At 63.7% G+C, this 52,137-nt stretch carries 43 protein-coding genes and 2 pseudogenes; 25 read left to right on the forward strand and 20 right to left on the reverse strand.

Going from position 1 to position 52,137, the window contains the following annotated elements; genetic code table 11:
• Positions 1–118: 118 nt before the first annotated feature.
• Positions 119–1,732, reverse strand: coding sequence for an alpha-glucosidase (locus ACVOMF_RS06960; RefSeq protein ID WP_481508613.1), 1,614 nt, complete (start codon positions 1,730–1,732; stop codon positions 119–121).
• Positions 1,733–1,936: 204 nt separating this feature from the next.
• Here ACVOMF_RS06960 and ACVOMF_RS06965 point away from each other — a divergent pair, with 204 nt between their 5' ends.
• Together ACVOMF_RS06965 and ACVOMF_RS06970 are read left to right on the forward strand one after the other, a co-directional pair.
• Complete coding sequence (locus ACVOMF_RS06965) at positions 1,937–2,935, forward strand: polyprenyl synthetase family protein (protein WP_481508614.1); 999 nt, start codon at positions 1,937–1,939, stop codon at positions 2,933–2,935.
• Positions 2,936–2,940: 5 nt separating this feature from the next.
• Positions 2,941–3,195: a helix-hairpin-helix domain-containing protein gene (locus ACVOMF_RS06970; RefSeq protein WP_481508615.1), complete on the forward strand. Its 255-nt coding sequence runs from the start codon at positions 2,941–2,943 to the stop codon at positions 3,193–3,195.
• A 380-nt stretch (positions 3,196–3,575) separates the two neighbouring features.
• On the opposite strand, the gene ACVOMF_RS06975 is transcribed toward ACVOMF_RS06970, so the two are convergent.
• Positions 3,576–4,364: a dienelactone hydrolase family protein gene (locus tag ACVOMF_RS06975; protein ID WP_481508616.1), complete on the reverse strand. Its 789-nt coding sequence runs from the start codon at positions 4,362–4,364 to the stop codon at positions 3,576–3,578.
• A gap of 121 nt (positions 4,365–4,485) precedes the next feature.
• Here ACVOMF_RS06975 and ACVOMF_RS06980 point away from each other — a divergent pair, with 121 nt between their 5' ends.
• Positions 4,486–5,079 carry an SMI1/KNR4 family protein gene (locus ACVOMF_RS06980; protein WP_481508617.1) on the forward strand — a complete coding sequence of 198 codons (594 nt, stop codon included), beginning with the start codon at positions 4,486–4,488 and terminating at the stop codon, positions 5,077–5,079.
• A gap of 96 nt (positions 5,080–5,175) precedes the next feature.
• Here the strand turns inward: ACVOMF_RS06980 and murD are convergent, their stop codons facing one another.
• The 3 genes from murD to ACVOMF_RS06995 form a co-directional block, all read right to left on the reverse strand.
• A complete protein-coding gene (murD, locus tag ACVOMF_RS06985; RefSeq protein ID WP_481508618.1) occupies positions 5,176–6,615 on the reverse strand; it encodes a UDP-N-acetylmuramoyl-L-alanine--D-glutamate ligase in 1,440 nt (479 codons plus the stop codon).
• Entirely contained in the window at positions 6,596–7,981 is a 1,386-nt protein-coding gene (gene murL / locus ACVOMF_RS06990; protein WP_481508619.1) for a UDP-N-acetyl-alpha-D-muramoyl-L-alanyl-L-glutamate epimerase, read from the reverse strand. The genes murD and murL overlap by 20 nt, the downstream gene beginning before the upstream one ends.
• A gap of 76 nt (positions 7,982–8,057) precedes the next feature.
• Positions 8,058–10,667 (reverse strand): bifunctional aspartate kinase/diaminopimelate decarboxylase, encoded by a 2,610-nt coding sequence (locus ACVOMF_RS06995; RefSeq protein ID WP_481508620.1) that lies wholly within the window; start codon positions 10,665–10,667, stop codon positions 8,058–8,060.
• Positions 10,668–10,930: 263 nt separating this feature from the next.
• Between ACVOMF_RS06995 and ACVOMF_RS07000 the strand changes: the two are divergent.
• The 5 genes and pseudogenes from ACVOMF_RS07000 to ACVOMF_RS07020 all read left to right on the forward strand — a co-directional run bounded on the left by ACVOMF_RS07000 (position 10,931) and on the right by ACVOMF_RS07020 (position 15,206).
• Positions 10,931–11,799 (forward strand): annotated as a pseudogene (locus tag ACVOMF_RS07000) (PhzF family phenazine biosynthesis protein).
• A gap of 32 nt (positions 11,800–11,831) precedes the next feature.
• Entirely contained in the window at positions 11,832–12,692 is an 861-nt protein-coding gene (locus ACVOMF_RS07005; protein WP_481508621.1) for a PhzF family phenazine biosynthesis protein, read from the forward strand.
• A 421-nt stretch (positions 12,693–13,113) separates the two neighbouring features.
• A complete protein-coding gene (locus ACVOMF_RS07010; RefSeq protein ID WP_481508622.1) occupies positions 13,114–13,989 on the forward strand; it encodes a PhzF family phenazine biosynthesis protein in 876 nt (291 codons plus the stop codon).
• Positions 13,990–14,035: 46 nt separating this feature from the next.
• Positions 14,036–14,827 (forward strand): hypothetical protein, encoded by a 792-nt coding sequence (locus tag ACVOMF_RS07015; protein WP_481508623.1) that lies wholly within the window; start codon positions 14,036–14,038, stop codon positions 14,825–14,827.
• 13 nt (positions 14,828–14,840) lie between these two features.
• Positions 14,841–15,206: a 5-carboxymethyl-2-hydroxymuconate Delta-isomerase gene (locus tag ACVOMF_RS07020; protein WP_481508624.1), complete on the forward strand. Its 366-nt coding sequence runs from the start codon at positions 14,841–14,843 to the stop codon at positions 15,204–15,206.
• Between the two features lie 70 nt (positions 15,207–15,276).
• Here the strand turns inward: ACVOMF_RS07020 and ACVOMF_RS07025 are convergent, their stop codons facing one another.
• Positions 15,277–15,804, reverse strand: a complete 528-nt coding sequence (locus ACVOMF_RS07025) for a hypothetical protein (RefSeq protein WP_481508625.1) — start codon at positions 15,802–15,804, stop codon at positions 15,277–15,279.
• A gap of 152 nt (positions 15,805–15,956) precedes the next feature.
• On the opposite strand from ACVOMF_RS07025, the gene ACVOMF_RS07030 reads away from it, so the two are divergent.
• The gene (locus tag ACVOMF_RS07030) at positions 15,957–16,340 is read left to right on the forward strand and encodes a bleomycin resistance protein (RefSeq protein WP_481508626.1); all 384 of its coding nucleotides are present in this window, start codon (positions 15,957–15,959) and stop codon (positions 16,338–16,340) included.
• Positions 16,341–16,424: 84 nt separating this feature from the next.
• On the opposite strand, the gene ACVOMF_RS07035 is transcribed toward ACVOMF_RS07030, so the two are convergent.
• Positions 16,425–16,856, reverse strand: a complete 432-nt coding sequence (locus tag ACVOMF_RS07035) for a hypothetical protein (RefSeq protein WP_481508627.1) — start codon at positions 16,854–16,856, stop codon at positions 16,425–16,427.
• Between the two features lie 82 nt (positions 16,857–16,938).
• Here ACVOMF_RS07035 and ACVOMF_RS07040 point away from each other — a divergent pair, with 82 nt between their 5' ends.
• Positions 16,939–17,301: a GFA family protein gene (locus ACVOMF_RS07040; RefSeq protein ID WP_481508628.1), complete on the forward strand. Its 363-nt coding sequence runs from the start codon at positions 16,939–16,941 to the stop codon at positions 17,299–17,301.
• A gap of 372 nt (positions 17,302–17,673) precedes the next feature.
• Here ACVOMF_RS07040 and ACVOMF_RS07045 read toward each other — a convergent pair whose 3' ends face one another.
• From ACVOMF_RS07045 to ACVOMF_RS07055, 3 genes are all read right to left on the reverse strand, one after another.
• Complete coding sequence (locus tag ACVOMF_RS07045) at positions 17,674–20,019, reverse strand: TonB-dependent receptor (RefSeq protein WP_481508629.1); 2,346 nt, start codon at positions 20,017–20,019, stop codon at positions 17,674–17,676.
• 206 nt (positions 20,020–20,225) lie between these two features.
• Positions 20,226–21,227, reverse strand: coding sequence for an extracellular catalytic domain type 1 short-chain-length polyhydroxyalkanoate depolymerase (locus ACVOMF_RS07050; RefSeq protein ID WP_481508630.1), 1,002 nt, complete (start codon positions 21,225–21,227; stop codon positions 20,226–20,228).
• Positions 21,228–21,311: 84 nt separating this feature from the next.
• Positions 21,312–22,715 carry a GntP family permease gene (locus ACVOMF_RS07055; protein WP_481508631.1) on the reverse strand — a complete coding sequence of 468 codons (1,404 nt, stop codon included), beginning with the start codon at positions 22,713–22,715 and terminating at the stop codon, positions 21,312–21,314.
• A gap of 155 nt (positions 22,716–22,870) precedes the next feature.
• Here ACVOMF_RS07055 and ACVOMF_RS07060 point away from each other — a divergent pair, with 155 nt between their 5' ends.
• The 4 genes and pseudogenes from ACVOMF_RS07060 to ACVOMF_RS07075 all read left to right on the forward strand — a co-directional run bounded on the left by ACVOMF_RS07060 (position 22,871) and on the right by ACVOMF_RS07075 (position 29,853).
• A complete protein-coding gene (locus ACVOMF_RS07060; RefSeq protein ID WP_481508632.1) occupies positions 22,871–25,069 on the forward strand; it encodes a TonB-dependent receptor in 2,199 nt (732 codons plus the stop codon).
• A gap of 11 nt (positions 25,070–25,080) precedes the next feature.
• Positions 25,081–25,959, forward strand: a pseudogene (locus ACVOMF_RS07065) (alpha/beta fold hydrolase).
• Complete coding sequence (locus ACVOMF_RS07070) at positions 25,956–26,441, forward strand: MaoC family dehydratase (protein ID WP_481508633.1); 486 nt, start codon at positions 25,956–25,958, stop codon at positions 26,439–26,441. Before ACVOMF_RS07065 ends, ACVOMF_RS07070 begins: the two are co-directional and overlap by 4 nt.
• Positions 26,442–26,511: 70 nt before the next feature.
• A complete protein-coding gene (locus ACVOMF_RS07075) occupies positions 26,512–29,853 on the forward strand; it encodes a hybrid sensor histidine kinase/response regulator (RefSeq protein ID WP_481508634.1) in 3,342 nt (1,113 codons plus the stop codon).
• Between the two features lie 46 nt (positions 29,854–29,899).
• On the opposite strand, the gene ACVOMF_RS07080 is transcribed toward ACVOMF_RS07075, so the two are convergent.
• The gene (locus ACVOMF_RS07080; RefSeq protein ID WP_481508635.1) at positions 29,900–30,574 is read right to left on the reverse strand and encodes a response regulator transcription factor; all 675 of its coding nucleotides are present in this window, start codon (positions 30,572–30,574) and stop codon (positions 29,900–29,902) included.
• Positions 30,575–30,663: 89 nt separating this feature from the next.
• Between ACVOMF_RS07080 and ACVOMF_RS07085 the strand changes: the two genes are divergently transcribed.
• Together ACVOMF_RS07085 and ACVOMF_RS07090 are read left to right on the forward strand one after the other, a co-directional pair.
• Positions 30,664–32,505 carry a 3-hydroxybutyrate oligomer hydrolase family protein gene (locus ACVOMF_RS07085; RefSeq protein ID WP_481508636.1) on the forward strand — a complete coding sequence of 614 codons (1,842 nt, stop codon included), beginning with the start codon at positions 30,664–30,666 and terminating at the stop codon, positions 32,503–32,505.
• A 24-nt stretch (positions 32,506–32,529) separates the two neighbouring features.
• Entirely contained in the window at positions 32,530–34,191 is a 1,662-nt protein-coding gene (locus ACVOMF_RS07090) for a fatty acid--CoA ligase (protein WP_481508637.1), read from the forward strand.
• Between the two features lie 461 nt (positions 34,192–34,652).
• Here ACVOMF_RS07090 and ACVOMF_RS07095 read toward each other — a convergent pair whose 3' ends face one another.
• From ACVOMF_RS07095 to ACVOMF_RS07130, 8 genes are all read right to left on the reverse strand, one after another.
• Positions 34,653–35,342, reverse strand: coding sequence for a DUF3413 domain-containing protein (locus ACVOMF_RS07095; protein WP_481508638.1), 690 nt, complete (start codon positions 35,340–35,342; stop codon positions 34,653–34,655).
• A gap of 106 nt (positions 35,343–35,448) precedes the next feature.
• Entirely contained in the window at positions 35,449–35,967 is a 519-nt protein-coding gene (locus tag ACVOMF_RS07100; protein ID WP_481508639.1) for a DUF3011 domain-containing protein, read from the reverse strand.
• Between the two features lie 196 nt (positions 35,968–36,163).
• Positions 36,164–36,964 carry a MipA/OmpV family protein gene (locus tag ACVOMF_RS07105; RefSeq protein ID WP_481508640.1) on the reverse strand — a complete coding sequence of 267 codons (801 nt, stop codon included), beginning with the start codon at positions 36,962–36,964 and terminating at the stop codon, positions 36,164–36,166.
• 136 nt (positions 36,965–37,100) lie between these two features.
• Positions 37,101–38,402, reverse strand: a complete 1,302-nt coding sequence (locus ACVOMF_RS07110; protein WP_481508641.1) for an ATP-binding protein — start codon at positions 38,400–38,402, stop codon at positions 37,101–37,103.
• Positions 38,390–39,121, reverse strand: a complete 732-nt coding sequence (locus tag ACVOMF_RS07115) for a response regulator (RefSeq protein ID WP_481508642.1) — start codon at positions 39,119–39,121, stop codon at positions 38,390–38,392. The genes ACVOMF_RS07110 and ACVOMF_RS07115 overlap by 13 nt, the downstream gene beginning before the upstream one ends.
• 533 nt (positions 39,122–39,654) lie before the next feature.
• Positions 39,655–41,337: an amidohydrolase gene (locus tag ACVOMF_RS07120; RefSeq protein ID WP_481508643.1), complete on the reverse strand. Its 1,683-nt coding sequence runs from the start codon at positions 41,335–41,337 to the stop codon at positions 39,655–39,657.
• Between the two features lie 99 nt (positions 41,338–41,436).
• The gene (locus ACVOMF_RS07125; protein WP_481508644.1) at positions 41,437–42,180 is read right to left on the reverse strand and encodes a glycine zipper 2TM domain-containing protein; all 744 of its coding nucleotides are present in this window, start codon (positions 42,178–42,180) and stop codon (positions 41,437–41,439) included.
• A gap of 118 nt (positions 42,181–42,298) precedes the next feature.
• Positions 42,299–42,733: an OsmC family protein gene (locus ACVOMF_RS07130; protein WP_481508645.1), complete on the reverse strand. Its 435-nt coding sequence runs from the start codon at positions 42,731–42,733 to the stop codon at positions 42,299–42,301.
• A gap of 302 nt (positions 42,734–43,035) precedes the next feature.
• Between ACVOMF_RS07130 and ACVOMF_RS07135 the strand changes: the two genes are divergently transcribed.
• From ACVOMF_RS07135 to ACVOMF_RS07145, 3 genes are all read left to right on the forward strand, one after another.
• Positions 43,036–43,446 (forward strand): HU family DNA-binding protein, encoded by a 411-nt coding sequence (locus ACVOMF_RS07135; RefSeq protein WP_481508646.1) that lies wholly within the window; start codon positions 43,036–43,038, stop codon positions 43,444–43,446.
• Between the two features lie 209 nt (positions 43,447–43,655).
• Positions 43,656–43,964, forward strand: a complete 309-nt coding sequence (locus ACVOMF_RS07140) for a DUF3861 family protein (protein ID WP_481508647.1) — start codon at positions 43,656–43,658, stop codon at positions 43,962–43,964.
• 286 nt (positions 43,965–44,250) lie between these two features.
• Positions 44,251–44,835 (forward strand): YceB family lipoprotein, encoded by a 585-nt coding sequence (locus ACVOMF_RS07145; protein ID WP_481508648.1) that lies wholly within the window; start codon positions 44,251–44,253, stop codon positions 44,833–44,835.
• Between the two features lie 231 nt (positions 44,836–45,066).
• Here the strand turns inward: ACVOMF_RS07145 and ACVOMF_RS07150 are convergent, their stop codons facing one another.
• The gene (locus ACVOMF_RS07150; protein ID WP_481508649.1) at positions 45,067–45,534 is read right to left on the reverse strand and encodes an SET domain-containing protein; all 468 of its coding nucleotides are present in this window, start codon (positions 45,532–45,534) and stop codon (positions 45,067–45,069) included.
• A 498-nt stretch (positions 45,535–46,032) separates the two neighbouring features.
• On the opposite strand from ACVOMF_RS07150, the gene ACVOMF_RS07155 reads away from it, so the two are divergent.
• From ACVOMF_RS07155 to ACVOMF_RS07180, 6 genes are read left to right on the forward strand one after another with little or no spacing between them, the layout of a single operon-like run.
• Complete coding sequence (locus ACVOMF_RS07155) at positions 46,033–46,479, forward strand: SUF system Fe-S cluster assembly regulator (protein WP_481508650.1); 447 nt, start codon at positions 46,033–46,035, stop codon at positions 46,477–46,479.
• 19 nt (positions 46,480–46,498) lie between these two features.
• Positions 46,499–47,974, forward strand: a complete 1,476-nt coding sequence (sufB, locus tag ACVOMF_RS07160; protein WP_282271342.1) for a Fe-S cluster assembly protein SufB — start codon at positions 46,499–46,501, stop codon at positions 47,972–47,974.
• Entirely contained in the window at positions 47,971–48,381 is a 411-nt protein-coding gene (locus tag ACVOMF_RS07165) for a lysozyme inhibitor LprI family protein (RefSeq protein WP_481508651.1), read from the forward strand. The genes sufB and ACVOMF_RS07165 overlap by 4 nt, the downstream gene beginning before the upstream one ends.
• 36 nt (positions 48,382–48,417) lie before the next feature.
• Positions 48,418–49,182: a Fe-S cluster assembly ATPase SufC gene (gene sufC, locus ACVOMF_RS07170; RefSeq protein WP_282271346.1), complete on the forward strand. Its 765-nt coding sequence runs from the start codon at positions 48,418–48,420 to the stop codon at positions 49,180–49,182.
• A complete protein-coding gene (sufD, locus tag ACVOMF_RS07175; RefSeq protein WP_481508652.1) occupies positions 49,182–50,477 on the forward strand; it encodes a Fe-S cluster assembly protein SufD in 1,296 nt (431 codons plus the stop codon). Before sufC ends, sufD begins: the two co-directional genes overlap by 1 nt.
• Complete coding sequence (locus ACVOMF_RS07180) at positions 50,474–51,730, forward strand: cysteine desulfurase (protein ID WP_481508653.1); 1,257 nt, start codon at positions 50,474–50,476, stop codon at positions 51,728–51,730. The genes sufD and ACVOMF_RS07180 overlap by 4 nt, the downstream gene beginning before the upstream one ends.
• Positions 51,731–52,137 lie beyond the last annotated feature (407 nt).

Raw genomic sequence — 52,137 nt, forward strand, 5'->3', positions numbered from 1 at the left:
CCCCAACCCCTCTCCCGCAGGCGGGAGAGGGGCTTTAGCGAAAGCCAAAACCAAAGCCAAAGCCAAAAAAAGGCGGAGATGTTATCTCCGCCCGCACAAAAGAGAGAGCAACAAAAACTCAGCCGCGACGCGCGCAGTACACCGCGTGCCCAGGCAATACCAGTTCGCCAGCCTCGACCGCACCCGCCACCGGACCCGGCAGCGCCAAGGCCTGCCACTCACCCGCCGGCAACGCATGCCGCACGGTCTCGCCCGAAAGATTGAACGCCAGCAACAAGGTCTCATCGCCAGACTGACGCTCGAACAGCAACACCGGCTCAGTACTATCAAGGAAGCGAATCGAACCCTCGACCAAGGCCGGATGCGCCTTGCGCCAGCTCAGGAAGCTGCGGAAGGCATGCAATACCGAATCGCCATCCACTTCCTGCGCCTGCACTGACAAAGCCTGATGCTCGGCCGGAATCGGCAACCACGGCTTGCCAGTGGTAAACCCAGCCAATGCGTCATCAGTCCACGGCATCGGCGTACGGCAACCATCACGGCCCTTGAAGTTTGGCCAGAAGGTGATGCCGTAGGGATCCTGCAACGCCTCGAACGGCACATCCGCTTCGCCCAGGCCCAACTCCTCGCCCTGGTAGATGCAGACCGACCCACGCAGCGAGCAGACCAAGGCCGCCAGCATCTTCGCCAGCGATGGCTTGGCCGGATGCCCGCCCCAGCGCGTCACCGCACGCTGCACGTCATGATTGGAAACCGCCCAGCACGGCCAGGACTCGCCCATCGCCGCTTCCAGCCGCTCGACGGTGCCGCGGATGTAGGCGGCACTGTAATCATCCACCAGCAGCTCGAAGCTATAGCCCATGTGCAGGCGACCCGGCGCGGTGTACTCGGCAGTCGTCGCCAGCGAATCCTCCGAGGATATCTCGCCCAGCGTCACCGCCTGCGGGTACTGATCCAACAAGGCACGCAGGCGCTCGAGGAAACCGATGTTCTCGGGCCGGGTGTTGTTGTAATAGTGGTACTGGAACGCATACGGGTTGTCCGGGCTGAAGCCACGGCCAATACGCTCGCTCTCAGGCTTGGGCGGGTTATCGCGCAGCTGCGCGTCATGGAAGCAGAAGTTGATCGAATCCAGGCGGAAGCCATCCACGCCACGGTCCAGCCAGAACTTTACGTAATCCAGCGTTGCCTGCTGCACCGCCGGATTATGGAAATCCAGGTCCGGCTGCGAGGCCAGGAAGTTGTGCAGGAAATACTGCCGTCGCCGCGGCTCCCACTGCCAAGCCACGCCACCGAAGATCGACAGCCAGTTGTTCGGCGGGCTGCCGTCATCACGCGCATCGGCCCACACATACCAATCGGCCTTGGGATTGTCGCGGCTCTCGCGGCTTTCCTTGAACCAGGCATGGTCCACCGAGGTATGGCTGAACACCTGGTCGATCATCACCTTCAGGCCCAGTGCATGCGCCTTGGCCAGCAAGCGGTCGAAATCGGCCAGGTTGCCAAACAGCGGGTCCACATCGCGGTAATCGGCGATGTCGTAGCCGAAATCGGCCATCGGCGACTTGAAGAACGGCGACACCCAGATCGCGTCCACACCCAATGAGGCCACGTACTCCAGGCGATCGATGATGCCCGGCAGGTCGCCGACACCGTCGCCATTGGTGTCCAGGTAGCTGCGCGGGTAAATCTGGTAGATGACGGCACCGCGCCACCATGGAGTCTTGGACATCGAACGCCCCCCTACGGGCCTCAGAGCCCCTGTTTCAGGGCCGCGAAATGTATGCCGGCCAGCTTAGCGTCGGCGCTTTGCCGGCGGTGCTGCTTGCATACGTATTCACTGCGCAAAGGCCCGGTTCTGTTCGGTTTTCGGCGCCGACGGGCCGCCTGCGCCCACACCGCCTATAATCCCGCTGGTACCCCCTGAAGTCTTCCTATGAGCATCGCCGAACATATCCGCCCCGCGCTGGGCCTGCCTGCCATCCAGACCCTTGCCGCAGCGGACATGGCTGCCGTCGATGCCCTGATCCGTCGCCGCCTGTCCTCGGACGTGGTGCTGATCAACCAGATCGCCGACCACATCGTCTCGGCCGGCGGCAAGCGCCTGCGGCCGATGCTGGTGATGCTGGCCGGCCATGCGGTCGGTGGCGCTGGCCCCGAGCACCACCAGCTGGCGGCGATCATCGAGTTCATCCACACCTCCACCCTTTTGCACGACGACGTGGTCGACGAATCCGACCTGCGCCGCGGCCGCAGCACCGCCAACGCCTTGTGGGGCAATGCCCCCAGCGTGTTGGTTGGTGACTTCCTGTACTCGCGCAGCTTCCAGCTGATGGTCGAGCTGGAGCGCATGGCGGTGATGCAGATCCTGGCCGACACCACCAACCGCATCGCCGAAGGCGAGGTGCTGCAGCTACTGCACGTGCATAACCCGGATACCGACGAAGCTGCCTACCTGCGCGTGATCGAGCGCAAGACCGCGGTGCTGTTCGCCGCCGGCACCCGCCTGGGCGCGCTGGCCACCGGTGCCGACGAGGCTGTGCAGCAGAAGCTCTACGACTACGGCATGCACCTGGGCTATGCCTTCCAGATCGCCGACGATGTACTGGATTACTCCGCCAATGCCGACGAGCTGGGCAAGAACCTGGGCGATGACCTCGCCGAAGGCAAGGCCACCCTGCCACTGATCCATGCCATGGCGCACTCGGACGAACTGGTCCGCAATCGCCTGCGCGAGATCGTGCAGGATGGCGATGCCAGTGCAATGCCCGAGGTACTGGCTGCCATCCATGCAACCGGCGGCCTGGAATACAGCCGCAAGCGCGCCGTGGAATATGCCAATGCCGCCGAACAGGCGCTGGACGGCCTGCCGGAAACCGACGCAGTCGCCGCCCTGCGCGGCCTGGCCCGTTACGCCATCGAACGCAGTCACTGATCGCGATGGCGGGATTGCAGCAGTTCAACGAGGACGAACGCGCCGTGCTGTTGGCGGTGAAGGGCGTGGGTGCCACCGTGGTTTCGCGCCTGGAGCAGTTGGGGTTTCATTCCCTGCAGCAGCTGGCCCAGGCCGAAACCGGCGACGTCGTCAGCCAGGCCTCGGCCATGCTGGGCAGCAGCTGCTGGCGCAACAGCCCGCAGGCGCGGGCGGCGATCAGCGGGGCGATAGCGGCGGCCAAGTCTGTGGGAGCGGCGTAAGCCGCGAAGCCACAGCTGCGCCCGGCGCCACCGAAGGCGAACCTCCTTTGCCGCATCCCGTGTGGGCGGCAATCGCCGCGATCTGACAGATAGTCAGCTGCGGGGGTGACGCCGCCCCCACAAACCTGCAAGCCTGATGCATCGCCGGCAAGGCCCCTGCCGAGCATGGCTCGGCACTCCGCTCCCTCCCTTTCGCGTAGCGATGGGGCGGGTTGGGGAGGGGCAGCTTCACCGCTTCTGATCTTGCTCTGGCTTCGCGGCTTACGCCGCTCCTACAAAACATTGCTGGTGAAGCCTCTGCCGAGCATGGCTCGGCACTACAGGCCCCAGGGCATTGCTGGTGAAGCCCCTGCAGAGCATGGCTCGGCACTACCTTGCGACTAGTCGCCCAGCCGCTCTTCCAGGAAGTTGTCCATCATTTTCCACGCGCGCTTGGCGGCGCGGGGGTCGTAGAGGCAGCCCGGTGGGCTGTTGGCGTCGGACTCGGCGAAGCAATGCACCGCGCCGCTGAAATTGACGAATTGCCAGTCGGCCTTGGCGGCATCCATCTCGCTGCCGAAGTTGGCGATGTCCTCGGCGGTGACGCCGCGATCAGCCGCGCCGTTGAGCACCAGAATCGGCACCCTCCCGCTGCCAGCTATCGCCGGGGTTGGGGTCGACAAGCCACCGTGCAAGCTCACCACACCCGCCAAAGGCAGGCCGGCGCGGGCCATTTCCAGCACGGTTGTGCCGCCGAAGCAGAAACCCACGGCAGCAATGTGCCGACTGTCCAGCGGAACCTTGCCAGCCTGCGCTTTCAAGGCCTCCAACGCCGCAGCTGCGCGGGCGCGTAACAGGCTCCGGTCCTCGCGCAACGGCTTGGAAGCAGCTGCCGCCGCGTCATTGTCCTTGGGCCGCACGTTCTTGCCGTAGACATCGGCAACCAGCACCACATAGTCGTCACCAGCAATCTGCTCGGCCTTGGCAATCGCCGAGGCGTTGACGCCACGCCAGTTCGGCACCATCACCACGCCCGGTCGGCGCGCATCGCCGTCATCGTCGTAGACCAGAACGCCACTGAAGGTGGCTCCATCGTGCTGCCACTCCAGCGGCTGCGACTTCATCGCCGCCCATGCCGGCGTCGCCGCCAATCCCAGCATTGTCATTGCAGCCCATCGCCACTTGTTCATGCCTGCGCTCCTGAGAAGAGGACGGAGGCATCCTGTCGATATCGCCTCCCGTGGCGCATTGTGCATTGGCGGCGTTACGCAGGTGTGCTTGGATAGGCATCCCCCACGCATCCACTAACCCATGACCCTTGTCGATACCTTCCTCTCCGGCCTTGTGCCGCGCCTGCCAGCAGACGATGCCCCGATGTGGCGCTGGGTAGAAGGTGCAAGCCAGTCCGACCTGCAACGCCTGCAACAGCAATGGCCGCAGGTACCAGCAAGCCTGCTGGAGCTGCTGGCGCGGGTGGATGGCAGCCACTACCGGGACTACCCGCAAGGTGAGGTCAACGTGCTGATGCTTGGCTCGGACGTCGGCGACGGCAGCTACCCCTACTACCTGCGGTCGGTGCAGCAGATCTTCGGGGACAGCGCGCAATGGGATGACAGCATCCGCTCCATCTACGAAGACTGGCTGGACGACGAGCCGGAGATTCTCGGCGCCGGCATCGATGCCGACGTGCCGATGAGCAGGCGTCTGTGCTTCTCACACTGCATGAACAACGGCGGCACTTCGATGCTGTACCTGGATTTCGATCCTGCCGACGGCGGCAGCAGTGGCCAGGTCGTGCGCTATCTGCACGACCCGGACAGCTATGCGGTGATCGCGCCCAGCTTCGATGTCTATCTGCAGCAGCTGATCGACGGCGGTTACGCCTTCACCCAGCAAGACGAATGATCTGCTGATGCGAACCGCTGTTGGTTGATTGCATCTCGATGATGCATTTGGTGGCGCCGACTGACCGTCAGCGCCACAGCTGTATCGGCCAATGTCTTAGAGGATGCCGATACCCGGAATCGCGCTGATGCTGTCCGGATCAAACCCGGCCAGTTCAGCGAAGTGCCGTCCGCGCGCCACGTAGTCCTTGTAGGCACCAAAGCTCGGCGCGCCCGGTGACAACAGCACTACCCCGCCCTGCCCGCCCAACGCGGCACGCGCCAGTTCCACCGCATGCGGCAGATCGGTCGCGGCGTGCAGGCCAAAACCGCCAGCCTCGGCGAGCGGTGCGAGCAGCGTATTGATGCGTGGACCGTTGTTGCCCATGGTCACGATCTCGACCGGCGCGTTGTCGCGCATGTGTTCGGCGAAGTCCTGCCAGTCCACACCGCGATCATGCCCGCCAACCAGCAAGGCGATGCGCTGCCCGGCGAAACAATCCAAGGCGGCCAGCGATGCGTGCGGCGTGGTGCTGATCGAATCATTCACCCAGCGCAGGCCATCGCGCTCGCCCAGCAGTTGCAGGCGATTCGGCAAGGGCCGGAAACTCTGCACCGCAGGTGCCAAGGCAACCGCATCCAGACCGAGAGCTTCCAGCGCGGCCAACACCGCGCACAGATTGCCGCGGTTGTGGCGACCCGGCAGCGGCGTGTTCGAGGTATCGAACACCGCCTGCGTACCGCGATGCACCACCTCGCCGACCATGTGCCAGCCTTCGGGCTGGTTGAACCAGATGATCTGGCTATGCGGCAGCTGCAGCGCGCGCAGGTGTTCGTCAGCGGCGTTGAGCACCGCCACGCGCGGGTGGCCGCCGGTCACCAACGACAGTTTGTCGTCGATGTAACGCTGCTCGCTGCCGTGCCAATCCAGGTGCTCCGGAAAGATGTTCAGCACGATGGCGACGTCAGGCCGCGTGCCGCTACGGGCGACTTCGCCGGTCTGGTAGCTGGACAGTTCCACCGCCCAGTAGTCCGGTGCCGGCTGCGGGTCCAATGCTTCCAGCAGCGGCAGACCGATATTGCCGATCAGGCCGGTGCGATGCCCGCCCGCGCGCAGCAGATGCGCCAGCAGCGAGGTGGTCGTGCTTTTGCCCTTGGTGCCGGTCACGCAGACCGTGTTGGGCAGCGCGCCATCGGCATCAGCATGCTCGCTGAACCACAGCGAGGTGCCGCCGATGAACTGCGTACCCTGCGCCAAAGCATGCTGCGCTTCGGGCTTGTACGGACTGATGCCCGGCGACTTGATCACCACGTCGAACGAAGCCAGCAACTCGCCACTGAGCTCGGTTTCAACGCGCAGATGCGCATCGCCAAGCGCAAGAATTTCTTCTGCTTCGGATGCAGAGCAAAGCACCGTCAAACGCGCAGGAAACCGATCTTCCGATTCCCGGGTCCCGATTCCCCATTCCCGATCACGCAGCGCGTGATAGGCCGCGCGGCCCTCACGCCCCCAACCCCACAGCGCGACGCGTTTGCCTTCAAGCTGCGAAATTCGCACGCAGACGCTCCCACAGTGCTGCCGGGATGCGGTGCTCGCCATCAAATACCAGCAGCGGTTCAATCTGCAGTTCGTCTGCCGACAAGGTCGGCTGGATCAGGTTGGCGAAGCGCTTGACCAGCACGTCTTCCTTCCAGTCCGGACGCGATGCCAAGGTCGCCATGGCCGCGCGCGATTCCTTACCCTCGCCCACGCACTCGAACGGTTTGTGATCCTGGAACTCGAGCAGCGCGTCGTAGCCGCCAGCCTGTTCCATATCGTCCAGCAGGTTGCGGCCGAAGATGCGCACCAGCCGGATCTTCGGCATGAACGGCGCCAGCGCCAGGAACACGAAGTGGCACTTCGGGCAGACGCCGCACCAGCGGTTCACCGGACGCTCGCCGAGGATGTGGAAGTTGCGGTTGCAGCTGGAGAAGTGCGCGTCGTAGAAATCGGTCTTGGCGAACTGACGGGCGACCGCCAGCTCCGACAGCGGACGCAGCAGCGAGTAGTAGTTCAGGTCGGCGGCAATGTGCTGCTGCACGTATTCGCCGAACGCCTTCTCGAAGGCCCAGCCCTTGGACCACTGGTGGTTCACTTCACCGGTACCGGCGATCTGGCTGCCGTAGCTGGCCGAGCGCTCGTTGGAGAACACCACTTGATCCACGCCCTGCACCACGGCGGCCAGCACCATGATCGCCGAGTTCACCGCGGTGACCGGGATATGGCCGTTCCACGCGCCCTGGCGGTTGAGCTCGAACAGCTCTGGTGCCAGCGTGCGGCCGATGTTGAGGGTCGGCAGGCCGGTGCGCTCAGCACAGGCACGGATCAGCTGCGAGCCGCCGATCCAGGTGACGGTTTCGGCGACGCCGGCATTGCGCAGGGCTTCGATGCTGACCAGCGAGTCCTTGCCGCCGCCGATGGCTACCAGGGCGTGGTGGGCCAGGCCGAGGGCAGGAGCAGAAGCGCCCTCACCCCCTGCCCCTCTCCCGTAAACGGGCGAGGGGAGCGAAGCGGGGAGTTTGAACCGGTCGCGCAGGTTCAGGCCGTTGCGGTAGGCGAATTCGCCCAGGCCATTGAAGTACACCGTTTCCACCAACGCGGCGGTGGCCGCGTCGATGGCGTAGCTGTCGATGCTTACCTGCGCCGGCACCGCCGCCTTGTAGTAGCTGACACCTGCAATCAGGTGCAGCAGCTGCAGGGCGCGTTGCACCGCAGCCGTGCGTTCGTCGTCCAACTGGAACGGCGCGCCCGGCACGGTGACGGTCTCGGTCAACTCCGGACCGTCGTCGAAGGCGTATACCAGCCGTGCCACACCGGTGTCCGCGGCGAAATCGCAGCGGACGAAGCGGAAACGGGAAACCTGGTCTTTATCAAAAGCTGTCATGGCGTATCCGGAAATCAAACTTGCCGTTGCGCGTCAGCGCGCAACGGACGACAAAGGTTTTCGCAGCAAACAGACGTCATTGCACTTCATCAATGACGTCCTCGCGCGGCAAGGCGCGTTGGTTATAGGTACTGGCCATGCTGAAACCATAGGCGCCAGCATCGGCGATGACCATCACATCGCCCGGTGCGGTCGCCGCCGGCAGCTTCACCCGCTCGGCAAACACATCGCTGGATTCGCAGATCGGGCCGACCACGCTGAAATCAACATCGCGCTCGGCATCCAGCCGCGACAGGTTGGCGATGTCGTGCCAGGCGTCGTACAGCGCCGGGCGCAGCAGGGCGTTCATGCCGGCATCCAGGCCAACGCGGCGCACGCCGTCCTTCTCCACCACCTGCGAGGCATGGGTCAGCAGCACGCCGGACTCGGCCACCATGAAGCGGCCAGGCTCGATTGCCAGCTGGAAGGCCGGGTGCACCGCCTTGATGTCTGCCAGGCCAGCGGCCCAGGCGTCCAGATCGAAGGGCTCGTCATCATCGCTGTACGGCACCGGCAGACCGCCGCCGATATCGAGGATTTCCACGCTGCCGATACGGCGCGCGAAGCCGGCCATTTCATCGACCATCTGCTTCCAGTGGCCACTGTTCTCGATACCGCTGCCCAGGTGCGCGTGCACGCCGGTAATGCGGATATCCAGCGCGCGGGCGGCGGCGATGAACTCATCGACGCGCTGCGCAGACAGACCAAACTTGGAATCCTTGCCGCCGGTATTCACCTTCTTGTGGTGACCATCACCGTGGCCCAGGTCGATGCGCAGCCACAGCGAACGGCCACGGAACACTTCCGGCCAATGCTTCAGCAGCTCGACGTTGTCGACGGTGACGTTGACGCCACGCGCCAGCACGGCCTGGTATTCGCTGATCGGTGCGAAGCTCGGGGTGAACAGCACGCGCTCCGGGGTTATACCCGGCACCGAGGCGAACACCAGTTCCACTTCACCCTGCGACACGCATTCCAGCCCGAAACCTTCGGCGGCGAGGGTGCGCAGGATCTCAGGATGCGAGTTGGCCTTGATCGCGTAGAAACGGCGGTCGATCGCCGGTATCGCCTTCAACTGGCGCGCACGCTCACGCACCTTGTCCAGGTCATAGATATAGGCCGGCGTGCCCTGTGCGGCCAATTCCAGCAGCTTCTTCTGCTTGGCCGGTGCCTGCCACCACGGCGTCTGCCGCGGGCGGATGCTGCCGATGATTTCGCGCCAGCGCGGGCCGAACACCTGCTCTTCGTAGACCGGCATCGCACCGCTGTCGATCAGCTCGGCGTGCAGGATTGGCAACAAGCCATCCGCATCGGCCTCGTCGATCACGAAGGTCAGGTTCAAGTCGTTGGAGGACTGCGAAATCATGTGCACGCGCTCCTTGCCGAACGTGGCCCACACGTCGGAGAGCTTGTACAGCAGCGAGCGCATGCCCCGACCAACCAGGGTGATGGCCGCGCACGGCACGATCACCTTGACCTTGCAGATCTGCGACAGGTCGGCCGACAGCGCGGCCAGCACATCGGTGTTGACCAGGTTCTCGGACGGGTCCAGCGACACGGTGACGTTGGTCTCGGCCGAACCGATCAGGTCCACCGACAGGCCGTGCTTCTTGAACAGGTTGAACACGTCGGACAGGAAGCCGACCTGCTGCCACATGCCGATGCCTTCCATCGAGATCAGCACGATGCCGTTGCGACGGCTGATTGCCTTGACCCCCGGCACCGGCTCGGCGGCGCCGTCGATGCTGGTACCTGGCATATGCGGACGCTCGGTATCGAGGATGGCCATCGGCACGCCGGCATCGCGGCAGGGCTTGATCGAGCGCGGGTGCAGCACCTTGGCACCGGTGGTGGCGATTTCCTGTGCCTCGTAATAGTCCAGGCGGGTCAGCAAACGCGCGTCCGGTACGTCCTTCGGATTGGCGCTGAACATGCCCGGCACGTCAGTCCAGATTTCGACGCGGCTGGCACCGAGCAGCGCCCCGAAATAGGCGGCCGAGGTGTCCGAGCCGCCGCGGCCGAGGATGGCGGTGCCACCGTCGCCGTGGCGGGCGATGAAGCCCTGGCTGATCAGCATGCGGGTCGGCTGCGCCGAGAAGCGCTGCTTGAAGTCGCCGCCGCCCTGCCACTGGCAGTTCACCGACAGGCGCTGCGACCATTCGGTCTGGTTGGGCGCGGGCGGCAGTGCGTCCAGCCAATCGCGGGCATCCATCCAGCCGAAGTCCAGGCCGTTGCTGCGCAGGTAGGCGGCACCGACGCTGGAGGACAGCAGCTCGCCCTGGCCCAGTACTTCGGCCTGCCAGTCCAGCGGACGGCTGGCCGCGCGCGGGTCGTCCAGCAGCGCCTGCAGCGCGGCCAGGCGTTCAGCCAGCACTTCGCTGCCCAGCTCCAGCTCGGCGAGGAATTCATTGTGGCGGGTGACCAGCGCGGCCACGCGCTCGCGGCTGTCCGCGGCGCCGTCGGCAATCGCGGTCAACTCATTGGTGACGCCCGACAAGGCCGACACCACCACCAGTACCCGGCCACCGGTCTCGTCCGCACGTTTTTTCGCCAACTGACCGATCGTGTTCCAGCGATGACGACGCGACACCGAGGTGCCACCGAACTTGAGGACGATCCAGCGATCAGCGATTGGGGAAGCAGACATTGGCTTTGTGGATTCACTAGTGGGAGAAAGACCCGGCAATGCGGGCGGAACTACCGATTCTATGCCAAGGCCGCTGTGCCGGGACGGCTGAGTTACCGGCGATACCATCGCCGCCCCGCCTCCCTTCCCGGGGCGGAGAAAGTAGCATTTGCAACGATTCGGGTCATCTTTGGGTAAATGGGGGCGAGCGGATCGGGGATTGGTAATGACGACATTCCGCGCGCTCATGCCTAAGCTGGGCGGCCCTGCCCCCCCCGAACCCCATGCGCAAACGCCGTTACCTGCAACTGGACGTCTTCGCCAACCGCCCCGGCAGCGGCAACCCGCTGGGTGTCATCCTCGACAGCGATGGCCTGGATACCGCCGCCATGCAGGCCCTCGCCGCCTGGCTGAACCTCTCCGAGACGGTCTTCTTCCTGCCGCCGGACGAGGGCGCCAGCTACCACATCCGCATCTTCACCCCGAGCAGCGAACTGCCCTTTGCCGGCCATCCCAGCGTTGGCGCGGCCTGGGCGGCGATCACCTCGGGCCTAGCGACGCCAGGTGACGGCCAACTGCTGCAGCAATGCGCTGCCGGCCTGCTACCCGTGCAGGCAAGCGGCCCGCGTGACGCCCCAACCATCCTGTTGGCCAGCCCACCTGGCCGGCAGCGGCAGACCGCGCCGGGTGTCGTGCCGGAACAGCTACAGGCCTTGCTCGCGCCGGGATATGCCCCCGAACTCTGGGACAACGGACCGGGCTGGTGGTTGCTGCCGGCGCGTGACGCCGACAGCGTCCGTGCACTCGTTCCGGACATGCCCGCAATCGCCGACTGGAGCAATGCCACCGGCGCGACCGGCGTTGCGGTATTCGCCGCCGAACCCGGTGCGGACCACGCACTGGTGACACGGGCGTTCTGCCCGGCCGATGCCCCCGACGTACCCGAAGACCCCGTCACCGGCAGTGCCAATGCCTTGATCGCCGTGTGGCTGCAGCAACACGGGCAGCTACCCAACGCTGATGGCAACTACGTGGTCAGCCAGGGCCGTGAAGTGGGTCGCGATGGTCGCGTGCAGGTCGCAATCGACACACAAGGCACCGTCTGGATCGGCGGTCGGTCCAGACGGTTATCGCAGGACAGGTGCACTGGTAAGCTGCCCAGCCGTCGTCTGGAACCGATTCGCAATGTCTGTTCGCCGTTATCTGCAGTTGGACGTGTTCGCCGCCCGCCCGGGCACCGGCAACCCACTGGGCGCCATCGTCGACAGCGAAGGCCTGGATGATGCGGCCCTACAGGCCATCGCCGCCTGGCTGAACCTGTCCGAGACCATCTTTTTCCTGCCGCCGGACGAAGGCGCCAGTTACCACATCCGTATCTTCACCCCGAAGGGTGAGCTGCCCTTTGCCGGCCATCCCAGTGTCGGTGCCGCCTGGGCCGCGGTGGAACTCGGCCTGGCCACACCCGACGACAACGGCCAGCTGATCCAGCAATGCAAAGCTGGTCTGCTTCCGGTACGGGTACAGGGCGGCCGCTGGTTCCGCCAGATCCATGTGCGCAGCCCGCAGGCGGAACGCCGCGATCCCATCCTGGATGCCCTGCCCGAAGGACTGGCGGCGCTGGCCAAGCCCGGCCACAGCCCGGAACTCTGGAACAACGGCCCGGACTGGTGGTTACTGGAAGCCGGCAGTGAGGCCGCGCTGCGCCGCTACAAGCCGGAGCTGGCCGCAATTGCTGCCATGCCGGGCCGCGGCAAGCTGGCGGTGTATGCGCCTGCTGACCGACCGGATGTGGGCTACCAGTATGTGGTGCGCGCCTTTGCGCCCGGTGTCGGTGTCAACGAAGACCCGGTAACCGGCAGCGCCAATGCGCTGGTGGCAGCGCAGTTGTTGGCGCAGGGCCGGATCAAACCCTTCCAGCAATACTTGGCCAGCCAGGGCCGCGAACTCGGCCGCAATGGCGAGGTGCGGGTGGAAGTGGATGCGGAGTCCAACATCTGGATTGGCGGCGAAGTGCAGCAGGTTATTGCTGGGCAGATTGAGTGGTGAGCGGTATCCGGCAGGGCGCAGCGATCTACTTTTTCTTCTCCCGCAGGCGGGGTTAAGAACAGGCGTTCACGAGCCAAAGGCTCGTGACTGTTCGTACGCCCTGCGTGCTACGCAGGGCCGGGGCGCGGAGCGAGGTGCCCCGGAGGGGCGGATGAGGGGAAGCGTGCGAAGCACGCATGCCTTTGATTTTGCCTTTGCAGACAGCAACAACCCAAAAGCACCAAGCAAGCGGACTGCGTCCGCCTCCCCTCACCCCAACCCCTCTCCCGCAAGCGGGAGAGGGGCTAAGGCAAAAGCCAACTGCAACTACCCAAACCAAGGCAATAGCCACGGCCAAAGCAACAGCAACAGCAACAGCAACAGCAACTGCAACTGCAACTGCAACTGCAACAGAACAGCCTCACAGCACTCGGACTCTCCCATGACCACCCGCCGCTTCCTGCAACTCGACGTCTTCGCCCCGCGCCCCGGCACCGGCAATCCACTGGCCGTGGTGCTCGATGCCGATGGCCTGGACGATGCCGCCATGCAGGCCATCGCCCGCTGGACCCGCCTGCCCGAAACCACCTTCATCTTCGCTCCGACCAAGCCCGGCAGCAGCTACGGCATCCGCATGTTCGCCCCGCAGAAGGAGGTGCCGTTCGCCGGCCATCCCAGCGTCGGCAGCGCACATGCCGTGCTTGAAAGCGGGATGGCGGCAGCCATCGACGGACAACTGGTACAGGACGGCATCGCTGGCCAGTTGCCTTTGCAGATCAGCGAACACGACGGCATCCGCACCATCGCCATCCGCACCCCACGCGCCTCGGTGGCCGAGGTCGTCACTGCTGACGATCCACGTTTGCAGCCGGCCATCACCGGCTGGTCGCTAGGCACGCTGCCACCGGCCTTGATGGATGGCGGTCGCCGTTGGTGGGTTGTTGAAGTCGCCGATGAAGCAGCGCTGCGCGCCCTCAATCCGGATTGGGACGCAATCGCCACACTCGCGGAATCCACCGGCGCGATGGGCGTATTCGCCTATGCACGCACCGCTGGCGACAACTACCAACTGGTGGTGCGGGCATTCGTCGGCAATGGCCGTCGTTTTGAGGATGCTGCTTCCGGTGCCGCCAATGCGGTGCTGGCCGCTTGGCTGGACGAGCGCGATGCCCTGCCCGGCATGGACAAGCGCTACACCGCCAGCCAGGGCCGCGAAGTCGGCCACGATGCGCTGCTGGAACTGCGCATCGACGAGCACGGCGATGTCTGGTCCGGTGGACAGGTGCAGACGGTGATCCGCGGAACTATCGATTGGTGATGCTGTCAGAGCCTCACCAATAGCCGATCAAGACACGGAGTTCGGAATGCGCAGATGGATCTCGCTGCTGATGCTGTTGTTCACCTTCGCCGCTTGCGCTGCCGAACCATCAGCGCAGCCGCAGAAAGCATTGTTCGTTGGCAACAGCCTCATCTACGTTGGCAACCTGCCAGCGACCTACGCTGCGCTCAGCACCGCCAATGGCCATCCGCTGCAGAGCCAGATGATTGTCAAAGGCGGCGCCCTGCTCGACCAACGGGTTGCGGATGGCTCGGTTCAACGTGCACTGGCCGAGCATCGTCCGCAACTATTGGTTCTGCAGGAACAAGGCGGCGCCCTGCTGTGCTGGCCCGACGAAGCCGCCTGTACGAAATCGCAGGCGGCGATCAGGACACTGGCAAAGGCAGGCAGCAACGCCGGCGCGCGCGTCCTGCTGCTGGGCAGCTACCAGGCACAACCGGCGGCATCTGCCCGCCTGATCGCCAAGGAAACAGCAGCTGCCGAACAGGCCGGCATTCCCCATGTGGCAATCTCCGAAGCCCTGCGTAGCGCCTCGGCCGCAGCCCCCGAATTGCAATGGTATGACGCTGACGGCATGCATCCGGGCCCGGCGCTGACCCTGCTTGATGCCATCCAACTCTATCGCGCCGTCCATGGCCGTCTGCCCGAGCACGGCTTCTCGGTGGCTGCACCGATCTATCTACCCAAAAGTGGGCTGGACGCGGACCTGCGCGATGCCGATGCCGCTGCACCACTCGCCGACACTCCCACCCATATCCACTACCCGGATGCGATGATCCAGCGCATCAACGCGCTGCTGCCATCCGCGCAGCCCTGACAACGAGCTCGCCATGCCCCACCTGACCATCGAATACAGCTGCAACCTCGCCACCGCCATTACTCCAGCCGTGCTGCGCACTCTCAACCTTGCCCTGCTTGGCACAGGCCAGTTCGAGGAGGCCGACATCAAATCGCGTGCAGTGGCGTTTGATTGCTTCGCGATCGGCACTGCTGACAGTCCGCGTGGCTTTGTGGCTGCACGTCTGGCGATGCTCAGTGGTCGCAGTCTTGAGATCAAACGCAATGTAGCTGAAGCGCTGCTGGCCGCACTTGAATCTGCCATCTCCGTTGATGGAATGGAGCTGCAGACAAGCGTTGAGATCGCGGACATTGATCGTGACAGCTACGCAAAATCCGTGATTCAGGCCGAGGCCTGAGCGAACATCCGCAGCGACCAAACTTCCGCTGAAGCCGCGTTCCATTCCGCAGGACCGAGCGCATTTACGCTCAGCTCTCGGTCGTCTTGAACTTGAGCTTCGCAGCGTCAAACAAGGTCAGATAGGCATCGTTTGAACGCAGTTTGACGTCTACCCAGAAGAGCATTTCCTTGGTCCCAGGTGCGAACTCGGAGAACGAGGTGTTGACGCTGAGCTCCACCTTCCCCCTATCGGCCCGCGAGTTCAGCACTTCGCGTTGCAGGCTACGCAGCTGGCTGGCACCTTCTGCGGTCAGAGCCAGCTCATAGGTTGTAACGGCGATATTCCTGCTGAGCACGCCGGGGCTGCGTTCCCCCTGAGTGCTGCCCATCAAGCGCAGTGGCATCGTCGCGACGCGCGCAGCCTGCCCTTCTGGCTGCAACTGCAAGGTCAGGCGGGTAGCCTCCGCGTTCAAAGTATTGCCGCGAGGAATCGCCACCTTGACCCGGATACCCGCAGGGTCCAATTGGACCAAGGCACGTTCATCCAATGAAGAAAGCCGTAGCGCGGTGGACAACGGAATCGAGGCACAGGCAGACAGCAGGAGCAAGCACAGCAACAATATGAACGTCCTTGCGAAGAGCACAGGAAAAGGCATCGCAGCATCTCCTTGATATTTGCACTTCCCTATTGGCGCGCCGGTTCCGGGAACCCTCCCATGCCCCGGCTGTGCCACTATCGCCGCAGACCTGCCATGGGATCAACAGCATCATGCCTGTTCACTTTCACTCCGTTTCGCCTTTCCTTGCCACCGAAGACTTGTCTGCCGCCTTGGCGTTCTATCTCGACAAGCTCGGTTTTTCCTTGGCGTGGGAATGGGGACACCCCACTGAACTGGCGGCCGTCTGTCGAGGTGAGGTCGAACTGACGCTCGCCAGCCGCGCCGATGCCAAGCCCGGTGGCATCAGCCGGTTGTACCTGCACATCGACGGCATCGACGACTATCACGCGCAGCTGCTGGCTGCCGGCGTTGCCATCACCGTTGCCATTGGCGACCGGCCGTATGGCATGCGCGACTTCAGCGTCACCGATCCGGCGGGGAATGTGCTGTGCTTCGGGCAGGCGTTGCCAGTGGGCTTTGTAGGAGCGGCATAAGCCGCGAAGCTCGTACGGGATCTTCCAGCCCATTGCCCGCAATTGCAGGTGGAGCGATTACGGATGGGTTTTCAGCTTCGCGGCTCACGCAGCTCCCACAACCACAACCGGCTTCCTCGCTACTGCGTAACCCAACCAGGCGAATGGGATGTAGGCCAGCAGCACGTCCAATACTTCGAACCAACGCGGCGCCGGCAGCATGAAACAGCTGGCGATGCCGCCCGCCAGGAACAGCAGGCCGATCAGCACAGCCGGGATCTTGCTGACCCGTCCGACAATCCAGGTTGCCAGCAGCGCACCTGCCAATGTGCCCAGCGCGTGGGCGAGGAATGGAAACAGGAAGTGTCGCGGCTCCAGCGAGGGCATCGCCGCCTGCAAGCCTTCAGTGGTGGTGAGATCCATGCCAGGTGGTGGCGGCACCAGTTGCCCGCCGAGCACGATCAGCCCCATGTTGACCGCGCTGCCGGCGATCAAACCCAGCACCAATGCCAGCAAGCCTTTCAGGAATGCGCGCATCACCCTCTCCCCAGCCGTCCGATGATGGGCTGAGTATGATCCAAGCCTTGCCTTGTCGCTCGCCTTCTTTCTGGAGATCCGCGTGTCCCACCGTCCCCTGCAGACTTACCGGGGCAGCTGCCATTGCGGCGCTGTCAGCTTCCGCATTGAAACCGACTTCCCTGAGCTGACGACCTGCGATTGCTCGATCTGCCGGCGCAAGAACGCACTGATGGTGAAAGTGCATGAATCCGCATTCGAGCTGCTGTCCGGGCAGGAGGCGCTGGTGGAGTATCAGTTCCACACGATGACCGCGCACCACTATTTCTGCGGCACCTGCGGTATCTATCCGTTCCACCGCAAGCGGGTCACCCCGGACTACTACGGGGTGAATGTGTTCTGCCTGGAGGAGTTTGATCCAAGCGGGATTCCGGTTCGGGCGACGGTTGGTGCAGGGATGGTCTGATCGGGCATCTGGAATTCGCGCTCGCTTTGGCTTTGGCTTTGGCTTTTTGCTCCGATGCCGTCATTCCCGCGAAGGCGGGAATCGCTCTGCTCCTGGCTCCTGGCTCTTATGCTTTGGCTTTGGCTTTGGCTTTGGCTTTGGCTGTGGCTGTGGCAGTGGCCCTTACCCTTCTCCCGTTTACGGGAGAAGGTGCTCCGCAGGAGCGGATGAGGGCGGCCTTTGGCTTTTGGCTTTTGGCTTTTGGCTTTTGGCTTCTCGCTTCCCGCCCCTGCTTTGCCCGCAGCACTACCAAAGCAGAGCGCAACTGCAGGTTGCTTGCACGCACCCTCTCCCCAACCCCTCTCCCGGAGGGAGAGGGGCTTCAAGCAAAACTCAACGCCAGTTGTAGTTGAACGAAACACCAATGATGCGCGGATCGTTGTAGACCGCTGCCATGTAGTTCTCGATCACGCCCTTGAGGTTCTTCTCGTTGGTGATGTTGCGGGCGAACGCCGCCACTTCCCAGGCACCGTAGCCGCCGGTATAGCCAACGCGCAGTCCGCCTTCGAAGTTGCCCTTGGAGTAGAACTCCTTGCTGTCGTACAGCACGAACTGGGTTTCGCCCTGCTTGTTCCAATCGGTGGCGAAGAACACCGCGCCATCATCACCAACCGGAATGTCGTAACGCGCGGCCAGGTTCAAGTTGTACTTGGGTGCGTTCGGCAGCGGGTTGCCGTCGATCTGGGCGTAGACATTGCTGCCGATCTTGATGGTCGGGTCGTTGACCGTGCACACCACCACGCCGTTCAACGCGCAGACCTGCGCATAGACACGCTTGTCCTGGATCTCGCTGTGCAGCAGGCTCAAGCCGGCAGTCAGCGACAGGTTCGGGATCGGGCGCCAATCCATGTCGGCTTCCAGACCGTAGGCGCGCGCCTTGTCGGCATTGAACAACACGCCGTTGCCGTTGGAGTCATTGCCGTTGAGCTGGATGTCGTTGACCGTGTAGGTGAAGCCACTGACGTTCAACCGCAGGCGGTTATCGAACAGGCTGCTCTTGATGCCGGCTTCCCAGGACAGGATGGTTTCCGAATCGGCAGTGGTGAAATCGGCATTGAATACCGCCGAGCGGCCCTGGATGGTCGGGCCACGGAAGCCACGTGCCACGCGTGCGTACAGGCTCAGCTCCGGGCTGACTTCATACATGGCGCTCAGGTCCCAGCTCGGCTGGGTATCCGACATCTCGACGTTGTGGCGGCCCTTGTAGGTGACCAGACCGGCAGCGGTATCGGCGGTCTTCAGCAGGCGCGTGCTCTTCTCGTCCTTGGTGGCGCGGATACCGGCGGTCAGCGTCAACGCATCGGTGGCCTTCCAGCTCACCTGGCCGAAGCCTGCCCACGAGGTATTGATATTGCGCAGGCGCACCCAGTTGTTGGGATTGCGGGCCGGCGTGTTGAGGAACCAGGCGCGCTGGTAGAAATCGGTGGTGTCGCGGCCGTCGAAGTAGAACGCGCCCACCTGCCATGACAGCGGATCGGTGGCATTGGAGGCCAGACGCAGCTCCTGGGTGAACTGGTCCAGGTCCTGCACCTGGCCCATCGACTGGCCGTAACCATTGGGCAGGCCATTGACCGGGTAGTTGGCCGCGGCACCGCCATCGGTATCACCGCGGCTGTAGCCGGAGGTGGTTTCGTAGGCGCTGATCGAGGTCAGCGTGGTGTTGCCGAAGTCGTAGGTCGCCTTCAGCGAGCCACCGTGGGTCTTGTAGGCCTGCGGGTTGTTGTCGGCTTCATCGAAGGCGACCTTGTCGCGCGGCACATCGACGCGGTTGCTGCCCTTCACCAGCGCATTGCGCAGGAACAGGGTGGAGGTGCCTTCATAGTCGCGGGTATGCACGGAACCGAGCAACGAGAACTGCTCATTCGGCTTGTACAGCAGCTGCAGGCGCAGGTTGCGGTCGTCGTAGCCGCCCATCGTGTCGTTCTTCGGCGTCACCGTGCCATCGGCGCTGGGGCCGCGATAGGTGTTGTCCACCCAGTCATCGCGGTGCTGGTACAGGGTCGACACACGGTAGGACAGCACGTCATTGATCGCGCCGCCCATGCCACCGTCGATGGCGACCGTGTTGTAGCTGCCGTAGCTCACGTTGACCCGGCCGCTCGGGTCCTGGCTGGGCTTGGCGGTATCGAACTTGACGATGCCGGCGGTGGTATTGCGACCAAACAAGGAGCCCTGCGGGCCCCGCAGCACTTCCACCTGGTCCACGTCGTAGACCGGGTTGGACTTGAGCACCACGTGTTCCAGCACCACGTCGTCCTGGATGATGGAGACCGGCTGCGAGGCACCGAGGTAGAAATCGATGTTGCCCAGGCCGCGGATGTAGAAGCGCGGGAAGATGCGCCCGGTGGTGGTCTCGGCATAGAAGCTGGGGACGCGGCCGGACAGCGCCAGCAAGGTATCGTCGGCACCTTCGGTATAGCTGCGCAGCGCCTCGCCCTGCACCACGCCCACCGACACCGGCACGTCCTGCAGGTTCTGCTCTCGGCGCTCGGCGGTGACGGTGATGGTATCCAGCGCCGTGGCGGCGCTGCGCGCCTCGGCCGACGCGGCATCCTGGGCCAGCGCGGTCTGTGCAGCCAGCGGCAGGATCAACAATGCGCAGGCCTGGGCCAGCAGCGAGCGACGCGGAAAATCATGGGTAACGCGGATAACTGCAGAAGCGGTGCGGTGACGCTGCATGGAATGGCCTTGGTTGGCAGTTGATGAATGCGCCGAGCCCGGACAGGGCCAATGACGCGGCATGAGGCGCGCAGATCATCACCGCACAAGGTTGCAATTCGATGGCATTGCCAGCGGACAATCCCGGAAAACCAAACGCCAGCGCAGGAGCCGATTGCTCCCACGCTGGCGATGACACCCTTCAATCAATTCCGCGCTCCAAGCGCTCAGCGCAGCTGGTCTTTCAGGAACAACCAGGTGATCAGGGTTGCATCCGGCCCCTGCGGATCGGTGAACGGCAAGCCGGAGGTGCTGCCACTCCAGGCATGCCCCATGCCGTGCACGAGATAGTCCTGGACCAGGGTCTTTCCGCCGTAGGTGTAGTCCTTGACCGTGTAAGCGCGACCACCCGGTACCTGCCCCGCAACGGTGCTGGTCGGCACGTACTTGACCGAATCATTGTCCACGCCGTCATCGGCCAGATCATTGGTCTGCAGGAACTGACGCACCGCCTGCTGGCCGTTCACCGGGTTGACCGTGGCATCGGCACTGCCATGGAATACCAGTACCGGCAACGGACGCGGCGACGGTGAGCCCGAGCACTGCCAGGCAAGCTTGCCATTGCTTTCCGGCGAGTAGATGCTGCCCGCCAGCAGCGCGTAGGCACTGCCGGATACGGTGGTCGCGCCCTTGTACATGCCGCCGGAATGGATGGCACCTGCTGCGAATACATCCGAATAGCAGGCCAGCATGATCGAGGTCATCGCACCGCCTGCGGAAATGCCAGTGACATACACCCGCCGCGGGTCGACCGCATAACCGGCCTTCACCGCATCTACGATCCCGGCCAGGATCGAAGCCTCACCGCTTCCACGCGCCTGGTTGATCGGCAGTTGCCAGTTCCAGCAACGCGTCGGGTTGGACGTAACGTTCTGCCGCGGATAGACCACGATGAAGCCTTCGACGTCGGCGACATCATTGAAGCCCGAGGCTTCGCCCATCAGGTTCGGCCCGTTGACGCAGCCATGCAGCACCAGCAGCACCGGCAGCGGCTTGCTTGCCTCATAGCCAGCCGGAACCCATACCTGATACTCGCGGCTGCCAAAAAGGTTGCCATACAGACCGAAATCCCAATGGCCTGCAGCGCTTTGCGCAAACGCGCTGCCCGCCGCCAGCCAGCTGCACAGCAGCAATAGAACAGCCTTGATTGAAACGATTCCAGATTTCATAGCCAGATCCTCATGCGTGAGTCGTGGATGAAGTCGTACCGGAAATCCTCGCGGGCCAACCGCCAGGGTGTTGCGACGCCGCCGTCAAACCCAGCCGGTGGCGTAATAGATGCCGATCACCACGAACACCGCCAGCGTCTTGATGATGGTCACGGCGAAAATGTCCTTGTAGGCCTGGCGATGGGTAAGCCCGGTCACCATCAACAAGGTGATCACGGCACCGTTGTGCGGCAGGCTGTCCATGCCGCCGGAGGCCATCGACGCAACCCGGTGCAGCACTTCCATCGGGATGCCGGCTGCCTGCGCGTTCTCGATGAAGGTCTCCGACATCGCCGCCAAGGCGATGCTCATGCCGCCCGAGGCGGAGCCGGTGACGCCGGCCAGGCCGGTCACCGTAACGGCTTCATGCAGCAGCGGGTCCTTGATCGAACCCAAGGCATTGGCCACCATCATGAAGCCCGGCAATGCGGCGATCACCGCACCAAACCCGTACTCCGAGGCAGTGTTCATCGCGGCCAACAAGGCGCCACTGATCGCGGTCTTGGTGCCATCGGCAAACTGGGTCACAACCGGGCGCCATGCCAACAGCATCACCGACAGGATGCCGACCAGCAGCGCGCCCTCTACCGCCCAGATCGCAGCGATCTTCGGTACTTCCTGCACCACCGGTGCGGACTTGCCGAGGATGGACGGCACGAAGCTGTGTTCGGCGCCATACCAGTGCGGGATGCCCAGGGTGAACAACTTGTTTGATACGAACACCAGCAACAGCGGCAATACCGCGATGCCGGCATGCGCGAGATTGGTGCCGGTGAACGGCACCGGCTCGTTGACCAGGGTTGCCGGATCGCCATAGCCCTCGCCATAGCGCATGGCAACGCGCCGGCGCCACTCCAGGTAGGCCATACCCACCGCCAGCACGAAGATGCTGCCAAGCACGCCGAGCACCGGTGCGGCCCAGGTGTCGGTGCCGAAGAAGGTGGTCGGGATGATGTTCTGGATCTGCGGCGTGCCCGGCAACGCGTCCATGGTGAAGCTGAAACCGCCCACTGCCAGTGTCGCTGGAATCAGCCGCTTGGGGATGTTGCTCTGGCGGAACATCTCGGCGGCAAACGGGTAGACCGCGAACACCACCACGAACAACGAAACCCCGCCGTAAGTGAGCAGGCCAGACACCAGCACGATCGACAACATCGCCCGCTGCGGGCCGAACAGGCGGATAGCCGCGCCCACTATCGATTTGGAGAAGCCGGACAACTCGATCAGCTTGCCGAACACCGCACCCAGCAGGAATACCGGGAAATACAGCTTCAGGAAGCCGACCATCTTGTCCATGAACAAGCCGGTGAACATCGGTGCCACCAGCGACGGGTCGGTCAGCAGCACCGCGCCGAGTGCGGCGATGGGCGCGAAAAGGATCACGCTGTAACCGCGGTAGGCGACCAGCATGAGGAAGCCCAGCGCTGCAAGTACGATCAGTAACGACATACGGCGCTTCCGAGTGGAGAGGCGCCCAGTATCCTGATCTGATGGCCGCTGCCGACTGGACCTAGGTCCACTCGCTGGTGCACACCCGCGTCGCTAGCCTTGGCTCCGAGGGTGGCATGCGGCCATCTACAACGCACTTGCCTGGGGAGGACCGAATGAAGCGGAATTGTTTGAGCCTGATGATCGGCGCGCTGTTGGCCTCCGGGCCGGTATTGGCACAGGAAGCACAACCGGCTGCGGCGACGGAGGGCAAGGCCGCTTCAGCCACCAACCTGGACAGCATCACCGTCACCGCGCGCAAGCGCGAGGAAACCCTGCAGGAAGTACCGGTAGCGGTCACCGCCTTCACCTCCGAAGCGCTGGACAAGTTGAACGTGCAGGACATCGCCGATCTCGACTCACAGGTACCCAACCTGACCATCTACGCGGCGCGCGGCGCCAGCAGCACGGTCACCACCTACATCCGCGGCGTCGGCCAGTCCGATCCCACCTGGGGCGCGGACCCGGGCGTGGGCATCTATCTGGATGACGTCTACATCGCGCGCCCGCAGGGTGCGCTGCTGGACGTGTTCGACGTCTCGCGCATCGAAGTACTGCGCGGCCCCCAGGGCACGTTGTACGGCAAGAACACCATTGGCGGCGCGATCAAGTACATCTCGCGCGGCCTGCCCACGCAGGTCGAGGGCTATGCCCAGATCACCGCCGGCAATTACAACCAGCTTGATGCCAAGGCGGCGATCGGCGGCCCGCTGGGCGGCGCCGACAGTGGCCTGCGCGGGCGCATCGCGGTGGCCAGCATGAACCGCGACGGCTTCGGCGAGAACACCTACAACGGCCAGCCGATCAGCGACAAGCAGATCAATGCGGCGCGTTTGAACCTGGGCGCCTATGCAGGTGATGACTTCGACGTGCAGTTCGCCCTGGACTGGATCGATGACCAGTCCGGCATGCGTGGCTCGAAGATGCTGGCGCGCAACCCGTTCACCCCGGCGTACCCGCCGATGGACGACCGCTACGACATCCGCTCGGGCATGCAGAACCTCAACAGCGTCGAGACCAAGGGCGCCTCGGCTACGGTGAACTGGCGTCCGAACGACGACATTGCACTGAAGTATGTGGTCGCCAAGCGCGAGTCGGACAGCCACTCCAACATCGACTTCGACACCACGCCGGTCAAGCTGGCCGACGTCGGCGGCTTCTACGAGGACAGCCAGGTCAGCAACGAGCTGCAGTTGAACTACGACGCCGGCGGCCGCGTGCGTGGTGTGGTCGGCCTGTACCAGTTCAGCGGCGAGGCCGGTGGGCAGATCCGCAACAACTTCTTCAACCTGCAGTTCGGCGATACCCGCGGCAAGGTGCTGACCGACAGCATCGCGCTGTATGCGGACTGGACCTTCGACCTGACCAACAAGCTCAAGCTCGATGTCGGTGCCCGTTACACCGATGAAGACAAGCGCGCCGTCGTGCTGAACCGCTTCTACTCCGACGCAACCTTCACCCGCCCGATCGCGGTTGCCGCCGATTTCGACAAGACCACCAACTTCAAGAACGTCTCACCGAAGGTGTCGCTGGATTACCAGATCACCCCGGACATCATGGTCTATGGTTTGGCCACGCGCGGCTTCAAGTCCGGCGGTTACAACATCCGCGCCAACGCCGTGGCCGTACCGCGCTCGGCCGAGCCGTTCGATGACGAGACCGTCGACAGCTTCGAAATCGGCAGCAAGATGGGCTTCCTGGATTCGCGCCTGTTCCTGAACCTGTCGGCCTTCCACAACAAGTACAAGGACATCCAACTGTCGGTGTTCACCGGCATCGATACCAATGGTGACGGCGTCAACGATGCCTTCTTCGGCGACTTCACCAATGCCGGCAAGGGCACCGTCAACGGCCTGGAAATCGAATACCAGTACCTGCCGACCGCGCACTGGCTTATCTCCGGCAACCTGGCCTGGCTGGACACCAAGTACGACGAGTACATGGACCGTGGCGTCAACGTCGCCGACAAGATGAAGTTCACCAATGCGCCGGAGTTCTCGGGTGCACTGAACGTGGAATATCGCACCGAGCTGGCCAATGGCAGCAACCTGTCCGCACGTGTGGGCTACAGCTACCAGAGCGAAGTGTGGCCGACCACCGACCTGAGCCCGGTGATCCGCCAGGATGGTTACGGGCTGGTCAATGCCGGCGTGATCTGGAAGCTCAATGACGCCTGGACCTTCTCGCTGCAGGGCACCAACCTGGCCGACAAGGAATACCGCACCACCGGCTACAACATTCCGGCGGTCGGCACCCTGATCGGTTTCTACGGCCCGCCGCGCCAGTACAGTCTCAGCGTCCGCTACGATTTCTAGGAAACACCTGCATGACCCAGTCTTACGAAGATCTGTACTGGAGCAGCAACGATGGCCTGCGCCTGCACGCGCGCGACCATGCACCAGCCGCGGGGCAATAGCCCCGCGGCACGGTGGTCTGCATTCCCGGCCTGACCCGCAATGCCGCTGACTTCGACGCACTGGCCGAAACGCTGACCGCGGTCGGCTGGCGCGTGCTTGCGGTCGACCTGCGTGGCCGTGCGGGTTCGGCACGTGCGCCCGACCCAAGCAGCTACAACCCACGCACCTACGCCGATGACATGGTGGCGCTGCTGCGTTCGCAGAACATCGCCAAGGCCGTGTTCATCGGCACCTCGCTGGGTGTGCTGGTCACCATCACCCTGGCCTCGCGCGCACCGGAGCTGATCGCGGCAGCGGTGCTCAACGACGCCGGCCCCAAGGTGCCACGCGAAGCCTTGGCGCGGATCGGCAAGTACGCAGGCAAACCCTTGCCACCGATGGATCTGGAGCAGGCAGCCGCCTACGCCGAATCGATCGGCAAGGCCGCCTTCCCGCGCTTCACTACCGACGACTGGCGGGCTATGGCGTCACGTAGTTTCCGTCAGCGCGATGACGGCCTGCTGGAACTGGACTATGACCCGGCCATCATCCGCACCACCCGGCCGTGGGTGCTGTGGCTGCTGCGCCCGGTGCTGTGGCGTGCGGTGCGTGGACTGACCTCACGGGTGCCGGTGCTGGTCGTGCGTGGCGCGCTGTCCGATATCCTGCCTGCCGATGTTGCCCAGCAGATGGCGGCTACGTCGCCGAACGCCAGCCTGATCGTCGTGCCGGATGTTGGTCACGCACCGACCTTGTCCGAGCCCGAGGCGCGTGATGCGATCCTGGCCCTGCTTGGACGCCTGCAATGAGCACTGATGAGATGACACCGGAGCTACCGGAAGCCCTGCAGGCACTGCAGCAGTGGGCTGCGAGCGAACGCCTTGGCAAGCCCACGCACATCGCGCAGGCGCGCATCGACGCCTTCGCCGAGGCCACCGGCGACCACAACTGGATCCACGTTGATCCGGTCCGTGCGCAGGCCGCTTTGCCGGGCAGGACAACCATCGCGCATGGCTTCCTGCTGCTCTCGCTCACCGTCGAGGAGGACGTGGCGGCGCTGGTCGGATTTCCCGGCATCGCCCACGTACTGAACTACGGTTTGAACAAGGTGCGCTTTCTGGCGCCAGTGCCCAGCGGCTCCGTCATTCGCGTGCGCTCACGCCTGGTCTCACTGGAACCGCGCCAGCCTGGCCAATGGCTGCTGACCCAGCACAAGAGCGTGGAGCTGCAACCCGGCGGCGAGGTGGCACTGGCCGCCGAGCAGCTGTCATTGATCGTGATCGCGCCCTGACGCGTCCCTGCATGGCAAGCGACCGGCGGGCATCCAGCACGCCGGCCACGGTTCTCTCTACACTGGAGCGATGTTGACGCCCTCCATCGTCCTGTTCGCCTGCATCGCGTGGACCGTGCTGCTGTTCGGCGTTGCCCTGTGGGGCGAGCGCCAGGGTCACCGCCTCGGCAGGATCTGGCCGGCCATCTATGCGCTGTCACTGGCCGTGCACTGCACTGCGTGGACGTATTACGGGGCCGCCTCGCAGGGCGTGCAATGGGGCTTCCCGATCCCGCCAACCTTGATCGGCATGGCACTGATCTTCGCCTTCGGCCTGCCGTTCCTCGCGCGCCTGGGCAGGCTGGCCAAACAACACAACAGCGCCACCATCGCCGACCTGGTAGTTGCACGGCTGCGCACCGATCAAGGGCTTGGCGTGACCATCACCCTGGTCGCGCTGTTCGGCATCATTCCCTATATCGCGCTGCAGCTTAAGGCGGTGAGCCAGGGGCTCAGCGCGCTGCTCGGCGACACGTTCGCCGCCAGCGGCTGGCAGCTGGACATGTCGTTCTGGTTCGCACTGACGATGGCCGCGTTCACCATGCTGTTCGGCGCACGTAAGGCCTCGGCCACCGAGCACAACCGAGGCATCGTGGTCGCGCTGGGCCTGGAGTCGCTGCTCAAGCTCGCAGCGTTGCTGGCGATTGGCCTGTATGCGGCAATCTCGGTGCAGCGCGCCGGCACGCCGCTGCTTGAAAAGATGGCGCACCTGCCACCGCCGGCGGTGATCCCCGACTTCCTGACCATGGTCGCGCTGGGCGCGATGGCAGCCTTCACCCTGCCCCATCAATTCCATGTCGGCGTGGTCGAGCTGCGCCAGTCCTCGGACCTGAAAACCGCACGCTGGCTGTTCCCGCTCTACCTGCTGTTGATCGGCCTGCCGTCGGTGCCGATGGCCTTGTCCGGTGCCGCGCAACTGCCGGCGTCGGTATCGCCGGACCTCTACGTACTGGCCTTGCCGCAGGAACGCGGCCACCACGTGCTGGCGCTACTCGCCTACCTGGGCAGCCTGAGCGCCGCCACCGGCATGATGATCCTGTCCGGCCTGACCTTGTCGATCATGCTCGGCAACCATGGCTTTGGCTCGCACCTGCTGGGCGGCATGAACGGCGGCGGCAGCGATGCCGGTGCCGACCTGCGCCCGCGCGTGCTGGCATTCCGCCGCGCCGGCATTCTCGCCGTATTCCTGATGTCGTGGCTGTACAGCCGCGCCATGAGCGGCACCGAGGCACTCAGCGATTTCGGTCTGATGTCCTTCACCGCCCTGTCGCAGCTGGCGCCGGCGGTGCTGCTGGCGGTGTATCGGCCGCGCACGCCCTCGCCTGCGATCATGGCCGGCATCGTGTTGGGCTCGCTGGTCTGGCTGTGGCTGGTGTTGCTGCCGATGGTGATCCCGGCACCCGATCCAGCAACCGGCGGCGAAGGATTGCACTGGCTGGCGCTGTTCTCGCTGCGCATGCAGCCCGGCCACATCGCCATCAGCATGGGCGCCAGCCTGGCGGTCAACCTGGTCACCGTTGCGCTGGTGTCACGCGCGATCCGGCCATCGCTGCCACTGCAGAAAGACGCCGTGGCCGCGGCATCCATGCGCAAGACCGCCGGCCGCTTCCTCGGGCCGGAACGGGCGCGGCAATTGATGGATGGGCATGCCGGACAGATGCTGGATGACGACCGCGTCACCGCCATCGAGCGCGAGCTGACCGCCGTGGTCGGCGCAGGCATGGCGCGGCTGTTGGTCGAGGCCGCACGTGACGGCGGCGCCGCGCCGCTGGATGCGGTCACCCGCGCCGTCGGCGAAGCGACGCAGGCGCTGCGCTTCAACCAGCGGCTGCTGGAAGCCGCATTGGAAAACATGAGCCAGGGCATCAGCGTGGTTGATGCCCAGCTGCAGCTGGTGGCCTGGAACAGCCGTTATGCCGCGCTGTTCAAATTTCCGCCCGAACTGCTGCAGGTCGGGCAGCCAGTCGCCAATCTCACGGCATGGGCCTTGGGCGAACTGAAGATCGGCGAAGCTCCGGGTGACAACGTCGGCAAGGCGCTGAACCGTCGCATCGCGCATATGCGTCGTGGCACGCCGCATCTGTCCGAACGCATCTTTCCTGACAACACCATCGTCGAAATCCGCGGCAACCCGATGCCAGGCGGCGGCTACGTCGCCACCTTCACCGATGTCACCGCGTTCCGCATGGCCGAAGATGCGCTCAAGCGCAGCAATGAGACTCTGGAGCTGCGCGTGCAGGACCGCACCGCTCGCCTTGAACAGGCCGTGCACGAAGCCGAGCGCGCGAACGTGGCCAAGACGCGCTTCTTGACCGCGGTCGGCCACGACCTGATCCAGCCGCTGCACGCCGCGCAGCTGCTCACCGATGCGATGTCGCAGCACATCGAATCGGAGTTCCTGGACAGCTTCCTGCGTCAGATCCGCGGCGCATTGGACTCGACCGACGACCTGCTGTCGGGCCTGCTGGATATATCGCGACTGGAAGCGGGTGGACTGGTCGCCGATCCACGGCCGTTCGCCTTGTCGACCGTACTTGATCCCCTCGCACAGGAATTCGCCGTGCTGGCAGCCGCGCGCGGCCTGCAGTTCCGCTACGTGCGCAGCCGCGTCTGGGTGCACAGCGACCCGCTGTTGCTGCGCCGCGTGCTGCAGAACTTCCTCGCCAACGCCATCCGCTACACCCGTAGCGGCGGCGTGCTGCTCGGCGTCCGCCGCCACGGCGACACGCTGACCATCGGCGTGCATGACAGCGGCCCCGGCATCACCCCGGAGCAGCAGAGCGTCGTGTTCGAGGAGTTCCATCGCGGCGACCGCAGCAACGGCCAGGGGCTCGGCCTTGGTCTGGCGATTGCGCACCGCATCGCCGACCTGCTGCACGCACCGCTGGCACTGCATAGCGTGGTCAACCGCGGTTCGGCGTTCTCCATCACGGTGACACGCGCAAGCCCGCCGCCGGCCACACGCAACGACGCGCCCTCGGGCGGCACCAGCACCATCAAGGGCACCCGCGTGCTGGTGGTCGACAACGATACGGACGCGCTGCAGGCGATGCGGCAGCTGCTGCTGTCATGGGGCTGCGAGGTAAGCGCGTACAGCGACGCCAGCGGGATCGGTGCATCCGCACAGGAGGCGGACCTGTGGTTGTTCGACTACCACCTCGACGACGGTGACACCGGCGTCCAGCTGTGGAAGCGCCTGGATGGCGCACGCAGGCAGCGGCCGACCGTGATACTCAGCGCCGATACCGGCAGCGATACGCGCGAGGCGGTGCGCGAAGTCGGGCTGTCACTGTTGAACAAGCCGTTCAAGCCACTGGCGCTGCGCTGGGCGATCAACCACCTGCTGGCAACCCGCAGCACGGTCGAGGGCTGATACCGCAGACGCCGTTGAACCGGCCGGCCGCAGGCCGCGCCGCAGCTCAGGCGTCCTGTGTCTCTTCGATCTGCCGCGATGGATCGTTCAGGCCCATTTCGTGCAGCACACGGATCGCCTGCGCGCGGTTGCGCACGCCCAACCGGCCCATGATGCGGGTCATATGCGCCTTGACCGTGCGCAGCTGCACACCAAGGCGATCGGCGATCTGCTTGTTGAGCAGGCCTTCGGCGACCAGGCTCAATACCTTGTACTGGTGCGCGGACAGGCTGGACAGGCGCGCAGCCAGATCGGCGTCCTTGCTGAAGGGCGCAACCCGGGCAACGGTTTCGCGCAGCATCGCCGGTATCCAGCGCTCGCCATCGAGCACGGTCTGCAGGGCCTGCTGCAGGTCCACCAGCCCCGAGCTCTTGGGCAGGTAGCCGGCAGCGCCAAGGTCGATGGCGCGGCGGATCACATGCGGCTCTTCATTGGCCGAGACGATGATGATCGCCAGCCCGGGTTGGAGGGCGCGGATCGTCGCCAGACCGGCAAGACCATGGTTGCCCGGCATATGCAGGTCCAGCAGCATCAGGTCGATCTGCTGGCTCTCGATCGCTTCCAGCACGCTGTCCAGCGAATCGGCCTCGCTGATCTGCAGGTCATCAACCGCCTCTTCGGCCGCGCGATGCAAGGCGGCGCGGAACAAAGGGTGGTCATCGGCAATGAGCAGGGTCGGCATGTCCAGGCGAGGTTAGCAAATTAGCCAGCGACCGGGCACGGGTACCTAGGTACGCTGGCACATACACACTGGCTTGTTAGTGTGTGGCAATGAACATCCCCCGCCCCGTTACCCTGCTTTGCGCCGCGCTGCCGCTGTTGGGCTGCGTTTCCGTCGCCACTGCCGCCAAGCCCGCCGCGAGTGCTGCGGCTCCAACGTTCGAGCAATGGCGCGAAACCGAGCACCGCGGCAACGATGATCTGCTGACCGCCGGCCTGGGACTCGATGGCCTGCGCGCCACCACCGCACCGGCATTCGCCAGTGCGGCCCAGCCGACCGCCGAAGAAGCACGCCGTCGCGCCATCTGGAGCAGCTGGCGCGGCATCGCCGACCTCACCCCCGGCGGTGGCTTCGGCGATGTCTACGGCAATCTTCAGGCTGCGCCGGGCCGGGAGTTCTCGGCCTATGCGCGTATCCCCGGCGCCCGCCAGCCGCATCGCGTGCTGGTGCAGGTTCCCGACAGTTTCGATCCGGCAAAGCGCTGCCTGGTAGCGGCAGCCTCCTCCGGCTCGCGCGGCATCTACGGCGCGATTTCGGTTGCTGGCAGCTGGGGCCTGGCCCACGGTTGCGCGGTCGCCTATACCGACAAGGGCACAGGCAGCGACTATTACGATCTGGACGCCAGGAGTGGCTTCCAGGCCAACGGCACACCTGCGACGCAGGGCGCACTTGCCTTCGCTCCAACCGATACCAAAGCGGCGCATGGCATCGCCTTCAAACACGCCCATTCCGGTGACAACCCGGAAGCAGACTGGGGCCGGCATCTGCTGCAGGCGCTGCAGTTCGGCTTGCAGGCGCTGGACCGCGCCTACCCGCAATCGGCACCGTTCACCCCCGCCAATACGCGCACGCTGGGCGCGGGTGTTTCCAATGGCGGCGGCGCGGTGCTGCGCGCGGCCGAGATCGAGGGCGACTGGTTCGACGCGATGGTGGCAGGCGAGCCGAATGTCTCGGTGGCTGGCGCGCCGCCGCTCTACGACTTCGTCACCCAATCCGCCCTGTTGATGCCCTGCGCGCTGCTTGCGCTGGATGATCTGCCGCAGCCGCCGGTGCAGGCACAGGCAGCACCGGCATGGACGCAGCGCTGTGCCGTCCTGAAATCGGCCGGACTGGTGCAAGGCGATGACACCGCCGCACAGGCGCAGTCGGCACGCCAGCAACTCGCCGACGCCGGGCTCAGCGATGGCGCGCTGCACGCCGGTGCGTTCTCGACCGGTTTCGACCTGTGGCGTGCAATCGCGGTGACCTATGCCTCGGCCTATGGTCGCTACGGCGCCGGCGAACACCCCTGCGCCTACAGCTATTCCGCTGTCGGTGCGGACGGCAAGCCTGTTCCTGCCGCCGCCGAGCTGCGTGCAAGCTGGTGGAGCGAAGGCAGCGGCATTCCACCGGGCAGTGGCGTTGTGCTGGTGGACGGCAATGCCGCCCAGTCGGCGGAGGATCCGCTGCGCGGGCTGAACTGCCTGCGTGCACTCGGCCTGGGTGACAGCGCCGATGCCAAGCGTGTACGCGCCGGCATCGCCAATGCTGCCGCCAAGGCGCCGCGTCGCGGCCTGCCTATCGTGGTCATCCACGGCACCGACGACGGGCTGGTGCCGATCAGCATGACCAGTGACCGCTATGTACCGCTCGCTCGCAACGCTGGTGCGCAGATCGCCTATTGGCGGGTAAGCAACGGCCAGCACTTCGACTCGCTGCTGGCCTTCCCGGATTACCGCAAGCGCTATGTGCCGTTGCTGCCCTACATGTTCGCGGCAATGGACCAGGTATGGGATCACCTCGAAGATCCCGCGCGCGCCCTGCCGCAGGATGCGCTGATCCAGCCAACGCCGCGCGCGGAAGCACCGTTGCAGCGCTCGCAGCTATCCATTCCCGCAGTCTCGGGCCGCTGACGCGCTGCCAACCAGGATATCCAGATGTCATTCGTTACACGCTCCGACCAAGCCGAATCCAGCGCCTACGCCTATCCGCTGCTGATCAAGCAGCTGCTGCACACGCCGCTGGCGATCAATCCCGATCAGGAAATCGTCTACGGCGACAAGGTCCGCTTCGACTACCGCACGCTGCAAGCGCGTATCGGCCAACTGGCCGGCCTGCTGACGTCACTGGGCGTGAAGCCCGGCGACACCGTGGCAGTGATGGACTGGGACAGCAACCGCTACCTGGAAAGCTACTTCGCCGTGCCAATGATCGGCGCGGTGCTGATGACGGTGAACATCCGCCTGGCCCCGGAGCAGATCGCCTATACGCTGAATCACAGCAGCGCGCGGGTGATCCTGGCCAACCGCGAGTTCCTGCCGGTGCTGGAGAGCATTGAAGAACAGCTGCCGGACCTGCGCACCCGGGTGCTGCTGGACGATGAAGCAGGCCCGCTACCCGCTGGCTTCGCCACCGAGTACGAAGCAGGTCTGCGCGGCGCCGAGCCAGTCCGCAGCTTCCCCGACTTCGACGAAAACACCCGCGCCACCATGTTCTATACGACCGGCACCACCGGTCTGCCCAAGGGCGTGTTCTTCAGCCATCGCCAGCTTGTCCTGCATTCGCTGGCAGCGATGGCGGCACTGGGCAGTGCACCCAAGCAGGGCCGGCTGCACCGCAACGATGTCTACATGCCGATCACCCCGATGTTCCATGTGCACGCCTGGGGCATGCCGTACGTGGCCACGCTGCTGGGCATCAAGCAGGTGTATCCGGGCCGCTACCTGCCGGGCAAACTGCTGGATTTGATCGCGCGAGAGAAAGTGACGTTCTCGCATTGCGTACCAACCATCCTGCATATGCTGCTGGGCCACCCCACTGCGGCAGATACCGATCTGCACGGCTGGAAAGTCATCATCGGCGGCGCCGCACTGCCGCGTGCCTTGGCGCAGCAGGCCTTGGCGCGCGGCATCGACATCTTCGGCGGCTACGGCATGTCCGAAACCTGCCCGCTGCTCACCCTCGCCCAGATCGATGTCGATGCCCTGGCTGGCACCGATGAGGAGCTGTCGCTGCGTACCAAGGCCGGTATTCCGGTACCGCTGGTGGAGTTGCGCATCGTCGATGAAGACATGAACGAAGTTGCCCACGACGGCGTCGCCACCGGCGAAGTGGTGGTACGCGCGCCATGGCTTACCCAAGGCTATCTGCACAATCCAGAGGCCTCGGAAACCTTGTGGGCCGGTGGCTACCTGCATACCGGCGACATCGGCAACATCGACAGCGGCGGCTACCTGCGCGTCACCGACCGCATCAAGGACGTGATCAAGACCGGCGGCGAATGGATTTCCTCACTCGCGCTGGAAGACATCATCGCCATGCACCCGGCGGTCAACGAGGTCGCGGTGATCGGCATTGCCGATGCCAAGTGGGGCGAACGCCCGTTGCCCTTGGTGGTCAAGCACGCAGGCAGCACGGTTACCGAAGCCGAGATCATCGAGCTGGTCGCCGCCCGCAGCCGCGCAGGCGACATTTCCCGCTACGCGATCCCCGACCGCGTCAGCTTCGTCGACGCGATAGAGCGCACCAGCGTCGGCAAGATCAACAAGAAGAAGCTGCGCAGCCTGCATGACCTGCCGGCAGACACTGAGCCGAGTTAGTCCAGCTACTGCGCAAAGGCGCTATCGTCACAGATGCTTCTTGGGGGCACCTACTGCGGGGCAGCCATCCCCAGCCTGTCCCGCGCCTAGGCGCTCACCCGCGGCCAAAGCGCGTAGAACGTGCCAGCCGCAAGCGACGCAGCAACCAGGCAAACGAACGGAAGCCAGCTGATTGCAATGACAAAGCACAACAAACTCAGGGACGAGAGTGGCTCAACCGCGGGCTGCCATTGTACAACCGAGGTGCAGAGAGCCCTGTCGAGGACATGGAACGAAAGTTTGATGGCAGAGTAAAACACCGATAGCGACAGCAGCAGCGCGAGTGTCCTCGATCTCATTCAAATTGCCCCTTGGATCCAGCAGATCCGAGCTCCTTCACGGGTTTCGCGTCCTTTCTCAACCGAACTACAGAACACTTGCAAGTCAACCTCCCCGATATGCGCGTTGTACCCTCCGGATCCTCAGTAGCCACTGAAGCTCCCGGCTCCGCTATCCGCTTCAACCCGTTCAACTGAGAACGATCGATAGAACGGAAAGACGTTCGCGTAGCTCGGGATCAATGCGCGGTGATGGAAGCTCTCGAATGCATGCAACGCCTGCGACAGGAGCAGCGCAACTACGATGCAGAAATAACCCTGCCGGCAATGCGCTCCTGAAAGATGACCAATGACTCTTCGACGGGTGCTAGCCAGAACGACCAGCTGAGTCGCGACACTCACCACCAAAACAAGCAGCCCGTAGGCACAGAGCCGGAAATCGATGCCGGAGAGCACCTGTCGCAGATGCACTTCCAACACGTGACCTCGTGAGTAGGGAAAGAAACCCATCATCCCGATCGCATCGTGAAGCAGGATCAACGTAAAGACAGATCCAGCAAAAATGCCTGCACATCGAAACACTCCTGGAGGCGCGCATCCCATCAGGCAATGAAGCAGCAGTCCAGCGATCGCAAACGAACCGAGCCACCCTACGTGTGTACATGCCAGATAGAAGACAACGACTGGCGTGTTCGACGACAACGATATGCCCACCCAATAGATCACTCCTATCGCAAGAAAAGCGATGGCATTGCCAAGCCAGAACCACTTCGCCCACGATATATTTGTCTTCAAGCGAGCGGATACGCCATCGCGTTGCGCAAGAATTTTCATTGTGTGTAGGTGTCAAATTCTGTACAGCTCGGACGACGGCAGTGACCACCGCCAAGCAACGGCCACAGTCGATTGAGGAATGAAGTAGGATCCAGCTCGCGTGACGCTAGTCCACGCGGAACTCGGCACGACACCCTTTGCTGACCCATATGCCGCGATGGTTCCATCCCCAACTGTCGCCTTCCACGCAGGCGGATACGGATAGCTGACGCACCATACGGACATCGTCGTAGATCCTCACCGGGCAACGTTGCCGCCGATGCTCTTTCGAACTGCAACTGACGATCGTTCTCTCATCCTCCCAATCGCGACCGGGCCAGCCACCGCCCCGGCGCCTGTCCGCGACGAACTCAGCGCGACAGCCATCTGCAACCCACACGCCACCGCGTGCGGCGCCCCAGTTGTCGCCCTCGATGCACTCTGTGCGGGAGATCTGTCTCGATAGCCGGGGCCGTCCGGAAAGTGAGCAGTACTCTGTCTGCCCATTGCGTGACTCGCAGCGCACCGGCCACTCTTGGCGGTGCGTGGCCGAAACATCGTCTGCTGCCCGGGCTGTTCCGGTCGCAAGGCCGATGCCAATGATGGCCACCAGCCAACTCTTTGAGATTCTTTGCAAGCAGGTCATACCTATCCTTCTTCATTGCGAAGGACGCGTTCCAAGCGTCGTCACTTCGATGCCAATTCCGCATTCCAGGGGCAGCCCGATCACGTTGTTCCGGAGCTGGATCACTCAAGCCGCTACTCGCTCGGTACCCAACGCATAGCGTTGGCTCGACCGAAATCTGCCAGCAGCGGTCGATCAACCGCTGCCCCTGCTTCCGTCAGAAACTGTGGCTATAGCCCGTCATCAAGCCAAACTGGTTTGCCTTCTGAACAACAGGGCTCTTCGCCGCATCGCCAAGCAACCGCTTGGCCTCCGCCGACACAAACCAGTTGCCGTTCTTTCCGGCCTGTCGGCTCCACTTCAGGCCGAGGCCCGCACTGACCAGCCCTGCATCTGGCGTGTGCCTGGCAAAGCCCGTTCGACGCGCTTGCGCCTGGGTCACGCCATACCATGTCTGCATGTAGCCACTGTCGCCGAACTCGGTGGAAACCGAGCCACTGATCGCGCCGCCCGCGAAATCAAACAGTGGCATCTCCACGCTGAGTTGACCTTGCTTGGTTGCGAGCCCGTTCTCTCCGCGATCCTTGTCTTGCGGTGCATATTGCATGGACGCGCTGATCACCGCCTCGCCAATGGTGTAGCCGCCCGCCACGCCGACAAGCGCGCGCGACTTGATATCACCCATTCCGCGGAGATAGTCAGAGCCACCGAATACCGAGTTCTTGTCGTATCGGATTCCGCTGGCACCGATGTATGCGCGGACCTTGGCGTTATCGCCGATCGCAGTTCCCCAACCCAAACCACTGGTTCCGAAGAACCAGCCTCCGGGTGCGGAAACATCGAACGAAAGCATGGGTGCAGCCTGATACTCCTTGCTTCCGCTATAGCGGGGAACCGCGCCTGCTCCAGCAGCCAGCTCGAACTTCCAGCTGTCGTCCTTGGCATGTGCAGGTTCGATGGATGCCAAAGGCAGAGCGGCAATCAGAACAAGGAAAGATGTGTGACGTAGGAGAAACATAGCGACTCTCTTGAAGGAAGAAGTCGCAGCAGAATCAATTCTTCGCTGCGAGGTCGCTAGGATTCCAGTTCGTATCTAGCCAATCTCGCTCATGTCATGTGCCATTTGTAAACAAATGTAAAAGCCACCAAATCGTTCATCTCGCGCTAATCGGCCATTGCATCTCCACGCGTGCTCCGCCAATAGCTGCCTGGTCTATCCGCAAGAGCCCGCCATGGCGCTTGGCGATGCGATCGGAAATGGCCAAGCCCAGCCCGAACCCACCGGTATCGCGACTACGACTGCAATCGGACCGGGTGAAGGGGCGCCGCATCCGCTCCCGGTCACACTCAGGTATTCCGTCTCCGTCGTCATCTACCCGCAGGCGCACCGTGCCATCGACCTCCATCAAGGACACTTCCACGGACGTCCTGGCATGTCTTACCGCATTGTTGATGAGGTTGCTCAATGCCAGTCGCAGGAGACGGGGATTGCCGGGGAGGCTATCAACCTCGGTCTGGACTCGAATGCCAATGCCATGCGATTGCGCGCCGCGGACAGCATCCTCGGTACTCTCCTGCAGCCATTCACTGGCCGGCAACAATTGGAAATCGTCAGCTTCTTCATGGTGATCGAGCCGCTCGTAAGTAAGCAGCTCACCAACCAATTCATTCAGCTCTGCAACGTCGCTTCGCAAACCTTTCGCCAAGTGTTCGCGACGCAGTACATCGTTGCTTTCGCAAATCATTTCTATGCCGAAGGAAAGGCGCGCCAACGGCGTACGGAGCTCATGCGACATGGCATGGGTCAGGTCGCGCTGACGCTGCACGAGCTCGGCCACCCGATCGGCCATGCGATTCGAGTGCTCGATCATCACGCGCACCTGCGACCTGGCTGAAACCTTTACTCTCGCACCGAGGTCACCTGATCCGATGCGATCGGTGTGCTCGCGTAGCGCTTCCAGATCACGCCAGAGGAATCGAACCCATACGTAGACACCAGCTCCCAGCACCGCCAGGACAACCGCGTAGGCAACCAGATTCAGGTAGAGAATCATTGGAGGAGCGCCGGGAAGCTTCAACCGAAGCCATGCACCCTCCGGCCGATGCGGCTCAAGTGGCGCAAGTAGAACCTCGAACTCATCGCGCGTGACCATTCCATGGTCCTGCAACTGTTCGAGCTCTGCCGTGCGCAACTTGGGACGCTCATCCAGCAGTTCCACACCCAGCCCATAGTTGGGCGCGATCCGCATCAGTTCGCGTTTCTGTTCCGCCGGCCCCAGCCCCGACAGATTGCTACGTATCGCGTGGATCTGCCCACGCATCTGCTCGGAGAAGGCGCGCTGCGATGTCGGCAGATAGACTCGATCAAGAACCTGGTTGAGTACACCTACTGAAACAAGAACGCATAAGCTGACCGCCAGCCACAGCCGGAAGAAAAGCCCCTTCATGCCGACCATGCCATCGGATTGAACTGGTACCCGTGGCCCCAGACAGTCATTATCCGACGCGCCTCGCGCCCGTCGTCACCTAGTTTTCGGCGCAGCTTTCCTACGCAGACATCAACGGTCCGGTCTTGCCCATCAAACCCGACACCTCGTACCGACAATAGGATCTGCTCTCGGCTGAGCACTTGCCCTGGCTGACTGGCCAGCAGCCATAGAACCTCGAATTCGATCGTACCGAGCTCGACGGTGTTGCTGCTCAACTGCACACGCCGCTGCAATCTATCAATGAGCAGCTCCCCATACTTCAATCTGTCAGATGCGCAGACCCTGCCCTGCCGACGGCGCAGCAATGCACGCAAGCGTGCCAGCAGCAGGCGCGGCTCGACGGGCTTGTGCACATAGTCATCGGCGCCGGACTCCAGGCCGAGGACCTGATCCACATCGTTCTCACACGCCGTCAGCATCAGAATCGGAACGTCCGAGTAACCCCGTATCTGCCTGCAGACATCCATTCCCGAGAGGCCTGGCAGCATTAGATCAAGCACCACCACGTCGGGGGCGAGTTCACGGCACGCTGCACTGGCGGCATCGCCTCGCAGAACATGCTCTACAACGAAGCCATGTTCCCGCAGGTATTCTCCAATCAATGTAGCCAAACGGCGATCATCTTCGATCAGGAGTACTTGAAATGATTCGCTCAGGATCGCTGAGTCGATGAAATGCCTGCTCATCAATGGGCTTCAATTCGGAGATCGGGGGTTGGTCTCACGAATGCGTGTAACGGAAATTACCCGTTTTTCGCGAGAATTCCCAAGCTTCCATAGTGAAAACACTCCAGTCAATTGCGATGGGCGCTTTATCTGAATGCCAAATGATTGGCACAACGCCTTGATGGGCCAAGCAGCGGCCGGACGACACAGTCGATGGGTCGGCATCGCGCGGAAGCAGGCCCCCGCCGATCGGTATCACGGCCGGCACCGAGCGCCTCAATGCTCTCCCATCAACCCGAAGTTGCGACGGTGAGCGCCCCCCAAAAAATGGCCATCTGCCGAGCATGGCTCGGCACTACACCGCTGCGCTTGTCGGAGCAGCGTCAGCCGCGAGACTGGCAACAACGAAATCAACCACACACCCGCAATCGGATTGATCATGAGCTTCGCGGCTGACGCCGCTCCCACAAAAAAATCCGATGCCAAGGGATTGGCATCGGATTTCGGGTGACGCAGCTGTACAAATGGAAAGCGCTATCGCATTCGCAGGTGCTTCAGCCCTCCGGCGTAGTCGCCTTGTAAACCGGCTCACCATCAACCCAGGTCGATAGCACCTTCAGGTCATCAAGCTGGTCGGCGGCGACTTTCAACGGGTCACGATCCAGTACCACGAAGTCGGCACACAGCCCGCGTTGCAGCTTGCCAACCTGGGCTTCGTCATGGCCTGCCCATGCCGCGTCGCTGGTGAAGCCACGCAGCGCTTCGGAAGCACTCAGGCGCTGCTCCGGCTGCCAGCCACCCGGCGGCTGCCCGTCGCGGTCCTGACGGGTCACTGCCGCGTACAGGCCCAGACGCGGATCGACCTGCTCCACCGGAAAATCAGAACCCAGGGCCAGACGCGCGCCGCTGTGCAGGAAACGCTGCCAGGCATAGGCACCGAGGATGCGTTCCGGCCCAACCCGCTGCTCGGCCCAGCCCATGTCCGAGGTGGCGTGGGTGGGCTGCATCGAGGCGATCACGCCGAGCTTGGCGAAACGCGGGATGTCCTGCAGCGACACCACCTGCGAGTGCTCGATACGCCAGCGGTGATCGTTGTCCTTGTGTGCGCCCAATACCTTTTCGTAGGTATCGAGCACGATGCGGTTGCCACGATCACCGATGGCGTGAGTGGCTACCTGCACCTTGCAACCATCCGCCTTGCGCACGGCAGCTTCGAACTCTTCCGGCGAGGTCATCAGCAGGCCATGGTTATGCGGGTCGTCGCTGTAAGCGGTCAGCAGGGCCGCGCCGCGGCTGCCCAGGGCGCCATCCATGTACAGCTTGACCCCGTGCATCTGCAGGCGACCGCCCGGGTGGGCGTACAGGCCGGCCTTGCACAGGTCCTCCAGCGCTTCGTTGTTGCCATCGGCATAGGCATCGATGCGCAGCGGCAGCTTGCCCTGGTCGGCCAGACGCTTCATCAGCGCCAGGTCCTCTCGCGACACGCCCATGTCATGCACACCGGTCAGACCATTGCTTACTGCCGCCTGCAGCGCAGCTTGCAGGCGCTTTTCGCGCGAGGCGTCGTCCAATGCCGGGATCTGCGCGTAGACCAGTGATGCTGCGCCGTCGACCAGCACACCGCTGGGCTTGCCAGCGGCATCGCGAAGAATGCGCCCGCCCTCCGGCTGCCAATCGCCGGACAGCGACTTGCCCGCCTTCTCGGCAAGGCGGATGGCGGCGCTGTTGACCCAACCGGCATGGCCGTCAACGCGTTCCAGATAAACCGGCCGCTGCGGGAAAGCCGCATCCAGATCGGCGGCGGTGGGGAAATCGGTGTTGTCCCAACGGTTCTGGTCCCAGCCGCGGCCCAGCAGCCACTCGCCGGGTGCCAGGGTTTTCTCGAAGGTCTGCAGCCGCTCCAGCACTTCGCCGCGATTGCGTGCGCCGGTGAGATCGGCCTGCATCAAGGTATTGCCCAGGCCCATGATGTGCGCATGGGCATCGATCAGGCCCGGCACCACGGTCGCTTCGCCCACATCGATGCGCGGTGCCTGCGGGTACAACTGCAGCAGCGCATCGGCACTGCCCACATCCAGTACCTTGCCGCTGTCGCTCTCCCAGGCGATGGCACCTACCACCGGCTGCGCCGGGTCACCGGTGCGGATGGTATCGGCGACCAGCAGCTTGACCTCGGCCTGGGCCGGGAGTGCATGCAGACAAGGGAGCAACAGGGCTACACAGGCAAGACGACGCATCAGGCACGCTCCACAACGGAATGCGTGGACTATGCCGTCATCGGCCCGGCCTGACAAACCGTGCCCTGCACCTCATCCGGGCAGAAACGCCCGCTGCGCTCAGTCGGCGCTTACATCGACGCGGACGCGGATCTGCTCGCCGGGGTGGTAGTCGCGATGGGTGCGGTATTGGCGGCCAGCGTATTCGTAGGTGACGTCGTAGCCATCCACCCGCTCGCTCTCGCTGCCATAGCCGCTGGGCTCACAGACCCGCACGTCACCGCGCTGGTAGGTCGGCCGGTTGCTGGCTTCGTAGATGGCGCGACCGGCAGCTCCGCCGGCAATGGTGCCGACCGCGGTACCCAGGTAGCGGCCATCGCCACCACCGATGCGGCTGCCGATCACCGCACCAGCCAGACCACCGATCACCGTCGCCCACTGGCGACCGCGTTCGTTGCCCTGCCGGTACTGGCCGTTGTCGTAGCCACGCTGGTCATAGCCGTCATTTCGATAGCCGTTGTTGTTGCCGTAGCTGTTGTTGCCATAGCCGCCGGCCTGATAACCATTGTTGTTATCCACATAACCGCCGTCGTTACGCTCATAGCAGCGCTCGTTTCGGCCCTGGTTGCCATTGACGATGACCGGGTCCACCCGCACCACCCGCGCGTAGTCGTACACAGCACCGTTGCCGGCGTTTCCGCCACGGTACTGGCCATCGTCGTAGCGTGAATCCGGACGGTACTGGCCATCATCGTAAGAACCGTTGGGGCGGTATTGACCGTTGTCATAACGCTGTGCGGACGCATTGGAGGCGACCAGACCACCGACAACAAGGACAGCGGCAACAGCTAGCGAGCGACTCATGGCAGCAACCACTCCGGCAGGAATGAGGAACAAGGGATGAGCGATGCTCAGGCGCGACGGGTGAAACGACCCTGAACCGGCCCGGCCAGCGCTGAACGCTCGCCGGGCCAGCGCCAGGTCAGGCCGAAAACTCGGTATCCAGGCTGATCGGCACCGCACTCAGCGCCTTGGACACCGGACAGTTCTGCTTGGCGTCATCGGCAATTGCGCGGAACCGGGTCTCGTCCAGGCCCGGCACCACCGCTTTTACCTTCAGCCGGATCTGCGACAGCTGCGGGCCGCCCTCCATCGACAGGTCGACATCGGCACGGGTATCCAATGAGGTCGGTGGGAAGCCGGCCTCGCTGAGCTTTGCCGACAGCGCCATGGTGAAGCAGCCGGCATGTGCGGCGGCAATCAGTTCTTCGGGGTTGGTGCCCTTCTCATCGCCGAAGCGGCTGTTGAAGGCGTAGCGGGTGTTCTCCATCAAGCCGCTCTGCGGCGTACTCAAGCGGCCCTGCCCGGCCTTCAGATCGCCTTCCCAATGTGCGGTGGCGTGACGCGAAATACCCATGGTGGAACTCCTCGTGGTGGATGGCTCCGCCAGCCTAAACCACATCCTGTTAGCGGTTTGTGCGGTGCAGCTGTCAGCGCAACGGCGTGCCCGCAGACCAGGGGCAACACCGCGACTGATCGCAGTCCTGCCCTGTTTTTGCATGACTTCCAGCACCAATTTGTTGTCCAAATACGTCCAGAACCAATTTTTATGGGCTTTTTCTTCGATTACCTATTGGCGTCACGCAATTCATGCCCTACATTTCGCTTGCCGACGGGGTCGGCACGACCAACAACCAACCGTTCACGGAACAGGAAATCATGGCAAAGACCGCTAAAAAGGCTGCCCCGAAGAAGGCAGTGAAGAAAGTAGCTACGAAGGCTGCAACCAAGGCTGCCGCCAAGCCGGCCGCACTGAAGCCGATCAAGGAAGCACTGACCAAGTCCGGTCTGGTCGCCCACATCGCTGAAGCCACCTCGGTCGCTGCCAAGGACGTGCGCGCTGTGTTCGCCGCCCTGGAAGGCGCCGTTGCCGCCTCGGTCAACAAGAAGGGCGCTGGCTCCTTCACCCTGCCGGGCCTGCTGAAGATCTCCACCGTGAGCGTTGCTGCCAAGCCGAAGCGCAAGGGCATCAACCCGTTCACCAAGGAAGAGCAGTGGTTTGCCGCCAAGCCGGCCACCACCAAGCTCAAGGTGCGTCCGCTCAAGAAGCTCAAGGACGCTGCGCTGTAATCAGCGCGCCCCTTGGCGAAGAAACGGGACGGCCCTGCCGTCCCGTTTTTTTTGCCTGATCGCAACGTGGAAAACGTTCCCATGGGTCGCAGCGTTCCGCCTGTGGCATGGGAAAAACACTGGAACACAGCGTCATGGTCCAACGCCTCGTACCGGCGCCGGAGCGGGCCTATGGTGGCCACTCCCACCGCTTCCCCACGTAGTCCACCATGTCCATCAGCAAGCATCGCTACCGAATCTCCGTCACTCCGATCGAGACTGACGGCCAGCAGTGCAGCGGCCGTTGCTCGATCGAGTTCGAACAACGCAGCCAATACAACTGGATGCGCCAGTTGGAGTCCGCGCAAGGCCAACGTCGCCTGTCCTGCAATGAGGACGCCGGCATCGTGGTCGTCACCGGCCTGCTGGAGACACTGGCCGAATCGGCTGGCAAGCCCGACAGCCTGTTGAGCGCGCTGCAGCCTGAGCTGGGCCAGTTGCTGCACAAGCTCAAGCAGTTGCAGACCCCCGCGGAATGAATCACCGGTAATGCTGACTAGTTGTTCCGCAGACGGCCGGCATCACCGCACCGGAACGGAGCCGTTGGCATAGGCCTCGGCGGTTACAGGGCCTATGCGGCGGATCATCGCGACCGGAAAACAGCACTTCAAGCGCTGATATCGCGCCGATCCGCTCATTCGTCGCAATGGTTGGGATACTAGGCAGGCAGCACTTCTGCCCGATTGGAACGAGCCTGCTAATTGGCCGTTCACCCTATCCGGTTATCTTGCTAGTCCAACCTGCCGCCATCACCGAGTGCGCCCGATGAACCTGCGTTCCCAGCTCCTCCCCTGCATCGCCTTGATCGCCATCGCCGGCAGCGCCCATGCCGCACCGCAGGTCAACGGCAAGCAATTGACTGTGGGTGCCGCCGACGTGCAGCAGTACCTGGACGGCAGCTTCCCGCGCACGCAGAAGGCGCTTGGCGGCCTGCTGGCACTGACCGTCAGCCAGCCGCGGCTGACCTTGCCGCAGGGCAGCCGCCTGGATCTGGGCTTCAACCTGGCGATGGCCGCCGGCGGCTCGTCGATGCCGGTGGGCGATGTGCAGATCAGCAGCGGCCTGCGCTACGACGCGCAGACCCAGGGCTTCCATCTGGACCAGCCCACCGTTGATGGCTTCCGCCCCAGTGCCGGTAGCGGTGAGTTGGATTCAAGCACCCGCAGCCTGCTCAACAGTTGGCTGGCCGACTACGCCCGCCGTGAGCCGATCTACAAGATAGACCCGGCCATCGCCAAGGTCATGGGCGTGCTGCAGGTGAAGTCGGTGGGCATCCAGAACGGCCGCATCGCAGTGGACTTCAACCAGAACCTGGGCAGCTTCGTGCCGCAGGGTTTGTTGGGCAACTGAGCGAGATTGCCACAGTAACTGAAAGAGGCCGCGATTGCGGCCTCTTTCAGTTTGATCTGCTTGTGGGAGCGGCGCTGGGTGGCCTCGGGCCATAAGTCGCGAAGCCGGCGATGTGTCAGCCTCGAAGCCGAGCCTTCCCCCAAACAGAGCCGTTTCGACATCTAGTGGCAGCAACTGAGCTGGCGGTAGCCTCGCGGCTGACGCCGCTCCCACAAAACCAGCGGGCGCTTTTCAGCGCTTCGGCTGCAGCATCGTGCCGGTGCACTTGGGCGAGCCGCAACGGCATTCCCATATCTTCTTCAGGCGCGGGGTGTGGCGCTCGGCCAGGGTGATGCCGTAGTTGTAGGTCAGCTCTTCGCCAGGCTTGATCTCGCGGATGGCTTCGATGAACACCTTGTCGGCGGTACGGTCATCGCCTTCGACCTCTTCGATCGTCGCCTCGCAGTTCGGATCGCAGCTGTGGTTGATCCAGCGTGCGTCGTTGCCCTTGTAGTTGGCATCGATGACGTAATCGTCGTTCAGGGTGAACAGGAAGGTGTGGCCGGTTTCCACATCACCCGCATCGTCTGCATCCACTTCGGCATGGGTACGGCGCTTGCCCTTGTATTCGATGACGCGCTCGCCCTTCTTGATGGCGGCCACGGCGAACACACCGTTTCCGTGGATGGAGGATTTGCGCGCCTGGATCTTCTTGGGCATGTACATGGCCGGGACTTGAGTGAGGCGGTGATTCTCGCCCATCGGGCAGGACAACCCAAGGGGAGGCACCTGGATTGGGGATTCCGCGTCATGCTTTACGACGAATCGAAAGCATGGAGCAGCGGCTGCGCCGCGCACTTGCTGCTGACTTTGGCTCCCTCTCCCCTTGTGGGAGAGGGTTGGGGAGAGGGGTAGCTGTTGGCGCAGGATCAAAACTCACCAATATCCCTACCCGACTACTTTTAAGCAGAAGCGAACTGCAGCAGCTGCGCCGCTCCCCTCTCCTGCCTTCGGCATCCTCTCCCACAAGGGGAGAGGAGAACTGCAGCGGCTGCGCCGCTCCCCTCTCCTGCCTTCGGCATCCTCTCCCACGAGGGGAGAGGAAACAGCTGCAGTCCCCTGTTTGGCTGGGGGGTTTCTGCCAGCTGAACAGCAAAACTTGGCCCTCCGGACCAGAAAGCGTACAATTTTGGTCCACATTGATTTCCCGCCTCCGCAATGCTCCGCGTCACCAAGCTCACCGATTACGCCACCGTCGTCCTGACCGTGCTTGCCGCACGGCCAGTCGAAGTGCTGAGCGCGACCGATCTGGCTGAAGCCGCCGGATTGGAGCCGCCCACCGTCAGCAAGCTGCTCAAGCCGCTGGCCCAGGCTGGCCTGGTCGAAGGCCTGCGCGGCGTGCATGGCGGTTACCGGCTTACCCGCCCGGCCTCCGAGATCACCCTGATCGAGATCCTGGAAGCGATGGAAGGCCCCTTGGCGATCACCGAATGCAGTCAGGAGCAGAGCCAGTGCGGTCTTGCCGGGCAGTGCGGTGTGCGCTCGAACTGGCGGCTGATCAATGACGTGGTTTCCGATGCCCTGCGCGGCGTCACCCTTGCGCAGATGCTGCACCCCTTACCGCTTGCCGACCGTCGACGCATCAGCGCCGACGTCGTCTCCTGAACAACCGTAGGCAGCCCTGATGGCCACCGAGATCATTGAAAAGGTCGACACCGTCGACAGTCCGAACCGTGAAATCCACGAACAGCTGGGGCGCAAGTACGACGCCGGCTTTGTCACCCTGATCGAGTCCGAGTCGTTCCCGCCGGGTCTGGACGAAGACGTCATCCGCGCCCTCTCGGCCAAGAAGGACGAGCCCGAGTGGATGACGCAATGGCGCCTGGACGCCTACCGCCACTTCCTGACCATGCGCCAGCCGGACTGGGCCAAGCTGCAGATCGGCCCGATCGACCTGCAGGCGCTGAGCTACTTCTCCGCGCCCAAGGGCCCGAAGTACCAGTCGCTGGACGAAGTGCCCAAGGAACTGCTCGACACCTACGAAAAGCTCGGCGTGCCGCTGCATGAGCGCGCAAAGCTTGCCGGTGTGGCGGTGGATGCGGTGTTCGACTCGGTTTCGGTCGGCACCACCTTCCGCAAGGAGCTGGCCGAAAAGGGCGTGGTGTTCTGCTCCATCTCCGAAGCCATCCGCGAATACCCGGAGCTGGTGCGCAAGTACCTGGGCTCGGTGGTGCCGGTGGGCGACAACTATTTCGCCGCGTTGAACTCGGCAGTGTTCTCCGACGGCAGCTTTGTCTTCATCCCGGCCGGCGTGCGCTGCCCGATGGAGCTGAGCACCTATTTCCGCATCAACGCCAGCAATACCGGGCAGTTCGAGCGCACCTTGATCATCTGCGAAGACAAGGCCTACGTCTCCTACCTGGAAGGCTGCACCGCGCCGATGCGCGATGAGAACCAGCTGCACGCCGCGGTGGTCGAGCTGGTGGCGCTGGAAGATGCCGAGATCAAGTATTCGACCGTGCAGAACTGGTACCCGGGCGACGAGAACGGCGTCGGCGGCATCTATAACTTCGTCACCAAGCGTGCCGAATGCCGTGGCGCGCGCTCCAAGGTGACCTGGACCCAGGTGGAAACCGGCTCGGCCATCACCTGGAAGTACCCGTCCTGCGTGTTGCTGGGCGACGACTCGGTCGGTGAATTCCACTCGGTTGCGCTGACCCACCATCGCCAGCAGGCCGATACCGGCACCAAGATGATCCACGTCGGCAAGCGCACCAAGAGCAAGATCATCTCCAAGGGCATCAGCGCCGGCCGTGGCCAGAACACCTACCGCGGCCTGGTGCGGGTTGACCGTGGTGCCGAAGGCGCGCGCAACTACACCCAGTGCGACTCGTTGCTGATCGGCAAGAAGTGTGGCGCCCACACCTTCCCCTATATCGAGGTGAAGAATCCCAGCGCCACCGTCGAGCACGAGGCCACCACCTCCAAGATTTCCGACGACCAGCTGTTCTATTGCCGCGCCCGCGGCATCGACCAGGAAAACGCGGTGTCGATGATCGTCGACGGCTTCTGCAAGCAGGTCTTCAAGGAGCTGCCGATGGAGTTCGCGGTGGAAGCCAAGAAGCTGCTGGAAGTCTCGCTCGAAGGATCGGTCGGATGAGCCGCCTGCCGCTGCTACTGCTGGCCGTGCTGCCGTTCGCAGCTTTCGCCGCATCACCGGGCAAGGCCTGCGATGACGCCCGCACCCAGCTGGATATCAACGAGTGTGCGGCGGCTGAAGCCACCGCGGCCGACGCCGAGCTCAACGCGGTATACCGGCAGGTGATGCAGAAACTGCAGGGCCAGCAGGTCGCCATCGACAAGCTGCGCGCAGCCCAGCGCCTGTGGATCCCGCTGCGCGACGCTGATATCGAAGCGCGCTACCCGGTGGGCAAGGACGAGAATCCGCGCGTTCTGTACGGCTCGATGTACCCGATGCTGTACTCGGCCAACAAGGCCGAACTGACCCGCAAGCGCACCCAGTGGCTGCGCGCCACCTTCCTCGATCGCGCCGAAGGCGAGCTCTGATCGCCCCGCACCCTACATATTGAAGAACGCACCCTCATGCTGAAGATCGAAAACCTCCACGCAAGCATCGGCGACAAGGAAATCCTCAAGGGTCTGTCGCTGGAAGTGAAGCCGGGCGAAGTGCACGCCATCATGGGCCCGAACGGCGCCGGCAAGTCCACCCTCGGCAATGTCCTGTCCGGCCGCGACGGCTACGACGTCACCGCTGGCAGCGTGCAGTTCGAAGATGGCGACCTGCTGGAGCTGGAACCGGAAGCACGCGCCGCCGCCGGCCTGTTCCTGGCCTTCCAGTACCCGGTGGAAATCCCCGGCGTCAACAACACCTACTTCCTGCGTGCCGCGCTCAATGCGCAGCGCAAGGCACGTGGCGAGGAAGAACTGGACTCGATGCAGTTCCTCAAGCTGGTCCGGCAGAAGCTGGCCGTGCTGCACCTGAAGGACGAGCTGCTGCATCGCGGTGTCAACGAAGGTTTCTCCGGTGGCGAGAAGAAGCGCAACGAGATCTTCCAGCTGGCCGTGCTCGAGCCGAAGCTGGCAATCCTCGACGAAACCGACTCCGGCCTGGACATCGATGCGCTGAAGAGCGTGGCCGATGGCGTCAACGCACTGCGTTCGCCGGAGCGTTCGTTCCTGGTCATCACCCACTACCAGCGCCTGCTCGACTACATCAAGCCGGACGTGGTGCACGTGCTGGCCGACGGCCGCATCGTCAAGACCGGCGGCCCGGAACTGGCGCTGGAGCTGGAAGCCCACGGTTATGACTTCCTGAAGGACCGCGTGGTCCGCGAGGCGGCCAAGTAATGAATGCCCTGCTCGATTCGTTGCGCGATTCCTTCGCAACAGCCCGCACATCCATGTGCGGGGATTCAACGAAAATCGCCGAACGGGAGTCGATTCTTGAGGCCGCCCTCAAGACCGGCCTGCCCGCCGCCCGCAACGAGGCCTGGAAGTACACCTCACTGCGCCAGCTGGAGCGCCGCAGTTTCACTGCCGCGCCGCTGCAGGCCCCGGACATTGATACCGCGCTACTGGCCGACATCCCGTCGCCGCGCCTGGTCTTCGTCAACGGTCGCCACAGCGCTGCGTTGAGCGATCTGTCGTCGCTGGATGCCGGTGTGCAGGTGCGCACCTTGTCTGCCGTGCAGGCCGAAGAGCCCGAGGCGCTGCGTTTCCTTGGCCGTCGCTTCGAGCGCGCCGAGGAAGTGTTCGCCCAGCTCAATGCCGCACTCGCCGACGAAGGCGTGCTGGTGCAGGTCGCCGACGGCATCGTCAGCGAAACGCCGCTGCATCTGGTATTTGTCAGCGCGGCGGATTCCAGCGACCACGCCTGGCATCACCGTCACCTGATCGAGCTGCGCCGTGGCGCGGTGTTCGGTCTGGTCGAGCACCACCTGCAGGCTGGCGACAGCGCGCACCTGGACAACACCCTGGTCCACGTCCACATCGCCCAGGACGCCGTGCTGTCGCACGCCCGCGTGCAGGCCGACAGTGCGCGTGCCACTTCGCTGCTGCGCACTGATGCGGTACTGGCCCGCGATGCCGAGTACCGCCGCATCGACCTGGAACTGGGTGCTGCGCTGAGCCGTCATGAGCTCAACGTGCGCCTGGAAGGCGACAACGCCAAGCTGACCGCCAATGGCGTGCTGCTGGGCACCGGTCGTCGCCATATCGACACCCGTCTGGGCATCGAGCACATCGCCAAGGACACCAGCGCCGAGCTGGTCTGGCGTGGCGTGGCGGCCAACCGCAGCCGCGTGGTGTTCCACGGTGGTATCGGCATCCGCGAAGGCGCCGATGGCACCGATGCCAACCTCTCCAACAAGAACCTGCTGCTATCGGCCGATGCCGAAATCGATACCCAGCCGACGCTGGTGATCGACGCCGACGAGGTCAAGGCGGCGCATGGCGCCACCGTTGGCCAGCTCGACGCCAATGCGCTGTTCTACCTGCGCTCGCGTGGCGTGCCGGCCGAACAGGCACGCGCCATGCTCAGCGCTGCGTTCTGCCACGAGCCGCTGTCTGCGGTGGAAGGCGTTCTCACCGAAAAGCTGGCCCGCCATCTGGACCAGGCACTGCAACAGGCAGGCATGGCATGAACCTCAGTTCCCCGCGTCCGATCCACCACCCGGCCAGCGCCCCCGACTGGGAGCGCGTGCGCGCCGACTTTCCGCTGCTGATGCGCGAAGTCAACGGCAAGCCGCTGGTGTACTTCGACAATGCCAACACCGCGCAGAAGCCGCTGTCGGTGATCGGCGCGGTGGACGAGTTCTACCGCCGCTACAACGCCAATGTCAGCCGCGCGGTGCATGCGCTCGGCAGCGAGGCCACCGAGGCCTACGAAGGTGCGCGCAGCAAATTGGCGCGCTTCCTCAACGTGCGCAGCGATGAGCTGGTGCTGTGCAGCGGCACCACCTTCGCGATCAACCTGGTCGCGTATTCGTGGGCGTTGCCGCGCTTGAAGGCTGGCGATGTGATCCTGGTCTCGCGCATGGAGCACCATGCCAACATCGTGCCGTGGCAGCTGGTCGCCGAGCGCACCGGCGCCAGCGTCCGCGTGGCCGAGATCAAGCCCGACGGCAGCCTCGACCTGGACGCGCTGCATGCAGCGATGACCCCGGAAGTGAAGCTGCTGGCGCTCACCCACGTGTCCAACGTGCTGGGCACCATCAACCCGGTCCGCGAGATCTGCCGTGAAGCGCGCAAGCGCGGCATCGTCACCGTGATTGACGGTTCGCAGGCCGCACCGCACCTGGCGGTGGATGTGGCAGCGATCGGCTGCGATTTCTACGCCGTGACCGGCCACAAGATGTGCGGCCCCACCGGCACCGGCGCGCTGTGGGCACGCCGTGAGCATCTGCAGGACATGCCACCCTTCCTCGGCGGCGGCGAGATGATCAAGGAAGTCAGCTTCGAAGGCACCGTGTTCAACGATGCCCCGCACAAGTTTGAAGCCGGCACCCCGAACATCGCCGGCTTCATCGGCCTAGGCGTGGCGGTGGATTACCTGGAAGCGCTGGGCCGCGAACACATCGAAGCCCGCGAACAGGAATTGCTGGCCCACTTCACCGAAGAACTGCAGCGTGTTGAAGGCCTGCGCATCTTCGGCACCGCGCCCAACAAGGCGGCGGTGGTGTCGTTCCAGATCGAAGGCGCGCATGCGCACGACCTGGCAACCCTGCTCGACCTGCAAGGCGTTGCCGTGCGCTCTGGCCAGCACTGCGCGCACCCGCTGCTGCAGTACTACGGCGTAGCCGCCACCTGCCGCGCCTCGCTGGCGTTCTACAACACGCATGAAGAGATCGAGTCCTTCATGGCGGCGTTGAAGAAAGTGCGCACCCTGTTGGGTTGAGCAGTCGCATTGTGTTTGAGGGAACGGCGTCAGCCGCGAAGCCGATAGCACTGCAGATCGACATTCAAACAGCGAAAGCGCCCTCACCCCAGCCCCTCTCCCGTAAACGGGAGAGGGGCTGAGACGCAGTGCTGGCTGATTGTGGGAACGGCGTGAGCCGTGAAGCTCACAATCCAACAGCACAAAGCTTTACCCCTCCCCAGCCCTCCCCTTGCCTTCGGCAAAGGGAGGGAGCGCATTGCTGGCTTCCACAGCATCCTCGGCACTGCATTCGTTCTGGTTATGGGAGCGGCGTAAGCCGCGAGGCGCGCGTCGCTGCAGGTGTCGTTGATACCGCGCTCTGCCAATCTGTCAGCCTCGCGGCTTACGCTGCTCCCCCAACCCTCCAGAGCATCCACGCTGCACAG

The organism is Stenotrophomonas sp. STEN022 (genome assembly GCF_056760155.1).

What these genes read in the sequence shown, in the direction of transcription:
- ACVOMF_RS06960 (WP_481508613.1), bottom strand. Translation starts at nt 1,732, where the DNA reads ATGTCCAAGACTCCATGGTGGCGCGGTGCCGTCATCTACCAGATTTAC.
- ACVOMF_RS06965 (WP_481508614.1), top strand. Translation starts at nt 1,937, where the DNA reads ATGAGCATCGCCGAACATATCCGCCCCGCGCTGGGCCTGCCTGCCATC.
- ACVOMF_RS06970 (WP_481508615.1), top strand. Translation starts at nt 2,941, where the DNA reads ATGGCGGGATTGCAGCAGTTCAACGAGGACGAACGCGCCGTGCTGTTG.
- ACVOMF_RS06975 (WP_481508616.1), bottom strand. Translation starts at nt 4,364, where the DNA reads ATGAACAAGTGGCGATGGGCTGCAATGACAATGCTGGGATTGGCGGCG.
- ACVOMF_RS06980 (WP_481508617.1), top strand. Translation starts at nt 4,486, where the DNA reads ATGACCCTTGTCGATACCTTCCTCTCCGGCCTTGTGCCGCGCCTGCCA.
- murL (WP_481508619.1), bottom strand. Translation starts at nt 7,981, where the DNA reads ATGACAGCTTTTGATAAAGACCAGGTTTCCCGTTTCCGCTTCGTCCGC.
- ACVOMF_RS06995 (WP_481508620.1), bottom strand. Translation starts at nt 10,667, where the DNA reads ATGTCTGCTTCCCCAATCGCTGATCGCTGGATCGTCCTCAAGTTCGGT.
- ACVOMF_RS07005 (WP_481508621.1), top strand. Translation starts at nt 11,832, where the DNA reads ATGTCTGTTCGCCGTTATCTGCAGTTGGACGTGTTCGCCGCCCGCCCG.
- ACVOMF_RS07010 (WP_481508622.1), top strand. Translation starts at nt 13,114, where the DNA reads ATGACCACCCGCCGCTTCCTGCAACTCGACGTCTTCGCCCCGCGCCCC.
- ACVOMF_RS07015 (WP_481508623.1), top strand. Translation starts at nt 14,036, where the DNA reads ATGCGCAGATGGATCTCGCTGCTGATGCTGTTGTTCACCTTCGCCGCT.
- ACVOMF_RS07020 (WP_481508624.1), top strand. Translation starts at nt 14,841, where the DNA reads ATGCCCCACCTGACCATCGAATACAGCTGCAACCTCGCCACCGCCATT.
- ACVOMF_RS07030 (WP_481508626.1), top strand. Translation starts at nt 15,957, where the DNA reads ATGCCTGTTCACTTTCACTCCGTTTCGCCTTTCCTTGCCACCGAAGAC.
- ACVOMF_RS07035 (WP_481508627.1), bottom strand. Translation starts at nt 16,856, where the DNA reads ATGCGCGCATTCCTGAAAGGCTTGCTGGCATTGGTGCTGGGTTTGATC.
- ACVOMF_RS07045 (WP_481508629.1), bottom strand. Translation starts at nt 20,019, where the DNA reads ATGCAGCGTCACCGCACCGCTTCTGCAGTTATCCGCGTTACCCATGAT.
- ACVOMF_RS07050 (WP_481508630.1), bottom strand. Translation starts at nt 21,227, where the DNA reads ATGAAATCTGGAATCGTTTCAATCAAGGCTGTTCTATTGCTGCTGTGC.
- ACVOMF_RS07055 (WP_481508631.1), bottom strand. Translation starts at nt 22,715, where the DNA reads ATGTCGTTACTGATCGTACTTGCAGCGCTGGGCTTCCTCATGCTGGTC.
- ACVOMF_RS07060 (WP_481508632.1), top strand. Translation starts at nt 22,871, where the DNA reads ATGAAGCGGAATTGTTTGAGCCTGATGATCGGCGCGCTGTTGGCCTCC.
- ACVOMF_RS07070 (WP_481508633.1), top strand. Translation starts at nt 25,956, where the DNA reads ATGAGCACTGATGAGATGACACCGGAGCTACCGGAAGCCCTGCAGGCA.
- ACVOMF_RS07075 (WP_481508634.1), top strand. Translation starts at nt 26,512, where the DNA reads ATGTTGACGCCCTCCATCGTCCTGTTCGCCTGCATCGCGTGGACCGTG.
- ACVOMF_RS07080 (WP_481508635.1), bottom strand. Translation starts at nt 30,574, where the DNA reads ATGCCGACCCTGCTCATTGCCGATGACCACCCTTTGTTCCGCGCCGCC.
- ACVOMF_RS07085 (WP_481508636.1), top strand. Translation starts at nt 30,664, where the DNA reads ATGAACATCCCCCGCCCCGTTACCCTGCTTTGCGCCGCGCTGCCGCTG.
- ACVOMF_RS07090 (WP_481508637.1), top strand. Translation starts at nt 32,530, where the DNA reads ATGTCATTCGTTACACGCTCCGACCAAGCCGAATCCAGCGCCTACGCC.
- ACVOMF_RS07095 (WP_481508638.1), bottom strand. Translation starts at nt 35,342, where the DNA reads ATGAAAATTCTTGCGCAACGCGATGGCGTATCCGCTCGCTTGAAGACA.
- ACVOMF_RS07100 (WP_481508639.1), bottom strand. Translation starts at nt 35,967, where the DNA reads ATGACCTGCTTGCAAAGAATCTCAAAGAGTTGGCTGGTGGCCATCATT.
- ACVOMF_RS07105 (WP_481508640.1), bottom strand. Translation starts at nt 36,964, where the DNA reads ATGTTTCTCCTACGTCACACATCTTTCCTTGTTCTGATTGCCGCTCTG.
- ACVOMF_RS07110 (WP_481508641.1), bottom strand. Translation starts at nt 38,402, where the DNA reads ATGGTCGGCATGAAGGGGCTTTTCTTCCGGCTGTGGCTGGCGGTCAGC.
- ACVOMF_RS07115 (WP_481508642.1), bottom strand. Translation starts at nt 39,121, where the DNA reads ATGAGCAGGCATTTCATCGACTCAGCGATCCTGAGCGAATCATTTCAA.
- ACVOMF_RS07120 (WP_481508643.1), bottom strand. Translation starts at nt 41,337, where the DNA reads ATGCGTCGTCTTGCCTGTGTAGCCCTGTTGCTCCCTTGTCTGCATGCA.
- ACVOMF_RS07125 (WP_481508644.1), bottom strand. Translation starts at nt 42,180, where the DNA reads ATGAGTCGCTCGCTAGCTGTTGCCGCTGTCCTTGTTGTCGGTGGTCTG.
- ACVOMF_RS07130 (WP_481508645.1), bottom strand. Translation starts at nt 42,733, where the DNA reads ATGGGTATTTCGCGTCACGCCACCGCACATTGGGAAGGCGATCTGAAG.
- ACVOMF_RS07135 (WP_481508646.1), top strand. Translation starts at nt 43,036, where the DNA reads ATGGCAAAGACCGCTAAAAAGGCTGCCCCGAAGAAGGCAGTGAAGAAA.
- ACVOMF_RS07140 (WP_481508647.1), top strand. Translation starts at nt 43,656, where the DNA reads ATGTCCATCAGCAAGCATCGCTACCGAATCTCCGTCACTCCGATCGAG.
- ACVOMF_RS07145 (WP_481508648.1), top strand. Translation starts at nt 44,251, where the DNA reads ATGAACCTGCGTTCCCAGCTCCTCCCCTGCATCGCCTTGATCGCCATC.
- ACVOMF_RS07150 (WP_481508649.1), bottom strand. Translation starts at nt 45,534, where the DNA reads ATGCCCAAGAAGATCCAGGCGCGCAAATCCTCCATCCACGGAAACGGT.
- ACVOMF_RS07155 (WP_481508650.1), top strand. Translation starts at nt 46,033, where the DNA reads ATGCTCCGCGTCACCAAGCTCACCGATTACGCCACCGTCGTCCTGACC.
- sufB (WP_282271342.1), top strand. Translation starts at nt 46,499, where the DNA reads ATGGCCACCGAGATCATTGAAAAGGTCGACACCGTCGACAGTCCGAAC.
- ACVOMF_RS07165 (WP_481508651.1), top strand. Translation starts at nt 47,971, where the DNA reads ATGAGCCGCCTGCCGCTGCTACTGCTGGCCGTGCTGCCGTTCGCAGCT.
- sufC (WP_282271346.1), top strand. Translation starts at nt 48,418, where the DNA reads ATGCTGAAGATCGAAAACCTCCACGCAAGCATCGGCGACAAGGAAATC.
- sufD (WP_481508652.1), top strand. Translation starts at nt 49,182, where the DNA reads ATGAATGCCCTGCTCGATTCGTTGCGCGATTCCTTCGCAACAGCCCGC.
- ACVOMF_RS07180 (WP_481508653.1), top strand. Translation starts at nt 50,474, where the DNA reads ATGAACCTCAGTTCCCCGCGTCCGATCCACCACCCGGCCAGCGCCCCC.